Source organism: Flavobacterium frigoritolerans (assembly GCF_025847275.1).
In the GTDB taxonomy this organism is placed as follows: domain Bacteria; phylum Bacteroidota; class Bacteroidia; order Flavobacteriales; family Flavobacteriaceae; genus Flavobacterium; species Flavobacterium frigoritolerans.
In genome coordinates, this window is record NZ_JAOZEV010000006.1 from 115,343 (window position 1) to 173,013 (window position 57,671).

54 protein-coding genes and 2 tRNA genes (2 of these 56 running past the window's edge) are annotated in these 57,671 nt (G+C 32.3%); 23 read left to right on the forward strand and 33 right to left on the reverse strand.

The window, feature by feature from the left end; translation table 11 throughout:
- The 14 genes from ftsZ to OIU80_RS09955 all read right to left on the reverse strand — a co-directional run.
- Positions 1–845, reverse strand: partial view of a cell division protein FtsZ gene (gene ftsZ / locus OIU80_RS09890; RefSeq protein WP_264286852.1) — the 5' portion only. Its footprint begins 1,114 nt before the window's first position; 845 of the gene's 1,959 nt are visible here — the first part of the coding sequence; the start codon lies at positions 843–845; its stop codon lies beyond the left edge, outside the window.
- Positions 846–897: 52 nt separating this feature from the next.
- Positions 898–2,280 (reverse strand): cell division protein FtsA, encoded by a 1,383-nt coding sequence (gene ftsA / locus OIU80_RS09895; protein WP_264286853.1) that lies wholly within the window; start codon positions 2,278–2,280, stop codon positions 898–900.
- Positions 2,281–2,286: 6 nt separating this feature from the next.
- Positions 2,287–3,009, reverse strand: coding sequence for a cell division protein FtsQ/DivIB (locus tag OIU80_RS09900; RefSeq protein ID WP_264286854.1), 723 nt, complete (start codon positions 3,007–3,009; stop codon positions 2,287–2,289).
- A complete protein-coding gene (gene murC / locus OIU80_RS09905; protein ID WP_264286855.1) occupies positions 2,996–4,345 on the reverse strand; it encodes a UDP-N-acetylmuramate--L-alanine ligase in 1,350 nt (449 codons plus the stop codon). The genes OIU80_RS09900 and murC overlap by 14 nt, the downstream gene beginning before the upstream one ends.
- Positions 4,346–4,413: 68 nt before the next feature.
- Entirely contained in the window at positions 4,414–5,502 is a 1,089-nt protein-coding gene (gene murG, locus OIU80_RS09910; RefSeq protein WP_264286856.1) for an undecaprenyldiphospho-muramoylpentapeptide beta-N-acetylglucosaminyltransferase, read from the reverse strand.
- A gap of 56 nt (positions 5,503–5,558) precedes the next feature.
- Positions 5,559–6,854, reverse strand: coding sequence for an FtsW/RodA/SpoVE family cell cycle protein (locus OIU80_RS09915; protein WP_264286857.1), 1,296 nt, complete (start codon positions 6,852–6,854; stop codon positions 5,559–5,561).
- A 47-nt stretch (positions 6,855–6,901) separates the two neighbouring features.
- Positions 6,902–7,267, reverse strand: a complete 366-nt coding sequence (locus OIU80_RS09920) for a four helix bundle protein (protein WP_264286858.1) — start codon at positions 7,265–7,267, stop codon at positions 6,902–6,904.
- Between the two features lie 53 nt (positions 7,268–7,320).
- On the reverse strand, positions 7,321–8,652 hold the full coding sequence (gene murD, locus OIU80_RS09925) for a UDP-N-acetylmuramoyl-L-alanine--D-glutamate ligase (protein ID WP_264286859.1): 1,332 nt from the start codon (positions 8,650–8,652) through the stop codon (positions 7,321–7,323).
- Position 8,653: 1 nt separating this feature from the next.
- Positions 8,654–9,886, reverse strand: a complete 1,233-nt coding sequence (gene mraY / locus OIU80_RS09930; protein WP_264286860.1) for a phospho-N-acetylmuramoyl-pentapeptide-transferase — start codon at positions 9,884–9,886, stop codon at positions 8,654–8,656.
- Positions 9,887–9,896: 10 nt separating this feature from the next.
- Positions 9,897–11,360 carry a UDP-N-acetylmuramoyl-L-alanyl-D-glutamate--2,6-diaminopimelate ligase gene (locus OIU80_RS09935; RefSeq protein WP_264286861.1) on the reverse strand — a complete coding sequence of 488 codons (1,464 nt, stop codon included), beginning with the start codon at positions 11,358–11,360 and terminating at the stop codon, positions 9,897–9,899.
- Entirely contained in the window at positions 11,357–13,357 is a 2,001-nt protein-coding gene (locus OIU80_RS09940; RefSeq protein WP_264286862.1) for a penicillin-binding protein, read from the reverse strand. The genes OIU80_RS09935 and OIU80_RS09940 overlap by 4 nt, the downstream gene beginning before the upstream one ends.
- A complete protein-coding gene (locus OIU80_RS09945) occupies positions 13,348–13,695 on the reverse strand; it encodes an FtsL-like putative cell division protein (protein ID WP_264286863.1) in 348 nt (115 codons plus the stop codon). Before OIU80_RS09945 ends, OIU80_RS09940 begins: the two co-directional genes overlap by 10 nt.
- Before the next feature lie 17 nt (positions 13,696–13,712).
- The gene (gene rsmH / locus OIU80_RS09950; protein WP_264286864.1) at positions 13,713–14,621 is read right to left on the reverse strand and encodes a 16S rRNA (cytosine(1402)-N(4))-methyltransferase RsmH; all 909 of its coding nucleotides are present in this window, start codon (positions 14,619–14,621) and stop codon (positions 13,713–13,715) included.
- The gene (locus OIU80_RS09955) at positions 14,596–15,069 is read right to left on the reverse strand and encodes a division/cell wall cluster transcriptional repressor MraZ (protein WP_035627611.1); all 474 of its coding nucleotides are present in this window, start codon (positions 15,067–15,069) and stop codon (positions 14,596–14,598) included. Before OIU80_RS09955 ends, rsmH begins: the two co-directional genes overlap by 26 nt.
- Before the next feature lie 377 nt (positions 15,070–15,446).
- On the opposite strand from OIU80_RS09955, the gene OIU80_RS09960 reads away from it, so the two are divergent.
- Both OIU80_RS09960 and yihA read left to right on the forward strand, forming a co-directional pair.
- Entirely contained in the window at positions 15,447–16,211 is a 765-nt protein-coding gene (locus tag OIU80_RS09960) for an alpha/beta fold hydrolase (RefSeq protein WP_264286865.1), read from the forward strand.
- Between the two features lie 43 nt (positions 16,212–16,254).
- Positions 16,255–16,875: a ribosome biogenesis GTP-binding protein YihA/YsxC gene (gene yihA / locus OIU80_RS09965; RefSeq protein WP_264286866.1), complete on the forward strand. Its 621-nt coding sequence runs from the start codon at positions 16,255–16,257 to the stop codon at positions 16,873–16,875.
- 65 nt (positions 16,876–16,940) lie between these two features.
- On the opposite strand, the gene gldC is transcribed toward yihA, so the two are convergent.
- Entirely contained in the window at positions 16,941–17,282 is a 342-nt protein-coding gene (gene gldC, locus OIU80_RS09970; protein WP_129540956.1) for a gliding motility protein GldC, read from the reverse strand.
- Positions 17,282–18,238 carry a gliding motility lipoprotein GldB gene (gene gldB / locus OIU80_RS09975; protein WP_264286867.1) on the reverse strand — a complete coding sequence of 319 codons (957 nt, stop codon included), beginning with the start codon at positions 18,236–18,238 and terminating at the stop codon, positions 17,282–17,284. Before gldB ends, gldC begins: the two co-directional genes overlap by 1 nt.
- 100 nt (positions 18,239–18,338) lie before the next feature.
- Here gldB and nadE point away from each other — a divergent pair, with 100 nt between their 5' ends.
- Together nadE and OIU80_RS09985 are read left to right on the forward strand one after the other, a co-directional pair.
- Complete coding sequence (gene nadE, locus OIU80_RS09980) at positions 18,339–19,145, forward strand: NAD(+) synthase (RefSeq protein ID WP_264286868.1); 807 nt, start codon at positions 18,339–18,341, stop codon at positions 19,143–19,145.
- A gap of 93 nt (positions 19,146–19,238) precedes the next feature.
- On the forward strand, positions 19,239–19,868 hold the full coding sequence (locus tag OIU80_RS09985; RefSeq protein WP_035618090.1) for a LuxR C-terminal-related transcriptional regulator: 630 nt from the start codon (positions 19,239–19,241) through the stop codon (positions 19,866–19,868).
- On the opposite strand, the gene dnaG is transcribed toward OIU80_RS09985, so the two are convergent.
- The 6 genes from dnaG to rlmN all read right to left on the reverse strand — a co-directional run bounded on the left by dnaG (position 19,865) and on the right by rlmN (position 27,051).
- Positions 19,865–21,934 carry a DNA primase gene (dnaG, locus tag OIU80_RS09990; RefSeq protein WP_264286869.1) on the reverse strand — a complete coding sequence of 690 codons (2,070 nt, stop codon included), beginning with the start codon at positions 21,932–21,934 and terminating at the stop codon, positions 19,865–19,867. The genes OIU80_RS09985 and dnaG overlap by 4 nt on opposite strands.
- A gap of 127 nt (positions 21,935–22,061) precedes the next feature.
- A complete protein-coding gene (locus OIU80_RS09995; RefSeq protein WP_264286870.1) occupies positions 22,062–23,099 on the reverse strand; it encodes a hypothetical protein in 1,038 nt (345 codons plus the stop codon).
- 64 nt (positions 23,100–23,163) lie between these two features.
- A complete protein-coding gene (locus OIU80_RS10000) occupies positions 23,164–23,895 on the reverse strand; it encodes a hypothetical protein (RefSeq protein WP_264286871.1) in 732 nt (243 codons plus the stop codon).
- On the reverse strand, positions 23,882–24,442 hold the full coding sequence (locus OIU80_RS10005) for an RNA polymerase sigma factor (protein WP_264286872.1): 561 nt from the start codon (positions 24,440–24,442) through the stop codon (positions 23,882–23,884). The genes OIU80_RS10000 and OIU80_RS10005 overlap by 14 nt, the downstream gene beginning before the upstream one ends.
- A 236-nt stretch (positions 24,443–24,678) precedes the next feature.
- Positions 24,679–25,656 (reverse strand): polyprenyl synthetase family protein, encoded by a 978-nt coding sequence (locus OIU80_RS10010; protein ID WP_264286873.1) that lies wholly within the window; start codon positions 25,654–25,656, stop codon positions 24,679–24,681.
- A gap of 345 nt (positions 25,657–26,001) precedes the next feature.
- Positions 26,002–27,051, reverse strand: coding sequence for a 23S rRNA (adenine(2503)-C(2))-methyltransferase RlmN (gene rlmN, locus OIU80_RS10015; protein ID WP_264286874.1), 1,050 nt, complete (start codon positions 27,049–27,051; stop codon positions 26,002–26,004).
- A gap of 210 nt (positions 27,052–27,261) precedes the next feature.
- Here rlmN and OIU80_RS10020 point away from each other — a divergent pair, with 210 nt between their 5' ends.
- The 3 genes from OIU80_RS10020 (at position 27,262) to OIU80_RS10030 (ending at position 29,172) form a co-directional block, all read left to right on the forward strand.
- Positions 27,262–27,594, forward strand: coding sequence for a hypothetical protein (locus OIU80_RS10020; protein ID WP_195736728.1), 333 nt, complete (start codon positions 27,262–27,264; stop codon positions 27,592–27,594).
- Between the two features lie 111 nt (positions 27,595–27,705).
- Positions 27,706–28,347 (forward strand): O-methyltransferase, encoded by a 642-nt coding sequence (locus OIU80_RS10025; RefSeq protein WP_264286875.1) that lies wholly within the window; start codon positions 27,706–27,708, stop codon positions 28,345–28,347.
- A gap of 108 nt (positions 28,348–28,455) precedes the next feature.
- Entirely contained in the window at positions 28,456–29,172 is a 717-nt protein-coding gene (locus tag OIU80_RS10030; RefSeq protein ID WP_264286876.1) for a phytanoyl-CoA dioxygenase family protein, read from the forward strand.
- Between the two features lie 179 nt (positions 29,173–29,351).
- On the opposite strand, the gene OIU80_RS10035 is transcribed toward OIU80_RS10030, so the two are convergent.
- From OIU80_RS10035 to OIU80_RS10065, 7 genes are all read right to left on the reverse strand, one after another.
- Positions 29,352–29,915, reverse strand: coding sequence for a phosphatase PAP2 family protein (locus tag OIU80_RS10035; RefSeq protein ID WP_264286877.1), 564 nt, complete (start codon positions 29,913–29,915; stop codon positions 29,352–29,354).
- On the reverse strand, positions 29,915–30,241 hold the full coding sequence (locus OIU80_RS10040) for a Sec-independent protein translocase subunit TatA/TatB (protein ID WP_264286878.1): 327 nt from the start codon (positions 30,239–30,241) through the stop codon (positions 29,915–29,917). Before OIU80_RS10040 ends, OIU80_RS10035 begins: the two co-directional genes overlap by 1 nt.
- Positions 30,242–30,346: 105 nt before the next feature.
- The gene (locus OIU80_RS10045; protein ID WP_264286879.1) at positions 30,347–32,587 is read right to left on the reverse strand and encodes a M1 family metallopeptidase; all 2,241 of its coding nucleotides are present in this window, start codon (positions 32,585–32,587) and stop codon (positions 30,347–30,349) included.
- Between the two features lie 62 nt (positions 32,588–32,649).
- The gene (locus OIU80_RS10050) at positions 32,650–33,159 is read right to left on the reverse strand and encodes a DUF6702 family protein (RefSeq protein ID WP_264286880.1); all 510 of its coding nucleotides are present in this window, start codon (positions 33,157–33,159) and stop codon (positions 32,650–32,652) included.
- Positions 33,160–33,912 carry a hypothetical protein gene (locus tag OIU80_RS10055; RefSeq protein WP_264286881.1) on the reverse strand — a complete coding sequence of 251 codons (753 nt, stop codon included), beginning with the start codon at positions 33,910–33,912 and terminating at the stop codon, positions 33,160–33,162. It lies immediately after the preceding gene.
- Positions 33,902–34,630: a carboxypeptidase-like regulatory domain-containing protein gene (locus tag OIU80_RS10060; protein ID WP_264286882.1), complete on the reverse strand. Its 729-nt coding sequence runs from the start codon at positions 34,628–34,630 to the stop codon at positions 33,902–33,904. The genes OIU80_RS10055 and OIU80_RS10060 overlap by 11 nt, the downstream gene beginning before the upstream one ends.
- Positions 34,617–35,321 (reverse strand): hypothetical protein, encoded by a 705-nt coding sequence (locus OIU80_RS10065; protein WP_264286883.1) that lies wholly within the window; start codon positions 35,319–35,321, stop codon positions 34,617–34,619. The genes OIU80_RS10060 and OIU80_RS10065 overlap by 14 nt, the downstream gene beginning before the upstream one ends.
- 202 nt (positions 35,322–35,523) lie before the next feature.
- Between OIU80_RS10065 and pepE the strand changes: the two genes are divergently transcribed.
- Positions 35,524–36,231, forward strand: a complete 708-nt coding sequence (pepE, locus tag OIU80_RS10070) for a dipeptidase PepE (RefSeq protein WP_264286884.1) — start codon at positions 35,524–35,526, stop codon at positions 36,229–36,231.
- Between the two features lie 35 nt (positions 36,232–36,266).
- Here pepE and OIU80_RS10075 read toward each other — a convergent pair.
- Together OIU80_RS10075 and OIU80_RS10080 are read right to left on the reverse strand one after the other, a co-directional pair.
- Positions 36,267–36,339, reverse strand: a tRNA-Gly gene (locus tag OIU80_RS10075).
- 106 nt (positions 36,340–36,445) lie between these two features.
- Positions 36,446–36,518 (reverse strand) — tRNA-Gly (locus tag OIU80_RS10080).
- 136 nt (positions 36,519–36,654) lie between these two features.
- On the opposite strand from OIU80_RS10080, the gene OIU80_RS10085 reads away from it, so the two are divergent.
- Both OIU80_RS10085 and OIU80_RS10090 read left to right on the forward strand, forming a co-directional pair.
- Positions 36,655–37,101 carry a GNAT family N-acetyltransferase gene (locus tag OIU80_RS10085; RefSeq protein WP_264286885.1) on the forward strand — a complete coding sequence of 149 codons (447 nt, stop codon included), beginning with the start codon at positions 36,655–36,657 and terminating at the stop codon, positions 37,099–37,101.
- Positions 37,094–38,674 (forward strand): L,D-transpeptidase family protein, encoded by a 1,581-nt coding sequence (locus OIU80_RS10090; RefSeq protein ID WP_264286886.1) that lies wholly within the window; start codon positions 37,094–37,096, stop codon positions 38,672–38,674. Before OIU80_RS10085 ends, OIU80_RS10090 begins: the two co-directional genes overlap by 8 nt.
- Here the strand turns inward: OIU80_RS10090 and OIU80_RS10095 are convergent.
- Entirely contained in the window at positions 38,663–39,385 is a 723-nt protein-coding gene (locus tag OIU80_RS10095) for a murein L,D-transpeptidase catalytic domain family protein (RefSeq protein ID WP_264286887.1), read from the reverse strand. The two genes, OIU80_RS10090 and OIU80_RS10095, sit on opposite strands and share 12 nt — an antisense overlap.
- 566 nt (positions 39,386–39,951) lie before the next feature.
- Here OIU80_RS10095 and gpmI point away from each other — a divergent pair.
- The 5 genes from gpmI to OIU80_RS10120 all read left to right on the forward strand — a co-directional run bounded on the left by gpmI (position 39,952) and on the right by OIU80_RS10120 (position 46,720).
- Positions 39,952–41,469: a 2,3-bisphosphoglycerate-independent phosphoglycerate mutase gene (gene gpmI, locus OIU80_RS10100; RefSeq protein WP_264286888.1), complete on the forward strand. Its 1,518-nt coding sequence runs from the start codon at positions 39,952–39,954 to the stop codon at positions 41,467–41,469.
- A gap of 168 nt (positions 41,470–41,637) precedes the next feature.
- Positions 41,638–42,309 (forward strand): TetR/AcrR family transcriptional regulator, encoded by a 672-nt coding sequence (locus OIU80_RS10105; RefSeq protein WP_264286889.1) that lies wholly within the window; start codon positions 41,638–41,640, stop codon positions 42,307–42,309.
- A gap of 11 nt (positions 42,310–42,320) precedes the next feature.
- A complete protein-coding gene (locus tag OIU80_RS10110; protein ID WP_264286890.1) occupies positions 42,321–43,979 on the forward strand; it encodes a peptidase domain-containing ABC transporter in 1,659 nt (552 codons plus the stop codon).
- Between the two features lie 6 nt (positions 43,980–43,985).
- Positions 43,986–45,332 (forward strand): HlyD family secretion protein, encoded by a 1,347-nt coding sequence (locus tag OIU80_RS10115; RefSeq protein ID WP_264286891.1) that lies wholly within the window; start codon positions 43,986–43,988, stop codon positions 45,330–45,332.
- Positions 45,332–46,720, forward strand: a complete 1,389-nt coding sequence (locus OIU80_RS10120) for a TolC family protein (protein ID WP_264286892.1) — start codon at positions 45,332–45,334, stop codon at positions 46,718–46,720. The genes OIU80_RS10115 and OIU80_RS10120 overlap by 1 nt, the downstream gene beginning before the upstream one ends.
- Positions 46,721–46,775: 55 nt before the next feature.
- Here OIU80_RS10120 and OIU80_RS10125 read toward each other — a convergent pair whose 3' ends face one another.
- A complete protein-coding gene (locus OIU80_RS10125) occupies positions 46,776–48,020 on the reverse strand; it encodes a DUF445 domain-containing protein (protein ID WP_264286893.1) in 1,245 nt (414 codons plus the stop codon).
- A 199-nt stretch (positions 48,021–48,219) separates the two neighbouring features.
- Here OIU80_RS10125 and map point away from each other — a divergent pair, with 199 nt between their 5' ends.
- From map to OIU80_RS10165, 8 genes are all read left to right on the forward strand, one after another.
- A complete protein-coding gene (gene map, locus OIU80_RS10130) occupies positions 48,220–49,038 on the forward strand; it encodes a type I methionyl aminopeptidase (protein ID WP_264286894.1) in 819 nt (272 codons plus the stop codon).
- Between the two features lie 65 nt (positions 49,039–49,103).
- Positions 49,104–49,517 (forward strand): GxxExxY protein, encoded by a 414-nt coding sequence (locus OIU80_RS10135; RefSeq protein WP_264286895.1) that lies wholly within the window; start codon positions 49,104–49,106, stop codon positions 49,515–49,517.
- A gap of 49 nt (positions 49,518–49,566) precedes the next feature.
- Positions 49,567–50,340, forward strand: coding sequence for a class I SAM-dependent methyltransferase (locus OIU80_RS10140; RefSeq protein WP_195736707.1), 774 nt, complete (start codon positions 49,567–49,569; stop codon positions 50,338–50,340).
- A gap of 114 nt (positions 50,341–50,454) precedes the next feature.
- Positions 50,455–53,370 carry a DEAD/DEAH box helicase gene (locus OIU80_RS10145; RefSeq protein WP_264286896.1) on the forward strand — a complete coding sequence of 972 codons (2,916 nt, stop codon included), beginning with the start codon at positions 50,455–50,457 and terminating at the stop codon, positions 53,368–53,370.
- A gap of 63 nt (positions 53,371–53,433) precedes the next feature.
- Positions 53,434–54,687 carry a type IX secretion system plug protein gene (locus tag OIU80_RS10150; protein WP_264286897.1) on the forward strand — a complete coding sequence of 418 codons (1,254 nt, stop codon included), beginning with the start codon at positions 53,434–53,436 and terminating at the stop codon, positions 54,685–54,687.
- An 80-nt stretch (positions 54,688–54,767) separates the two neighbouring features.
- Positions 54,768–55,154 carry a Co2+/Mg2+ efflux protein ApaG gene (apaG, locus tag OIU80_RS10155; protein ID WP_035618015.1) on the forward strand — a complete coding sequence of 129 codons (387 nt, stop codon included), beginning with the start codon at positions 54,768–54,770 and terminating at the stop codon, positions 55,152–55,154.
- A 152-nt stretch (positions 55,155–55,306) separates the two neighbouring features.
- On the forward strand, positions 55,307–56,935 hold the full coding sequence (pruA, locus tag OIU80_RS10160) for an L-glutamate gamma-semialdehyde dehydrogenase (protein WP_264286991.1): 1,629 nt from the start codon (positions 55,307–55,309) through the stop codon (positions 56,933–56,935).
- A 297-nt stretch (positions 56,936–57,232) separates the two neighbouring features.
- Positions 57,233–57,671: the 5' portion of a hypothetical protein gene (locus OIU80_RS10165; protein ID WP_264286898.1), read on the forward strand. 287 nt of this gene lie beyond the right edge of the window; the window shows 439 of its 726 coding nt (coding positions 1–439); its start codon is at positions 57,233–57,235; its stop codon lies beyond the right edge, outside the window.

Here is a 57,671-nt window from a genome sequence, read left to right on the forward strand (position 1 = left end):
AGTGTAATCTCATTAGAACCTGAAACGATAAGCAACAATACGTTTTTGGCTCCAGTAATTTTATTATCATTTAACAACGGAGAATCTAATGCCGAAATAATAGCGTCTTTTGCTCTGTTTTCTCCAGATGCAGTAGATGATCCCATTATAGCAGTTCCACTGTTTGATAATACCGTTTTAGCATCACGTAAATCGATATTTTGAGTATAGTGATGCGTAATTACTTCAGCAATACCTCTTGAGGCTGTTGCCAAAACTTCATCCGCTTTAGAAAACCCTGCTTTGAAACCAAGATTCCCGTATACTTCTCTTAATTTATTATTATTGATTACAATTAATGAATCGACTTGCTTACGTAACTTTTCGATACCCAAAAGCGCTTGCTCCTGACGTACTTTTCCTTCGAAAAGAAACGGAATAGTAACGATTCCAACTGTAAGAATCTCTCTTTCCTTAGATAATTGTGCAATTACTGGTGCAGCTCCTGTTCCGGTACCACCACCCATTCCTGCAGTAATAAATACCATCTTGGTATTGCGATCCAACATCTTTTCGATGTCTGCAATACTTTCGATAGCCGACTGTTGTCCTACATCAGGGTTAGCACCTGCTCCTAAGCCTTCTGTTAGATTAACTCCTAACTGAATTTTATTAGGCACAGAACTATTTTGTAGCGCTTGTGAATCGGTATTACAAACGATAAAATCTACCCCTTTGATTCCTTGTTTAAACATGTGGTTTATAGCATTACTACCTCCACCTCCTACACCGATAACTTTTATCACATTTGATTGATTTTTTGGTAAATCAAATGAAATACTTCCAAATTCTGAGTTGCCCATCATATTTTTGGTTTTTTGATATTAAATATTAATTCTTGTCTTGTTTTGTAATCGCTTATTCAGCGTTATCTAAAAAATCTTTGATTTTATCGACATAGCGGTCAAAAAATGATCTTCTTATTTTTGTTTCAGTCGATTCTTCTTTAACTACTTTCTTCACTTCTTCAACAGTTTCTACATAAGATTCTTCAACCTCATGTTGTTGCTGCTGTACCGGAGCTCTATATATTGGTGCCTTTGGCTGTTCTACAACATCCATTCTTACGGCACTTTGAGTACTATTTTCAATACTGTTCATTACTAAACCTACAGCTGTAGCATATAATGGGCTTGATATTTCTTCATTTGAATTACCTGCCAAATGCTCATTTGGATATCCAATTCTGGTATCCATTCCTGTAATGTACTCTACTAATTGCTTAATGTGTTTTAGTTGAGCTCCACCACCTGTAAGAACGATTCCTGCAATTAATTTTTTGCGAGGATCTTCATGTCCGTATGCTTTTACTTCTGTAAAAACCTGATCTACAATTTCGACTACACGCGCATGAATTATTTTTGATAAATTCTTTAAAGAGATTTCTTTTGGTTCTCTTCCTCTTAATCCCGGAATAGAAACAATTTCATTGTCTTTATTTTCACCTGGCCATGCCGATCCGAATTTAATTTTCAATAATTCAGCTTGTTTTTCGATAATCGAACAACCCTCTTTTATATCATCTGTAATTACGTTTCCTCCAAAAGGGATTACAGCTGTATGACGAATGATTCCGTCTTTAAAAATTGCTAAATCTGTTGTGCCGCCTCCTATGTCAATAAGCGCTACTCCTGCTTCTTTTTCTTCCTGACTCAATACTGCATCTGCCGAAGCTAATGGTTCTAATGTTAAGCCTGATAATTCAATTCCTGAACTTTGGATACATCTTCCTACGTTTCTAATAGATGAAGCTTGTCCTACTACAACGTGAAAACTAGATTCCAATCTCCCACCGTACATTCCGATTGGCTCTTTAATCTCCGATTGTCCATCAATTTTAAATTCCTGTGGTAAAACATGAATTATTTCTTCACCTGGTAACATTGCAAGTTTATTAACCTGATCTATTAAAAGCTGAATATCATTTTCACCAATCACCTCTTCAGGATTGCTTCTGCTAATGTAATCTGTATGCTGGATACTACGAATATGCTGTCCTGCTATACCTACAACTACGTCTTTAATCTTGTAACCCGAATTATTCTCCGCTTCATGTATCGCTTGCTGAATAGATTGTATTGTTTGAGTAATATTGTTCACAACACCTCTCGCAACACCTAAGCTTTTTGATTTTCCTATTCCTAGAATCTCAAGCTTACCATATTCATTCTTCTTACCTATCATGGCAACAATTTTGGTTGTACCAATATCTAGACCTACTGCAATATTATCTTTTCCCATTATCTATTATTTTGTGCAAACTACTTGTTCCGTAAACCTAAGATCTATCTTACTATATTTATATAACGAACTATCTAAAACTGCCTTTTGAAAAAAGGCTTTATAATTATTAAATTTTCGTTCAACATTTATCGTTCTGCCGAAATCTATCTCGTAATTAAAATTTCTGTTAAGCATTTTTAAGCTACCATTAGGCATAATTTCAATCGCAATGATGTTTTTTTTCAAAAATGCATCGTCATAAATCATGCGGAATAATGTAGCTAATTCTTCGTTATTTTCTTTATTTAAATTCCCTGAAACAAGAGGAACTCTAGCTGTAAAATTATCAGATAAAGGCATTTTACCCCCCTCATAATCAACATAAAACGACTCATTCCCGTTCATAATGCGGGCTATCGGGGTTTTTTGTTTTACTACTGCTTTTAGAATACCATCAATACTCACAAAAACATCCGATTTTTCAATCATCTCTTGCGTATTAAGGGCTTTCTCTATCTTATTCAAATCTAACCCTTCTTTTTTAATGCTAGAAGCATCTCTTTTATTTTCTATTAACAATTTATTAACCGCTTCTGGCTTGATAAAAATAGAGTTTTCCCCTACAAAAACAACAGTGGATTTCTTTAGTTTTCGCTCTCCATTTCTATGTGAAGTAAACGAAAACAAAACGATAACTACCCCAAATATGAGGATTAACCGAATATTTGTCCAATTAATTAATTTCATTTAAAATATTTTTAATCGATGGTACTAATTCTCCTAAATCACCAGCTCCAATAGTCACAATCACAGTTGCATCACTCGCTTTAATCGAGGCTAACAAATCATTTTTAGCAACTATTTTCCTGTTAGAATTACTCATTTTATCCATTAACCATTGCGATGTAATACCTTCCATTGGCAACTCTCTTGCAGGATAAATATCTAATAAAATTATTTCATCAAAAGCTGATAAACTTTTGGCAAAACCATCAGCAAAATCTCTCGTTCTACTAAACAAATGTGGCTGAAAAACAGCTAATACTTTTTGCTCAGGATACAACTCTCTAACAGCCTGATTTACTGCATTTATTTCTGTCGGATGATGTGCATAATCATCTATATAAACCAATTTATCAGTTTTTATCTGATAAGAAAAACGTCTTCTTATTCCTTTAAATGAAGCTAAAGCTTTCGCAATTGCATCAGTCGAAGTTCCGTATGTTTTTGCCATAGCAATAGCCATTAGCGCATTCATTAAATTATGTTTTCCTGGTAACCCAAAATGCAAATCTTTCATAATTTCTGATGGCGTTTGCACATCAAAAACATAACTTCCATTTGCTATTCTAACATTAAATGCTTTGAATGGCGCGTCTTCATTTATAGCACATTGAACTCCTTCTAGCGGTAACTCTTTGGTTATAAAAAGGTTATTTTTATCCTCTACTTTTGAAGCAAATTCTACAAAAGATTCTTCAATCGCTTCGCTTGTTCCATAAATATCCAAATGATCCGCATCCATTGATGTAATACAAGCAATATTTGGATGTAAATGCAAGAACGAACGATCAAATTCATCTGCCTCAACAACAGTAATAGTTTTTCCGTTACCTATTAAATTCGAATTATAATTCTCAACAATTCCACCTACAAAAGCAGTAACATCAGCTCCACTTTCGTAAAGAATATGTCCCAGAATACTAGATGTTGTTGTTTTACCGTGTGTACCAGCTACAGCAAACGAAAACGTATCTTTTGTAATAATTCCTAAAACCTCGGCTCTCTTCTTAACCTGATAATTTCTTTCCAAAAAATAATTCCACTCCGAATGTTTATTCGGAACTGCTGGCGTGATTATAACCAATGTGTTCTCTACAAAATAATCATTCGGAATTAAATTAATATTATCCTCAAAATGAATATTAATTCCACTTTCGATTAGTTCATTTGTAAGCGTTGAAGGTGTTTTGTCGTAACCTGAAACCTGTTTTCCAATGTTCTTGAAATAACGAGCCAGGGCACTCATTCCGATGCCTCCAATTCCTATAAAATAGACGTTCTGTATTTGGTTTAAATTCATTTCTTTTTTTGCTTTAGGCTTTAGGCACTACGCTTTAATCGTAAACCTTAAACTTTATGACTGTTTTTTTATTTTATCAACTTTATAATTTCTGCAACAATTGCTTTTGTTGCACCTGGCCTTGCCAATTTTTTTATATTTTCTCTAAGCTGTTTTTGCTTTTCTTCATCCTTTAACAACGCTTCAAAAACAATGCTAAACTCGCTATTTAACTCAGATTCTTTCAATAAAATCGCACCTTTCTGATCTACAATAGCTTGCGCGTTTTTAGTTTGATGATCTTCAGCTACATTTGGTGACGGAATAAAAATAACTGGCTTCCCAACTATGCACAATTCCGAAACCGACGATGCTCCTGCTCTTGAAATGATAATATCTGCAGCTGCATAAACAAAATCCATTCGCTCTATAAAATCAACCACCTTTACATTTGGCTGATTGTATTTTTTATAATCTTCAAAATACAACTTCCCACATTGCCAGATAATCTGAACATTTTGAGAAAGCATATCAGGTAATTCTTTTTCTATTAATTGATTAACTCTTCGAGCACCAAGACTCCCTCCAAGCACCAATAACGTTTTTTTATTTGCATCAAGATTATAGAATACTATTGCTTCATCTCTTTTACTATCGATATCTATTAAATCCTGACGAACTGGATTACCAGTTAAAACAATTTTGTCTACAGGAAAAAATCGCTCTAGATTTTCATACGCCACACAAATTGCACTCGCTTTCTTACTCAATAATTTATTGGTGATTCCTGGAAATGAGTTTTGTTCTTGGATAACTGTTGGAATTCCTGCTGACCCTGCCATTTGTAATAACGGACCGCTAGCAAAACCTCCCGTACCGATAACAACATTAGGCTTAAATGCTTTTATTATTTTTCTTGATTGCAATAAACTACTTATCAACTTAAAAGGAAACATAGCGTTCTGGAAAGTTAATTTTCTTTGTAATCCAGCAATCCAAAGCCCTTTTATTTTATATCCTGCTTGTGGTACTTTCTGCATTTCCATTTTGTCTTTGGCACCAACAAAAAGAAATTCAGCATCGGGATATTGTAATTTTAATTCATTCGCAATTGCAATTGCAGGATAAATATGTCCTCCTGTTCCTCCACCGCTTAATATGAATTTATATTTTGTCATATTTTTAAATGTTACTACATTTTAAAAATTATTATATTTTCTCTTTTTAACTCCAATCATTTCATTACTGCTTCCATTGGATTCTTTACATTATCTTCGATTGAATATCCTTCTTCTTCATTCACTAATTCATTCTCTTCCTCTAATTGTTTATCAATTAATTTTTTTAGTGCCTCTTCTCTTTTTTCCTTTTCTTTTAGCTCTTCTTCTATTTCTTCGTCTTTTTTAGTAACACTAATAATGATTCCTAATGCAAAACAAGTCATCCAAATTGAACTACCCCCACTACTAATAAGTGGCAGTGTTTGTCCTGTTACTGGCAATAATTCAACTGCAACAGCCATATTAATCATCGCCTGAAATATCATTGGAAAACCGAGCCCGACGACGACTAACTTCCCAAATAAAGTATTGGCTTTATGCGATGCAATTACAAATCTAAACATCAGCAATAAATACAAGCCCAATATTGTCAGCCCGCCAATCAATCCGTATTCTTCAACAATAATTGCATAAATAAAATCGGAAGATGATTGTGGTAAGAAGTTCTTCTGAACACTTTTTCCAGGTCCCAAACCTCCTAATTTTCCAGATGCAATAGCAATTTTTGCTTTCTCTATCTGATAATCATCTTCATCTGGCTTATCAGTTGTAAAATTCTCGATTCGACTTCCCCATGTTCCTACCCTGCTAAAAAAGCGAGAATCAGGAAAAGCTTTCGCCAAGAGAAGAAAAAACAGAAACATTACTACTCCTGAACCAATAATTAATCCGATATATTTTAAAGGATACCTACCAATAAAAGTAAGCATCAATACCATCGAAAAGATAAGCGCTGTTGTCGAGAAATTCGCTGGTAAAATAAGCATCAGCGTAATAAAAACCGGCATCCAAAGCTGAATTAACGAAGTCTGAAAAGGTTCATCCTCATCTCTGGTTTTTGATAAATATCGCGCCACAAAAATAAACAATACCATCGATGCCAATGTAGATGTCTGGAATGTGATTCCGATAAACGGAACCTGAATCCAACGACTTGCATTTGCTCCGGCAATAACAGTTCCTTTTAAAAGTGTATAAGCTAATAATATCCAGACCACTGGTAAAGCTACTTTTGAGATTGCTCTAAAATAATGGTACGGCACTTTGTGTACCCAGTAAATAATTAAAAAACCTATACAAATATGAGCTAAGTGTTTTACCAAATAACCCAATGTATTTCCAGTTCCATGACCTATATAAGCCAAATTACTACTCGCACTAAAAACAGGCATAAACGAAAACAAAGCCAATAAAGCCACGAATGACCATATTACCCTATCTCCCTTTAATTTGTTTACTAGTTCTTTCATTTTATATTTTTAGATTTATGAATTTAGATTTTTATAAATTCTTAATTCTAGCTCATTACACTAATTCTATTATTCACCGCCTTTAAACTGTTCACTAAAATGGCAGTTAACTCATTTCCTTCTTTCCAAATTGTTTCTAATTCAGATATGCTAACCCATTTTTTTTCTGCTATAATTTCGATCCAAAATAAAGTTTCATCGGTTTTCTCTAAAACAATCTCCATTTTTGATGCCAATTCTTCGTCGCTTTTTGCTCTACAAACCGCTCTATAATCTGCTCCTACCGAAGTTCCGCTTTTAATAATTTGACTTGCAATTATTTCACTTGAACCAAAATTTGGTAATTTCTCAGCCAAATTTATAACCATCACAGAAAACTTCTTTGTTTTTACTTTCATTCCATCTGTCGTCATATCTATACTATCTTTTTTATGATTAACGTTAAAACCTTAGTCCTTACGAATAATTATAGATTATGCACTGCTTGCTTGAATTGCTTCCCTCTATCTTCATAGTTTTCAAATAAATCAAAACTTGCACAAGCTGGAGACAATAATACCGTGTCACCTTTTTCAGTTAAACGTTGCGCTGTTTTTACAGCATCCGCCATATTATTAACTTCAACCATAATATCAACTACATTACCAAAAGCATCAATTATTTTTCGGTTGTCAACACCAAGACAAATAATTGCTTTTACTTTTTCACGAACCAATGACATTAATTCGTTGTAATCATTTCCTTTATCAACTCCACCAACTATCCAAACTGTTGGAACATTCATACTATCCAATGCAAAGAATGTAGCATTTACATTTGTTGCTTTTGAATCATTGATATATTGTACATTCTGAATTTTCAGAACTTTTTCTAAGCGGTGTTCAACGCCTTGAAAATTAGATAAACTCTCACGAATTGTTGCATTTCTTATTTGCATCAATTTAGCTACTGAACTTGCTGCCATTGCGTTTTTCAAATTATGTTTTCCTTCTAAAGCAATGTACTCAGTATCCATTGTAAACTCTTCTTGGTTAATCTTAATTTCCATTTTGTTGTTTTTTATAAATGCTCCTTCATCGAATTCTTTAGTCAATGAAAAAGGAATTAGTTTTGCTTTTGTCGTATTATTTTTAAGCCATTCGGCTGATGCTTCATCATCGCCATCATAAATAAGATAATCACTTTCTGTTTGATTCATTGTTACTCGAAACTTCGAGTTAATATAATTCTCATATTTATAGTCATATCTGTCTAAGTGATCTGGACTAATATTGGTTATAATAGCAATATCTGGCCTGTAATCTATGATTCCATCTAATTGAAAACTGCTTAACTCAAGCACATAAAAATCAAATTTGTTTTCGGCTACCTGCCATGCAAAACTCTTTCCGATATTACCTCCCAATCCAACATTTAATCCTGCAGATTTCAACAAATGATAGGTTAACATCGTTGTTGTTGTCTTACCGTTACTTCCTGTAATTCCAACTGTTAGTGCTTCTGTAAAAGGCTTTGCAAACTCAATTTCGGAGATTACTTTAATTCCTTTTTTTACTAAACTCTTAACTATTGGTGATTTCTCAGGAATACCAGGGCTTTTCATTACCACATCGGCATTTAAAATTAGGTCTTCGGTATGTTTGCCTTCTTCCCATGCAATTCCGTTAATGATAAGAACTTCTTTATAACTCTCGTTTATCTTTCCATAATCAGAAACAAAAACATCATATCCTTTTTTCTTTCCAAGAATAGCAGTACCTACACCGCTTTCTCCTCCACCTAAGACTACTAACCTCATATTATCTTAGTTTTAATGTTACAATAGATAATATGGCCAACATAATCGCGACAATCCAAAATCGGGTTACAATCTTACTTTCGTGATACCCTTTTTTCTGGTAATGATGATGTAATGGCGACATCAGGAAAATCCTTCGTCCTTCGCCAAAACGTTTTTTTGTATATTTAAAATAAGCTACTTGAATAATTACCGAAGCACTTTCTGCTAAGAAAATACCACAGAATAAAACAATCAACATTTCTTTACGAACAGCAATTGCCAAAACAGCTATGATTCCTCCAATTGTTAAACTTCCTGTATCTCCCATAAAAACAGATGCAGGAAACGAGTTGTACCACAAAAACCCAATTAATGCACCTACGAAGGCGGATATAAAAACGGTCATTTCTCCCGAATTGGGGATATACATTATATTGAGGTAATTCGAGAAAATAATATTTCCGGATAAGAACGTAAATATTCCGAGCGCGAGGACGGACACTGCCGAAGTTCCCGCTGCAAGACCATCTATTCCATCGGTTAAATTAGCTCCATTAGAAACTGCTGTGATAATAAAAATTACAACTGGAATAAAAATCAACCAAGCCCATTTTTCATATCCTTCGCCTGTCCAAGCTAATAATTCGGCATAGTCGAATTCATTATTTTTAAAGAAAGGAATAGTCGTTACAGTCGATTTCTCTTCAAGTAATGCTGGAACGATAACACTCGTTGTTGATTGTACTCTATAAATATCACTATTACCAGTATCGGTTCTTACGGTAACATTTGGGCTAAAATAAAGCACTGACCCTACAATTATACCTAAACCTACTTGACCTATAACCTTAAAAATTCCTTTAAGTCCTTGTTTATCTTTTTTGAAAATCTTGATATAATCATCAACAAAACCAATTACTCCCATCCAAAGTGTGGTTACAATTAGCAATACGATATAAATATTATGCAGTTTAGCAAACAACAAAACAGGCACAAGGGTAGCAAATATGATAATTAAACCTCCCATTGTTGGTGTACCAGCTTTTTCATTTTGACCAGCTAATCCAAGCTCACGAACCGTTTCACCTACTTGTTGATTCCTAAGGAAATTGATAATTCTTTTTCCGTAGATTGTTGATAAAAGCAACGAAAGCAAGAAAGCCAAAGCCGATCTAAATGTGATGTACTGAAAAACTCCTGTCCCTGGCACATCTAATGTTTTGTCTAAATATTCAAATAAATAGTATAGCATATATCTGGTTTTATTTGTTTAGTTGTGCTAAAATTTCCTTAACTATCTTCATGTCATCAAAATCATGACGTACTCCATTTACTTCTTGGTACGTTTCGTGTCCTTTACCTGCTATTAAAATAATATCGTTGGGCTGTGCCAATTGACAAGCTGTTTTTATTGCTTGTTTGCGATCTGTAATTGCCAATGTTTTTTTATAATTTTGAGGTTCAACACCTTTTTCCATCTCACTAATTATAGTTTCCGGATCTTCATTTCTAGGATTATCAGATGTAAATATTGCCTTATCACTTAGCTCTGAACCAATTTGTGCCATAATAGGACGCTTGGTTTTATCTCTATTTCCTCCACAACCTACAACCGTAATTAATTGTTCATTTTTAGTACGAATATCGTTTATGGTTTTCAATACATTTTCTAATGCATCTGGCGTATGAGCATAATCTACAATCGCTGTGATATTAGAATCTGACACTATAAATTGAAAACGTCCTGAAACACTTTCTAAATCCGATAATAAACGTAAAGCTTCAAGACTATCAATCCCTAATTCGATAGCTGTTCCGTAGATAGCCAATAAATTATAAGCATTAAATGTTCCTATTAATTTTACCCAAACTTCATTATCATTAATTTTCAATAACAATCCTGATAATTGGTTTTCTAAAATTTGCGCTTTATAATCAGCATACGTTTTTAAAGCATAAGTACGTTTTTGAGCGACTGTATTTTGTAACATTACAGCCCCATTTTTATCATCGATATTTGATAATGCAAATGCCGTTTTTGGTAATGAATCGAAAAAAGACTTTTTTACATCTCTATACTCTGCAAAAGTTGGATGATAATCCAAATGATCATGTGATAAATTTGTAAAAATCCCTCCTACAAAATGTAAGGCTTCAGTTCTTTTTTGATGAATCCCGTGTGAACTTACTTCCATAAAACAATACGTAACTCCAGCTTCAATCATTTCATTTAAATAATGATTGATTGTAATCGAATCTGGTGTTGTATGAGTTGCTTTATACTCTGTCTCGTCAACCAATATTTTTACTGTAGAAAGTAATCCAACTTTAAATCCTGCTTTTTTGAATAATTGATACAACAATGAAGCAATTGTAGTTTTCCCGTTTGTTCCAGTAATACCAACTAATTTTATTTTTTCTGATGGATTATCAAAATAATTAGCTGCCATAAAAGCCAAAGCTGAATTGGTATCTTTAACTTTAATATAAGTAACTTCTTTTGCCAAAACGGCTGGTAATGTATCGCAAATAACAGCAGTTGCCCCAAGTTCAATTGCTTTTTGAATATAATCATGACCATCTGAAAGTGTACCACGAATGGCAACAAAAACATCATTAGTTTCTATCTTTCTAGAATCAAAATCTATTTTATGAATAGCAATATCCGTTGAACCCGTTACTGATTCAATAGCTACTTTGTATAATATGTCTTTTAATATGTTCACGATAATTCTAATACTATAGTTGTGTTTTTAGCTATATTCTCTCCTACCTTAAGCGATTGTTTTTTCACTTTTCCTATTCCGTTAACCTTTACTTTAAGCCCTAAATTTTCAAGTAAAGCAATTGCATCCATACCCGCCATTCCTTTTACATCTGGAATAGACTGTTTCTTTTGTACTTGGGTATAATATGCGTTATAATTGTTCTCTTGTTTTGATACCTTGCCGTCTATTTTATTAATCGTATTTGCAGATGGTGCATCTGTAAAAATCTTTTGTGCTATTCTTTTAAAAACAGGCCCTGCAACATCGGCTCCATAATAATTATTTCTGGATGTATTTGGTTTATGAACAACCACAATACAAGAATATTTAGGATGGTCTGCTGGGAAATATCCAACAAAAGAAGATGCATAATACAACCCTGCTCTCCCTGCATTTCCGTAATTTACCATTGCTGTTCCTGTTTTACCTGCCATCGAAAAATCTTTGGAATATAATTTAGAACCCGTTCCTTTTTTAACCACATTCGCTAAAACTGCTTTTAACTTATTAATGGTTTCTTGCGAACATATTTTAGGATTTAAAACTTCGACATCAAACTTCTTAATCGTTCTATTCCATTCTTTTATCTCCGAAACAAACTGCGGCTTAACCATAACTCCATTATTTGCAACCGAATTATAATAAGTCAACGTTTGCAAGGGCGTTACCGAAACATTATATCCAAAAGCCATCCACGGCAATGTAACTCCCGACCAATGTTTATCTCCAGGTTGTGGAATATATGGTCTTCCTTCTCCTTCAAAAGGCAATCCCAATCTTTTATTTAATCCGTATCCTTTAATATGATTTACAAATTTGGATGGGTTGTTTTTATAATTATCATACACCGCCTGAACCATTACCGTATTAGATGATAATTCAAAACCTCTTGCCAATGATATTTTTCCGTAACCACCTATACGTGAATCACGAACGGAACGTCCGTAATATTTTACTACCCCACCGTGAGTGTCGTAAACAGTATTGGTATCCGCAACTTTATCTTCTAAAATTGTCATTAAATCAACTAGTTTAAAAGTTGATCCTGGCTCATGCGATTCGGCTACAGCATAATTTGTTGTTTCATAATAAGAACCATCATCTGCTCTACCTAGGTTAGAAATTGCTTTAATATGTCCAGTTTCTGTTTCCATTACTACTACACAACCATGATCTGCTTCATAATCTTCTAATTGTTTTAGTAATGCGTGATGCGCGATATCCTGAATAAAAACATCTATAGTCGATATTACATCGTAACCATCTTGTGGATCTACCTCGTTTACATCACGAATAGGTTTCCATTGACCTTTTGCAATTTTTTGTTTTAGGATTTTACCATCTTTCCCATTCAAATAATTTCTAAACGCCCATTCGATTCCTTTTCCCATTGACTCTCCATTGACACCGCCTTTATCATAACCAATAGTACGTTCGGCAATTTTACCAATAGGATGTTCTCTTACCGTTTCTTGCTCAACAATAATTCCTCCTTTATAAGCTCCCAAATTAAATAATGGAAACCCTTTTATTTTCATGTAATCTGTATAGCTCAATTTTCGAGCTATCAAAAAATATCTGTTTTTATTGGCTCTAGCCTTTCTTAACTCATTTTGATAATAACCACTTGGTCTTCCTAAAACAATAGACAAAGAATCCGAAAGTAATTTTACATTTTTCTCGAATACTTCCGTTTTAGGCGTAACAGCATCAAATCTAATTTCATAATTAGGAATAGAGGTCGCCAAAAGACTTCCATCGGCAGAATAAATATTCCCTTTATTTGCAGGAATAATAAAATTCTTAACGGTACGTTGCTTGGCTAATTTTCTATAATAATCCCCCTCAACCCACTGAATATTAGTTAACTTTACGACAATACCAATTGCCATCAAAAAGATGAAAACTGCTACCAGATAAATTCTGTAGGATATATTTTTATCGTCTACTGCCATATGCGTTTAAAAAAGCTCTTTTCTTTTTCTTTCTTCACTTCAATTTTAATCGGCGGAACTGTTGATGGATAAATTTCTTTACTAAGCATTTTTTCCGATACTGTCGATTCCATTTTCAACTTCATCAATTCCGAACGTCTGTCTACAAACTCCGATCGCAATTCCTTTACTTCATTATTCAATTTTGCAATTTCAAAAACCTTTTGTTCGTATCGTTGTGTATTTGCAATCATTATTATTGCTAGCAAAATGATAAAAACGATAAAACGCCAATTTTTCATCGCGTCATCATTAATAAGAAATCTTGCTTTTAATATGTCAAATACTCCGTGTTTCATTATACCTTATTATAGTACTATCTTTTTTCAGCAATTCTTAGCTTTGCACTTCTAGCCCTGTTGTTTATTTTAATTTCTGCATCATCTGGCACTATTAGCTTTCCGATTGTTTTAAATGGAACTGAAAAATTTCCATAAAAATCACGTTCTGGCTCTCCTTCAAACATTCCGTTTTTAATAAAACGTTTCACCAGTCTGTCTTCTAATGAGTGATAAGAAATAACACTTAATCTTCCGCCTGGATTTAATATTTCTAACGATTGCTCGATAAATTCTTTTAACACATCCATCTCTTGATTTACCTCGATACGAATTGCTTGATAAATCTGAGCCAATATTTTATTACGAACTCTTTCAGGTAAATATTTTGCCAAAACTTCTTTTAATTCATCTGTAGTCTTGATAACCTTATTTTCTCTGGCTTCTACAATTGTTCTTGCCAGAACAGGAGCATTTTTCAATTCACCATAATCTAGAAAAACTCTTCGTAAATCTTGTTCGTCATATTCATTAACCACACGATACGCATTCAAATCATTCTTCTGACTCATTCGCATATCTAGCTCAGCATCAAAACGAGTAGAAAAACCTCTTTCGGCAACATCAAATTGATGTGATGAAACACCTAAATCTGCCAAAATTCCATCTACTCCTCTTACACCATGAAAACGCAAGAACCTTTTAATGAATCTAAAATTTTCATTTATCAAAGTAAACCTCTCGTCTGGCAAAGCATTTGCCAAAGCATCTTCATCTTGATCAAAAGCAAATAATTTTCCGTTTGGCCCTAGCCTGCTTAAAATCTCTTTTGAATGTCCCCCACCTCCAAACGTTACATCTACATAAATGCCGTCAGGCTTAATATTCAAGCCATCTACTGTTGGATGAAGCAAAACCGGATTATGATATTCCATTGTCGTCGTCATTTATATTTCCCATTACTTCTTCGGCTAAATCTGCAAAATCCATATCTTCGCCGCTAATTGATTTTTCGTATAACTCTTTATCCCATATTTCAACAATATTCACCGCAGATGAAAACACCACGTCTTTCGAAATACCTGAAAATGTCATTAGATCCTTCGGAACTAATAAACGTCCTAATGCATCAATCTCAACAATCTTAACTCCAGCGGTAAACCTTCTGATAAAATCATTATTTTTCTTTACAAAACGATTCAGCTTATTAATTTTCTGCATCATCAAATCCCATTCTTCCATCGGATACAACTCCAAACAAGTCTGAAACACGGAACGCTTCAAAACAAATCCGTTTTGAAGTGAGGTAGCCAACTGCTTTTTCAAGGGAGCAGGCATTAGCAGCCTCCCTTTAGCATCGACTTTACACTCATATGTTCCTACAATTGTGTTCAAAAAAAAGTATGGTTATGTTATACAGCAAAAATATAAAAAATATTACCACAATTTACCACTAAATACCACTTTGTTGATAAGTTTAACCACTTTTAGCCAAAAACTCTTAAATTATGCACAGTCAGATTGTTAGCTATTTCAAAAATTAGCTGTAAGAATGATTCTACATAACAAAAAATGAAGTAAGCATATTGAAAAATCTAAGCCTCTTTTTGGCAATTTTCATGAGAAAAAAGAAAAAAATAAAAACATCTAGCAACTGATTTTTAGCCATTTATTTCTTCGACTAAAATTATCTAGTTAAAAATTGTTTTCAAAAATCCATATTTATGTATTAAACCCTATATTTGTCCAAATTGAAATCGGTATTTAGTTAGATGGATAAACATTACAAAAAAGAAGGCAGATACAGCTATTATGAAGCTGGAGAAGGGACACCTATTGTTATATTACATGGCCTCATGGGAGGACTTAGTAACTTCGATGCCGTAGCCGAATATTTTTCAAATAAAGGGTACAAAATAGTAATCCCCGATTTACCGATATACACACAAAGCATCTTAAAAACCAACGTAAAAAGTTTTGCCAAATACGTTAAAGACTTTATCACATTCAAAGGATTTGATAAAGTTATTTTACTAGGGAATTCATTAGGTGGTCACATTGCACTATATCACACGAAATTATATCCAGAAAAAGTAATCGGACTTGTAATAACAGGAAGTTCAGGTCTTTACGAAAGCGCAATGGGTGATAGTTATCCTAAAAGAGGAGATTACGAATACATAAGAAGAAAAGCTGAAGATGTATTTTATGATCCAAAGATTGCAACTCCCGAACTTATTGATGAAGTTTATGCCTCTGTAAATGATCGCATAAAATTGATAAAGACACTTACCATTGCAAAAAGCGCCATTCGTCATAACATGGCAAAAGATTTACCAAAAATGCAAGTTGAAACTTGTATCATCTGGGGTAAAAATGACAAAGTAACTCCTCCGGACGTAGCCGAAGAGTTTAACAAATTACTTCCTAACTCTTCTTTATATTGGATTGACAAATGCGGACATGCTGCCATGATGGAACATCCAGAAGAGTTTAATAAAATTCTTGAAGAATGGTTGAAAAAAACCAATTTATAATAAACACTTTCGAATTTGAGGAGGTTTTAGAAATAGTATAGATATGAAAATAAATACCGCCGAATTTATAATCAGTAATTCAGATGTTAGCAAATGTCCTAAGGACTTCTTGCCTGAATATGCTTTTATAGGAAGATCAAACGTAGGAAAGTCTTCTTTGATCAACATGTTGACCAATCATAAAAACTTAGCAAAAACTTCGGGTCGCCCTGGAAAAACGCAATTGATAAATCATTTCCTGATTAACAACAATTGGTTCCTTGTCGATTTACCAGGATATGGTTATGCTAAAGTTTCTAAAAAAACAAAATCTGTTTTTCAACAGTTCATCACCGATTACTTTGAAACCCGCGAACAATTAGTTTGTGCTTTTGTATTAATCGATATTCGTCATGAAGCCCAAACTATCGATATTGAATTTATGTCGTATATGGGGGAAAGTGAAATTCCGTTTTGCATTATTTTCACGAAAGCTGACAAAATCAGTAAAACAAAAATTGATTCTCATATTGCCGCTTACAAAAAGAAAATGTTTGCCAATAACTGGGCCGAAATGCCACATTATTTTGTAACATCAGCAACAGAATCTACTGGTAAAGACGAAGTCTTAAACTACATCGACGAAGTAAACCAAGAGGTATTTAAAAATAATAGTCAGTTTTAGAAATCCTTTTCAGAGATAAAAAAAATCCCAAAATTAAAAATTTTGGGATTTTTTATTTGTCTCAATTACGACTTCTTCAATTCTAGTTTTTCTGCAAAATAATCACAGAAATCTTTCATAGTATCCGACATTTTCTCATCATCTGTAGCACGCTTAAATGTATCAGCCATTGCTACTAAAGTTTGATGAAAGAAAATTTTCATTTCATCTACTGGCATATCTTTCGTCCATAAATCAATACGCATAGTTTCCTGTACTTTACTATCCCAAATAGAAAGCATAATTGCTTTTGCATCTTGGGCTTCTACTCCTCCATCTTTTGCTGACCATTTTAATTTTTCTGGTACTCGATTTTCATCTAACTCTATAAGGAATTTAATTTCTGAGGTTTGTTTATTATCTGACATTACTTTTTAGGTTTATATTTTGACTTTTCAAAAATTTCTTTTGCGTTGGTTTTTAATAATTGTTCTATTGACACATCATTGTTTTTCATATACGAACGTACAATTTGCCATCCAATCCAGGTTCCAACGCGTCCTGGAGATTCGTTATCTATTTCGAGGTAAAATTTAGAAAATGGTGCTGTATTTATAAATCGTGACGCAAGTTTTACTTCATCACTATACAACATCTCTTTTTCTATAAAATAGCGCCACATATAGCCTTCATTTTCCTCACACCATTTTATTTGTTCTGGTGTATATCCTATTTTATCTGCATCGGTATAATCAGGTAAAAGCAGATCTTTTAAATACAATTGCTTTCCATAATACACCATCTTGTTTATTAAATTTTTATCTGTAATTGGCGAAATTTTCTTCAATGAAAAACTAGAAACCACATCTGGCATAATTTGCTTTTCTTCAAAATTCTCCTTTATATAATTCGGAAACTGATAGAACTTATGTTCTTTTCCTAAATACAATTCAAGCGCAACAATAACCAAGCTATCTGCATAAATTGCTTTATTATTATAATCCATTTCGGATATTATAGTAATTACTTTAGGCGTTTTTGTTTTAGGAAAATAATACTCTATATGCTGAAACAAACTATTAAACTCTTTGCGAACTGGCTCAAAGTCTCCATACTTCTTTTGAACTTCAGAATACAACTCTCTCCAAAGTGGATTTTGCATCTTCTCCAACCAAACCGAGTCATCATTTCCTTCTGGAAAGAAAAAAGGATACTCTTTTTTTACTTTAGCTAAATCCTTGGGTTGGGTTTCAAAAAACACTTTATCAAAACGTTCCACTTTAATATCTACTGGAATTTCTTCTACTGCTTTTTCAATTTTGCTTTTTTTATCACATGACAAAAAAAAGACACATAGAGCGATAGCAAACCGATATATTTTCATTTTATTTTAATTAAGTTTGTGTTGCAAATTCTATTAAGTAATGACTACTTAAATATAATTGTGCAAATATACATTCCTGTATTTTAAAACTTAAACTATTATGGCTAAAAAAAGCACTATTCAAACAGAAAAAGTAAATACCTACATTGTAGAGTGGTTAAAAGATTATGCCACCAATGCTAAAGTGAATGGTTTTATTATAGGAATTTCTGGTGGTGTGGACTCTGCTGTAACCTCAACATTATGTGCTCAAACTGGATTAAAAGTTTTATGTGTAGAAATGCCAATACATCAAGCTCCAAATCAAGTTTCCAGAGGAAGAGAACATATCGTTCAGCTAAAAAAACGCTTCCCAAATGTTTCTAATATAGAAACTGACTTAACAAGTACATTTGAAGCTTTTAAAGCATCAACTCCAAGTGATGCTGATATCGCTAAGGTTAATTTATCTCTAGCTAACACTCGTGCTCGTTTACGCATGACCAGTCTATATTATCTAGCAGGCATTCATGGTTTGTTAGTTGCTGGAACAGGAAACAAAGTTGAAGATTTTGGAGTAGGTTTTTACACAAAATACGGAGATGGTGGCGTAGATTTGAGTCCAATTGCCGATTTAATGAAATCTGATGTGTATGCATTAGGGGTATTTCTTAAAATTCCGGACTCAATTTTAACAGCTGCACCTACTGATGGTTTATTTGGAGATAACAGAACAGACGAAGACCAATTAGGTGCAAGTTACGATGAATTAGAATGGGCCATGTTAGCCGATGAGCTAGGAAAATCAGCTACTGACTTTACAGGACGAGAAAAAACTGTTTTCGAAATATACAAGAAATTAAACACAGCCAACCAACACAAAATGAACCCAATACCTGTGTGTTCTTTACCTAAAAAGTTAAAATAATCATTTTTATGTTGATTTACAATAAATTACAGAATTTATTTATTAATTTTACAATTCCAAAAAAAAATGAACAATTCTTAAAAAGGTAAAACTATGATTAAAGTATGTTTAGCAGACAACCACCCTGTGACGCACTTTGGCGTTAAGTCGTATTTTAAAGACCATGATGACATTTCAATCGTTGCAAATGTAGGTAACTTTACGATGGTAAAAGACATTCTTCAAACTAAAGACATTGATATTCTTATTTTAGATTTAGAATTAGAAGGTCTTGCAAGTATTTTTGAAGTTAAGTCTATTCTTAAAAACTTCCCTAAAACAAAAATCATCATCTTCAGTAATCTTTCTGAACAAATGTATGCTCCAAATGCCATAAAAGCTGGTGTTTCAGGATACATTCACAAAACAGAAAAACTAGAAACTCTGGGGATTTCGATTATCAAAGTACACGAAGGGAAAATTATCATCAATGAAACTGTACGTAAAAACATGGCATTGATTGCAAAACAAAGCAAAAGTGAACGTTTATATCGAAAACTATCAAACAGAGAAATTGAGGTATTACGCTACTTAAGCGATGGTAAGAAAAACAATGAGATTTCTAAAATTCTAAATCTTAACGAAAAAACAATTAGTACTTACAAACTAAGGTTACTAACTAAATTAAACGTTACCAATTTAGTAGACTTGGTTAATAAAGCCAAAACATTAGAAATTATTTAAGTATGGTAACGGGACATCACTCTCCCTAATTTTCTCGAAAACGAATTAATTAATTTTGAGTAGTCCATAACCATCATCAAAAGCTCCATATTATCTTCCTTCGGATTTGATACTATGGAGCTTTTTAATTCTTCAATTATCTTATCCACCAAAAACCAACGCATAGACATAATTGTCTCGGTTACATATTGACTTATTGATTCTGATTTACCTTTTGAAAAAATATTTTGCCCTTCCCAATCATGAAGTGTAACTTTTTCATCTTCCATCAAAATATCCGTTACTTCTTGAGCAAATTCAGGCTGCAAACGCATTAAATACTGCTCCAAACTAAATTTTTCATTCTGATGATAGAACGCAATTAAACCTGTAAAAATATCTCGGAAAAGAGTATTAGAAAGCTCTACCTCATCTTCCTGCAAACTCAAATAAATTCGCTGAAAAACTTTGTACTCTTTCTTTTCAGTGACAGTTTCGATTTCGCCTTCTCCATTATTTCTCAAGAAAACATCTTCAAACACTTCTGTCTTATCTCCATAAAGCAATAAGATCTCAATTACTTTACGTTCTAAATGATATAAAATATCAATTTTTTCTACTTGCTGTTGTTCCGGATATCCCGGCTCCCCTGGATAATCCTCAGGCGGTCCGTTTCTTGGATCTTCTGGATCTCCTCCTGAATACCCTGTATATTTTGGTTTTTGGTTTCTATGAACTTCAAAAGGTTTTTGTTCCTGCTTTTGCTTTTTACCAGCTTCTGCAATATCTTTTTGAATCAACTGTGCCAAAGTACTCACAAGTACCTGCTCAGAAATATCCATAATTCGCGCACATTCCTGAACGTAAATTTCACGCTGAATCCTATCTGGAATTTTAGAAATACTCGTAACCATATCCCGAATCAAATCGGCTTTCTTTATAGGATCATTTTTTGCTTCATCCATTAATAATGAAGCCTTAAACTGAATAAAGTCTTTAGCGTTTTCCTCTAAGTATTTGACTAAATCCTCATACGGAGTTTTTCTAGCAAAACTGTCCGGATCATCACCATCGGGAAAAGTACATACTCTTACATTCATTCCTTCTTCAAGAATCAAATCGATTCCTCGAATAGAAGCTCGTAATCCCGCAGCATCTCCATCAAAAAGCACGGTGATGTTTTTTGTTAACCGGTTTACCAATCGGATCTGATCAGGTGTTAATGCAGTTCCCGAAGAAGCAACAACGTTTTCTATCCCTGCTTGATTGAACTGAATCACATCTGTATATCCTTCTACCAAAAAACAGTTGTCTTGTTTTGCAATAGATTGCTTAGCCTGAAAAATACCATACAATACTTTACTCTTATGGTAAAGCTCGCTCTCTGGTGAGTTTAAATATTTTGCAGCTTTTTTATCATTAGTAAGTATTCGGCCTCCAAAACCCAAAACACGTCCCGACATACTTTGTATCGGAAACATAACCCTTCCTTTAAATCTGTCAAATGGGCGATCTTCTTTTGGAATTGTTAATCCTGTACTTTGTAAGAACTCTAATTTATATCCCTGGCCAAGCGCTTCTTTGGTCAAAGCATCCCAAGTCTCGGGAGAATATCCCAGTTCGAATTTTTTTATTGTCTCGTTAGTAAAACCTCTTTCTTTAAAATACGAATATCCTATTGCCTGACCTTCATCTGTATTTAAAAGAACATTATGAAAATACTTTTTTGCAAATTCCGAAACCAAATACATACTTTCACGAACATCTGTTATCGCTTTTTCTGCATCCGTTTGTTCTGTTTCTTCAATCTCAATATTATATTTTCTGGCAAGATACCGAATGGCTTCTGGATATGTAAACTGTGAGTGCTCCATTAGGAATTTAACCGAATTCCCTCCTTTTCCAGTACTAAAATCTTTCCAAATACCTTTTACTGGCGACACCATAAAGGATGGAGATCGCTCATCTGAGAATGGACTCAATCCTTTAAAATTACTTCCTGCTCGTTTTAAATTAACAAAATCGCCAATTACCTCCTCTACTCGAGCAGTTTCAAAAACGGTATCTATGGTATTTTGTGAAATCAAAACGTATTTATTTTTTAAAGATTGAAGCCTGTAAAATTACACAAATCAAATTTCATATTTGAATTATATGAAACAAAAAAAGCACTCCTTTCGAAGTGCTTCATTACTAAAAAACTAACTCAATTTATTAATTTAAATCAAAACGCAATCCTAATGAAACATTATTTTGTTTAATCTCATTATCAGTAAATAAAGGATTCAAGTCATATTTTAAATACAGGCTGACATCTTTATAGCCCATATATGTACTCAATCCGTAAATAAAGTTATTTACGTTATAATCTCCTTTAGCTATTACTTTTTCCTTTATATCGTCTTGATCGTATTTCAGAATCTGTTTTGATTTGACATTGATTCCTGCATAACCTCCAATTCCAAAACGAAAACTTTTATGTGTTCTAAAATAGGTTTTTCCATTCTCTGTCTTACTTCCAGAAAAATCAAACTCTAAGTGTAGTGGCATCACTAAATAAACATTTCTAAAACGAGAATCATCTAAGTTTATCGGATTAACTTCTAAAACTGTTTGCTTTCCATCTACCACAAAATTACGATTCTCAGTAGGTCGAAGATTATTGTACATCAATGACAATCCGTATTTAGCATGCAATAAATTATGATCTTTCAAAATCCTTGAATTAAATGTGAAACCCCATTCGTAAAAATGCGACCCCATAAATCTATAATCTGAATTTTTTATACTACCATCCGTTACCAAATTATTTAATCCTGCAGCAAAAACAAATTGCGATGTAGTTCTCTTTTCTCTATAAATTGAATCTTTATCTTTCCCACATCTTTTACAGTCAAAACTAATTATATAAGTACGAGTAGAATCTTTTTCCTTTATTTTTCCATCTACTTTTTGTTGAACCAAATCATTTAATTCATTTTGGGCAACTGTAACTTTTTGTTCAATTATAATCGCTCTTGCTTCTGCTAATTGTATTTTCTTTTTATCAGCCTCTTCTTTTGTGATTTTTCCCTCTGAAAGTTGCACATTCACAACCTCAACTTCTTGCTTTAAAGCTGCTTTTTCTTCTTTAGTTACTTTCTCTATATTATTAGCAATTCGTTTCGCTCTGGATTCGAATGTTTCCTGACCTACCATTTTACTAACAAATAAAAATAGGGTGAAGATTAAATAAATGGTAAAATTTCTCATGGTGATTTTTTTAAGATTGATTGATGATGATTTTTAATTTGAATGATTTTAATTCTGCAAAAGCTTATTCTTCAACATTTCTGTTTGCCAAAGCTACTTTTACGGTTTGATAATTTTTGTTAACTTTATTGATTACTTTTTCTCTAAACGAAAGTTCCAACTCCCCATCGACTTGTGAAAGCAAATCGTTAGCATTAATCTTCACTTTGTTTTTTTGCTGAACTCCTTTATCCATTGCTAATGTTTTTTCTGCTGAAGTTAACAATTGATCCACAGTTGCATTTTTTGAATTATCTGCAATTGCAATTTGATTGATTTTTGATTCTGTTTTTTGATTGTTTTTCCAATTCTCTCTATTGGTTTCTTTGATGATTGAACGCTCCGCTACTTGATTTTGATTAATTCTGTTTTGATTTACTTTTTCGCTTTTCCTTTCATGAACTTCCTCAGTTTCTTTTACAACAACTGCATTCGATTTTAAAGGTTTTAAAATTATTTTATCCTCTATAATATTGTTTGGCTTTGCAATCGAATCTTTCACTTGCACCTCTTTAACAACAATATCATTTTCTGGATTATGAACTGTAGTTTCTCTTTGATTGAAATAAACAGTACACACCAACAAAAATCCTATAAAACCTGCTGCAACATACATCCAAGTATGTTTTCGCTTTGGTTTAACTTCTTCAGCAACATTTAACATTGCATCCAATCGATCCCAAGCTTTATCACTAGGTTTAATTTCCCTTACATTTAGTTTTTCACGAAACTCTTTTTCTAATTTACTCGGTTCCATTTTCTTGTTTTTTTAATGTAATTATTTGCTTTTGTAGCATTTTTCGAGCATGTGATAATTGTGATTTCGATGTTCCTTCATTAATCCCTAACATTGTCGCAATTTCGTTATGTTTATACCCTTCGATAGCATATAGATTAAAAACCATCTTATAACCATCTGGTAAATTATCTATTAAAAACTGTATTTGATCTGTTGATAATTGACTCTCGATACCATTAAAGCTTTCTTCGGTATAATTCTCATCTTCTATAAACTTTATTTTTTTGTGAACCCGCAAATACGATATACATTCATTAACCATTATTCTTCGAATCCATCCTTCAAAACTTCCTTTATTTTCAAATCTTTTAAGATTCGTAAAAACTTTCATAAATGATGTTATCATTACATCTTCGGCTAATTGAATGTCTTTAATATACTGTCGGCAAACACTTAGCATTTTTGAAGAAAACTTACTGTATATCAGCTGTTGCGCCTGTCGATTATTATCGATTGCCAACTGAATAATTTCAGTTTCTTCTTGATGTAAATGGATTACTTTCATAAAAACGTAATAGAAAATTTCAAAAAAATGATTCCGTAAAAATTAACTCAAATAATAGCATTATAAATTGCCCGCTTAAAATCAAACCGACTTCTATTAGCATAGACGCTTTACGATTAAAAAAGGTTGCATGGAGATTTAAATATTTAATGATAAAATATTCAAAAAACCAAAAAAACAATAATTAAACAACTGTACTACAGCTATTTAAAAATAAAAAAACTAGAAATTATTTGTTATTTTTTTCTTTCAATCACATAGTTCACCATCAAAGTCAAGGCTGCTTTGAATTCTGAATCTGAATAATTGTTGAGTAGTGAAAGTGCTTCTTGCTGAAACTCGACCATTTTATTTTCGGCGTAAGTCAAACCATTATTATCTTTTACAAAAGCAATAACTTCTTTTACTCGCTTTTTATCTTTATTATGGTTTTTGATAGAATTTATAAGCCAGCTTTTTTCCTTAGAAGTACAATTGTTCAGAACATGAATTAAAGGCAAAGTCATTTTTTGCTCTTTAATATCTATTCCGGTAGGTTTACCAATAGCTTCTTCACTATAATCGAATAAGTCATCTTTTATCTGAAATGCCATTCCTATAAGCTCACCAAATTTACGCATGTTCTCTACTTGAACTTCATCTTCTATAACCGATTTTGCGCCAAGTGCACAACAAGCAGCAATAAGTGTTGCTGTCTTTTTTCGGATAATTTCGTAATAAACATCCTCAGTAATATCAAGCCTTCTTGCTTTTTCTATTTGAAGTAATTCGCCTTCGCTCATTTCACGAACAGCAACAGAAATTATTTTAAGCAAATCAAAATCGCCATTATCTATAGAAAGTAGTAATCCTTTCGAGAGTAAATAATCTCCAACTAAAACTGCTATTTTATTCTTCCAAAGTGCATTGATTGAGAAAAAACCACGACGACGGTTGCTATCATCAACAACATCATCATGAACCAAAGTTGCTGTATGAATTAATTCTATAACTGATGCTCCACGATACGTTCGTTCGTTCACAATTCCCCCTGACACCATTTTTGCTGTCAAGAAAACAAACATAGGACGCATTTGTTTTCCTTTTCTATTTACAATATAATAGGTAATTCTGTTGAGCAAAGCCACCTTTGAAGTCATCGATTCATGGAACTTTTTTTCAAAAAGTTCCATCTCGCTAAAAATGGGCTGTTTTATTTGAGAAGTAATATTCATTTCGATTCCAAATATACTATTTTAAATAAAAAAACGTTGTGTATTTTATAGAAGTATATCAACATTTAGAACTTTTTATACACTATTCTTATTCAAGCAGACCTTATTTGCTCTAAAGTTCATTATTAGCTCAAGTCTAATTGTACCGTTACTATCTTAATTTCCTTTTTATAAAATACCATTAACTTAGAATCTCACTATTAATTTAATTCTGCAATTACAAAAAAACTGTATCCGAATAAATCCACTAAAAAACAGTACCTTTTTTTATACAAAAGAAAAAGCATTAAAAACAAGTAGTAACCCCCGTTTTTAATGCCTTTTTTATTTTATGTTTAATTTTATCTAAGCTTCAGCTTCTTTATTTGCCAATTGTCCACATGCTGCATCAATATCTTTTCCTCTGCTTCGACGTACTTTTACCACAACTCCAATATTTTCAAGTGCTTTTATATACGCATTAATTGATTCCTCAGAAGCTTGTTGAAACTCTCCATCATCAATTGGATTATATTCAATTAAATTGACTTTACAAGGCACATATTTACAAAACTTAACCAATGCATCAATTGATGCTTTGTCATCGTTAATTCCTTTCCAAACTACGTATTCGTATGAAACTTTACATTTCGTCTTTCTGTACCAATACTCTAGTGACTCTCGCAAATCTGCCAAAGGAAAATTTTTACTAAAAGGCATAATTCGTGAACGAATTTCATCGATCGCCGAGTGTAACGAAACTGCTAATTTGAATTTAACATCATCATCTGCCATTTTTTTAATCATCTTAGGGATTCCTGATGTCGATACCATAATACGTTTTGGCGACATTCCCAAACCTTCAGAAGACGTAATCATATCAATAGCCTTCATAACATTGTTATAATTCATAAGTGGTTCTCCCATACCCATAAAAACAATATTCGACAGCGGGTGATTGTAATACAAACGACTTTCTTTATCGATGGCTATTACCTGATCATAAATTTCAGCAGGCTCTAGATTACGCATTCTTTTTAATCTTGCTGTAGCGCAAAAATTACAATCTAAACTACAACCTACTTGGCTAGAAACACAAGCTGTAGTTCTTGTATCAGTTGGTATTAAAACGGACTCTACCACCAATCCGTCGTGTAATCGAACAGCATTTTTTACTGTACCATCGCTACTACGTTGCATTGTATCGACCTTGATATGATTGATAACAAAATTATCCTCAAGCATAGAACGTGTTGCCTTGGCAACATTCGTCATATCGTCAAAACTATGTGCTCCTTTACTCCATAACCATTCGTAAACTTGATTTCCGCGAAAAGCTTTGTCATTATTAGCGACAAAAAAATCGCGCAATTCCTCTTTTGATAAGGCTCGTATGTCTTTTTTCTCCATTTGCATGCTGCAAAGTTACTAAGTATTTATGGAAACCTTTTCATTCTAAAAAAACTTTACACATAATACATCAAAATCTTAAAATTTGGCACGAGAATTGTTTTTCGTATAGAAGAAAAATAATCTTACAAAGAGCTCATTCATTTAAATTTTGTAACTTTATTTTTTGCACGTTACGACCATTATATTTTTCCAACCTTAAAAAATTAATTTATTATGAAAAAACAAATCTTAAGTTTAGCTGTTATCGCCCTATTAGCATTCGCTGTACAATCTTGCGAAAAGAAAGAACCAAAACCTACTGAAGAAGAATTAACACTTGGTAACAAGGTAGACTCATTAACTACTGATATCAATGAAGTAAAAGACACTGCTGTAACCAAAGTAGAGGATGCTGCTAAAGATGTAAAAGACGCTACTAAAAAAGCTGCTGAAGATGTGAAAAACGCAACAGAAAAAGGAGCTAAAAAAGTAGAAGAAGCTGCAAAAGCTGCAAAAGACGGAACTGTGAAAACAGCAAAAGAAGTTAACGATGCTTTAAAAAAATAATTTTTATTTCAGATAAAAGCTAAAACCATCCGCATGCGGATGGTTTTTTTATACCAAAAAGTGTAGTAGATATTTTTGTATTTTTGCATTTCAAATTATAGACTATACAGCATGCATTTTATATCACAAGACTTAGAAGACTACATAGAACAGCACTCAGAAAAAGAACCTGAATTACTAGCGCGTTTAAACAAAGAAACCTATCAAAAAATACTATTACCACGCATGTTAAGCGGGCATTTTCAAGGCCGAGTTTTAAGTATGTTATCCAAATTAATTCGACCAGTCAACATTCTTGAAATTGGCACTTATACAGGTTATGCAGCCTTGTGTTTATGTGAAGGAATACAAGAAAATGGACAATTACATACAATTGATATTAAAGAAGAATTAATAGACTTTCAACGAAAGTATTTTGATCAATCGCCATGGGGAAAACAAATTTTCCAACACCTGGGTGAAGCCACAACTATTATCCCCACAATTGATGTGAAATTTGATTTAGTTTTTATTGATGCTGATAAAGAAAACTACCTTAATTACTACGAAATGATTGTTCCAAAAATGAATAAAGGCGGTATCATTTTATCTGATAATGTTTTATGGAGTGGTAAAGTCTTAGAACCATTACATCCAAATGATATTAGCACAAAAATACTTTTAGAGTACAACCAGCTTTTAAAAAATGACCCAAGAGTAGAAACAGTATTATTACCTATTCGAGATGGACTAACAGTTAGTAGAGTTCTTTAGAAAAGATACTAAGTTACTAAGGCACTAAGATTCTAAGTTTTTTTGATTAAAAAAAACTCAGTTACTCTCTACTTTAGCTGAAAATAATTCAGAAAAAAAACAGCAATAATGAAACATATCAATAAAATAAACTCCGAAGGTTTTGCAATTATAGATCACGTTTATAATGAAACTGAAATTGAAAAACTGATTTCGATAATTGAAAGTGTTACTAAAAACAAAGCTGAAAAGACAACCTTTAGAAAATCCGAAGATTTATTTGCTATAAGACAATTTCATAAAGAAATTCCCGAAGCATTAGAATATATCTTTAATCCGAATTTAAAGAATATCATCAAATCTAACTTCGGCGAAAATTATTTCATAACTAAATCTATATATTTTGACAAACCCGAAAAATCAAATTGGTTTGTTGCTTATCATCAAGATTTAACAATCTCGGTTGATAAAAAAATAGATATAGAAAATTTTGAAAACTGGACTACTAAACAGAATCAGTTTGCTGTGCAGCCTCCGAAAGATATTCTCGATAAAAATTTCACAATAAGAATTCATATTGACAAAACGACTAAGGATAATGGCGCTTTAAAAGTAATTAACAGTTCCCATTCTAAAGGAATTTGTAGAATCGAGAATATGGACTTTAAAAATGAAAAAGAAACAATTTGTGAAGTCGAAAAAGGGGGAATAATGATTATGAAACCATTGCTTTTTCATGCTTCAAATAAGACTACAAATAACGAAAGAAGAAGAGTTATTCATATTGAATTCAGTAATCAAGAACTACCAAATGGATTAGATTGGAGTGAAAGAACTAATCTATAACAAAAATTTTAAAGTTATAAGATTTAGTTATTAGTCGAGTTCTAAAAAAACAATCCTAATAGTTTCTAGTTAAGAGAAATAAAAAAAGGCTTTAAACGAAAGATTCAATATTTCGTTTAAAGCCTTTTCTGTTATAGAAAAATTTTATTCCTCCACAATGCGCAAGAGACAATCCAAATTTAAACTGGAAAATATCTTGCTTTTGCTTTCAGATATATTTTATAGATTAAGAATCCAATTGTTATCCCTACTAAATATCCGCAAAGAATATCTAACGGATAATGCAATCCTAAGTAAATGCGGCTGTAAGCAAAAATTAACGGCCATAAGAACAGGAATCCAAAATATTTAAAGTGCTTATTAAGTACTAAATATAAGAAAGTCGCAGCTGCCATTGAATTAGCGGCATGACCTGAGAAAAAACTGAATGATTTTCGGGATTGTACAATTCGAATAAACGAATTAATATCTGGATTATTACAAGGTCTTGAACGTTGTACTGTATACTTAACCGCATTAGTTAACTGATCGGTAAAGGCTATTAAAATTGCTATAAACAGGAGTAAATACAAGGTTTGTTTTGTCCCTATTTTTTTATAGATAAGATAAAGTAATAGTAAGAAAAGTGGAGTCCAATTTAATTGATTCGTAATTATCAACCAAAATTTATCATATGTTTCAGAACCTAATCCGTTAAGAAATACAAATAGATTTGTATCGAATTCTTGTATTTTTTCAAGCATTATATCTGACGTTTTATAGGCCCCGTAATGGAATCAATATCTTCTTTTGTTTTTTCAAATTGTGTGGTAGCATCTCCTAATAAATTAGTTTTTGCTTTCTCGATTTCAGAATTGATATTACCTGTCATATCATCCAAAGATTTTGCATCAAAACCATTCGCTTCTGCTCCTTTTTGGATTTCACTTTTAATATCATTGGTCGCATTTTTAAGTTGCGCCATAGCTTTACCCATTGTACGAGCAATTTCTGGCACTTTATCTGAACCAAAAAGCATAAGTACCACAAATAGTATAAAAACTAATTCTCCTCCTCCTATACCAAACATATCTTTTTTATTTTATGTGCCACAAAGATATTAAATTTTGTAGCCTACTCTTTTAAAATTTACTTAAAAAAAGAGACTCTTGCAAGTCTCTCTTTTCCTTTATATTTAATCAAATTTTGATTTTACCTCTACTTTTGGCCATGTATTATTAGTTACATCAATATCTGCAGTAAGTAATTTTGGATCAATCTGAATGCTTTTTATAACTTTTTCAGTAGCATACACTTTTTTGGCAGTATCATTATTTTTTCTCCAAATTTGTGCTGGATATTTAAATTCTTCTTTCGTTCCATCTTCATATGTAATCTCAACAAGAATAGGCATAATCATTCCACCTGGTTTGTTAAATTCGACTTCATAGAAATATTTTGGAGCTTTTAAATTTGCTTTCTCTTCTGCTGTAAAAGTCTCTGCTACATAATCTGACAATAATTTTACATCATCAACTTTTAATCCTTTTTTATCAGATTTTTTTAATTCTTTATTTTCTCCCTCGATTAAATACACAAAAGGTCCTTTTTCAAAACCAAAACGTCCTTTTTTGATCTTAGTATTTTTCAACTCTGCTGTTGCCGTTTCACTTACATAATATTGCTTTACTTCTTTGATTCCAATATCTACAAAATCTGTTGAGTAAAACCATCCTCTAAAAAACCAATCTAAATCGACTGCCGAAGCATCTTCCATCGTTCTGAAAAAATCTTCTGGTGTTGGGTGCTTAAATTTCCATCTGTTTGCATATGTTTTAAAAGCATAATCAAACAACTCTCTCCCCATAACTACTTCTCTTAAAATATTAAGTCCTGTAGCTGGTTTTCCGTATGCATTATTTCCAAATTGGTGAATGGTTTCAGAGTTGGACATAATTGGTTCTAAAAACTTTTGATCTCCACTCATATAAGGAACAATATTTTTTGCTGGACCTCTTCTTGAAGGGAAATTAGGATCTAATTCCTGCTCTGCTAAGTACTCTAAAAATGAGTTCAGACCTTCGTCCATCCAACTCCATTGGCGCTCATCAGAATTTACAATCATAGGGAAAAAGTTATGCCCTACTTCGTGTATTACTACACCAATCATTCCGTTTTTTATTTCTTTGCTCGTTACCCCATTTTCATCAGGACGACCAAAATTCCAACAAATCATTGGATACTCCATCCCTTGATCTTCTGCCGAAACCGAAACTGCTTTTGGATAAGGATAATCAAATGTGTGTGATGAATAACTTTTTAAAGTATGTGCAACTGTTCTTGTTGAAGTTTCTTCCCAAAGCGGATTTGCTTCTTTTGGATATACTGAAGCCGCCATTACTGTTTTATCTCCGAGTTTAACAGCCATTGCATCATAGATGAATTTTCTTGATGTTGCAATTCCAAAATCACGTACATTTTTAGCACTGAATTTCCATGTTTTTTTCTTCTCTGAGAACCCTTTTTCTGTAGCTTCTGCTTCTGCCTGCGTAACTATAATAACTGGTTTATCGTATGATTTTTGAGCAAGCTCATATCTTTTTACCTGCTCTGGAGTAAACACTTCACTTCTATTCATTAATTCTCCTGTAGCTTCCATCACGTGATCTGCAGGAACTGTAATATTTACATCAAAATTTCCAAAAGGCAAAGCAAATTCTCCCCCTCCCCAAAACTGCATATTCTGCCAGCCTTCTACATCATTATAAACTGCCATTCTTGGATAGAATTGGGCAATTACATACAATCTGTTTCCATCTTTTTCGAACAATTCATATCCCGAACGTCCACCATCTTGTCTGTAATTATTGATATTATACCACCACTTAATAGAAAACGAAATTTTCTCACCTGCTTTTAAAGGCGTAGTCAAATTGATTCTCATCATGGTTTCATTAATTGTATAAGACATTGGATTTCCCTTAACGTCTTTTACATATTCAATATTAAAACCTCGTTCAAGTCCATCTTTCAAGTATTTTTTTGAAAAACCTTCAACTGCTAATACTGGACTAATTTTTTCACTCTCAGCCAATGTAGATTGTGTATTCTTTTTAGCTTGATTCTGATCTAATTGTACCCATAAATACTCTAGATTATCTGGTGAATTATTAGAATAAGTAATCGTTTCTGAACCAGTTAATTTTGCATTTTTATCATCTAATTCAACATCAATTTTATAATCGGCTTGTTGCTGATAATAGGCTGGGCCTGGTGCCCCAGATGCTGTACGAAACATATTGGGAGTTGCCAATAAATCATACATTTGACTAAATTTATTGGTATCGTACTTGCCTTGTTGTCTTACATTTGTGGTATTTTTTTCCTGTGCAAATAGAATGGCAGGGAAAAATAATAAAAACGAAATTCTTCTCATAACTGGTTTTTGGAGTTTTGTCAAGCCGTGAAAATAGCAATTAAAAGAATATTTGTATCAATTTATTCGTATTTTAACAATTCTTTCCTTGAATTCTCTGTAAAAAGCATACTCTTTTTTGTTCCTAACACCGAAACATGTGTGATATTTTGCTGATCAGAATTCCAATCTACTAAAATTGTATTTGAAATCTCTAAAGTTTTAATTTTACTTACATCATTTATTCTGGAGTAACAAACTAAAACATCATTTGCCTCAACTTCTTTTGACAAAAACACAATTGGTCTTGACTGACCGTTCACTTTTATAATAAAATGCTCTGCTAAGTATTTTTTCAAAAGAGCAACGTCGGCTTCTGTTTCTTTTCCCGTGCCAATATTGGCTTTTATTTTGTATTTTTTCTCAACACCATTATTCAAATCATCAATAAAAATCCGAGAAGTAATTTGTAGCATTTTTTTCTCTGGAGCATAATTTATTTGATAAACTCCAACATAAAATTTATGGAAAGAAAAAGCAGTACTCAATACAAACAATATAAAAAGAACAGGGAAAATTATCCTTTTTCTCATTTATTTAGAGTCATTTAGCTTTTTAAATTCTTTGCTTTTATTAATTAAAAAATCCATTAACTGAAATTGATCTTCGGGTTTTAAATATTGCTTAGAATGAGTATCATTAGAACAGTACAATAAAAACAATTCAACTTCATCATCTTTCAGATTTAAATCTTTTTCAAAAAACTTTGGACTAAAATTTAGTTTTACATATTCAGAAAAAGCTACATCGCTAACATAATCTTCTTGAACATTATCTTTCTTCTTCAATAGTTTCGAAACATCTTTAAATATTCGAACAAAATCAGTTCCGTATTTTATAGTTTGATCTGAATACATTGCAGAATTTTTTGCTGTAGATTGCTTATCATCTTCAAATTGCATATCAACATATTTCATAGAACCACCTTGAAAAGCTTTTACTTTAAGTTCTTTTGTAATAACAACCTCCTTCAGCTGATTATTTACCAAATCTAATTTTACCATAAAAAGCACCTGAGAACAATCTTTCTCTGTTAAGACAATTTTCTTAGATTGAAACGCTAAACCCGAAAACAGCAAAGTGTCTTTTGGCTTTGCCACAATATCAAACAATCCTTCAGCATTAATAAATGTTCTAACATTTGCATTTATATTTACTACATAGCCATTCTCTATAGCAATAAAATCATTTGTTACTCGTCCATGCAATGGCTTTCTTACCAAAGATTGTGCAAAACAAAGCTGACATAATAAACCCAAAACGAGTATTCCTATTCTATTTTTCATTCGATATAATTGTTAAATATTTCTGTGCCAACCCCGTAATCAAAAACATACAAACTGTTTTATTCTTAGCGTTCAACGAATTTACAAACTCTGGATCATCTATGCAATAAAGTTGAAACCCTTTTATGTGTTCTAGCGGAATCTTTAATCTTTCTGTATAATAATTTTCTTCGAAAAGATATTCAATTTTTGAATACAAAATTTCTTTCTTTTCAACAACCGCCTCTTTTTTCAACATTGCAGTCCTTCCTGAAATTTTATTCAAAAGAGTTTCTGTTATAGATGACTTTGCTGTATAAAGTTTTCGTTCTGCTGGTGTATATTTTTTTTGCCCATAAGGTATGATACCCAAATTTTCAGCATTTATATTCGAATACTCATTTATAACAACTTCTTTTAATTCAATATTTCTAGCTGTCATTTTAATCAATAACAGATCTAATTTTAAATCATTAGCTGTAATTCGTTTCCGGAGCGGTTCTAAATTCACTGCCGAAAAAACCAATACATCTCCATCTTTTACTACTATCGAAAACTGCCCTTTATTATCTGAGATAGTTGTTTCCTGAGTTGTATTATTAACAATTGTTATAGCTTCAACTGAACTCGAATCAGCAGTAACTCTTCCTGATATTTCTTTTGTGACAATAGTTTGCCCTAAACTTACCTGGAAGAATAAAGATAAAATAAATAAGAGTAAAATATTAATTGTTTTCACAGGCTATTATTTCTTTATATTTTACCGCTAGTTCCGCTAATAAAAACTCTGTTGTGGTCTTATTATTTGTGTTTAAAATCTTCGTAAAACTTTCATTTTCTACAGCAAAATACTCAAATCCTTTTACGTAATCTAAAGGAATACTTAGCTTTTGCACAAAATGATCCGTATTAAACATTTTTTCTAAAAGTCGCATGAAAATTTCCTTTTTCTCTACTGCTAGTTCTTTTTTCAACATTGCACTTCTTCCTGAGAAAAAATTCAGTAAAGGATCTAAAGCCACTGAGCCTCCTAAACCTACAGAAGCATCTAAGTCGGTTGCGCCTTTTAGTTTACGCTCGGCAGGAGAATATGAACGTTGCCCAGCTGGAATTATACCCATCGCAACCGCATTAATATTATCATATCTTTTTATGATGACTTCTCGTAATTGATTCATTCCTACCTCTATTTTTACCACAAAATTTCTCGAAGCAAAATCTTCATCTATCAAAACAATTCGCCGCTCTTTAAGCTGTACCGATGAAAAAATAAGTGTATCCCCTATTTGAGCTGGTATTGAAAAAGAGCCATCTGCATTTGTAACTACCGAAGTCTCTGTTCTCACATTTACCACATAAATCCCCTCTAAATCCATTATATTAGCATCTACTTTCCCTTTTAAAATAGTAGAAACTTCTACTTGTGCCAAAAGGTTGTTAGCAAGAAAAACAAAAAAAATACATACTGCCTTGTTCATCAAATAATTATAAGGATAAGTTGTAAAAGTATCTTAATGTCTTCTAAATTTAATACTAACGACTTGGTAAATATATGTTAATTAAAACTTTATTTCACGGCTTTAAAATCTACAATTTAATACCTTTAACTTAAATAAAAACACTATAAAACCTATGAAAAGCATTATTATTGCCAGCACCTCTACTCTTCATGGCGGCAGCTATTTAGACTATTTATTACCCGAATTGCAAGTACATTTTAAAAACTGTGAATCTATTCTTTTTATTCCTTTTGCAAGACCCGGAGGTATCTCTCATGAACAATACACCAATACTGTTTCTCAAGCATTCGGAAAAATAAACATCAATGTAAAAGGAATTCACGAATTTGAAGATGCTACAGCAGCAATTAATAACGCCCAAGGAATCTTTACTGGTGGCGGAAATACTTTTTTACTAGTAACTCAACTATACAAGAATAATATTATGTCCACTCTTGCTGAGGCTGTTAAAAATGGGACGCCTTATTTAGGAACAAGTGCAGGAAGTAACATTTGCGGTTTATCAATGCAAACCACCAATGATATGCCTATCATTTACCCACCAAGCTTTCAAACTTTAGGATTAATTCCGTTTAACCTAAACCCTCATTATTTAGATCCAGATTCTCAATCTAAACATATGGGTGAAACTCGCGAAACAAGAATAAAAGAATTTCATGCTTTTAATACATTACCTGTTTTAGGATTAAGAGAAGGAAGCTGGTTAGATGTAAAAGGAGATCAAATCGTTTTGAAAGGAAATTTATCTGCTCGTCTTTTTAGACAAAATCAAGAGCCTGAAGAATTAGAACCTCAAACAGATTTGAGTTATGTGCAATAAAAAAGCCGAAACTATTAAGTTTCGGCTTTTTAAAGAGCGAAAGACGAGGCTCGAACTCGCGACAACCAGCTTGGAAGGCTGGAGCTCTACCAACTGAGCTACTTTCGCATTAACAGGGTGCAAATGTAAAAAAATTAAATCATTTTAAAAAATAAAAATCAAAAATTTTTAATTTTGATAAAAAACCGAAACATTTGCAATTTCGGTTTTTTAGAGCGAAAGACGAGGCTCGAACTCGCGACAACCAGCTTGGAAGGCTGGAGCTCTACCAACTGAGCTACTTTCGCATTACTGTGGTGCAAATATAGATAATAACTTCAGTTAAAAACAAGTTTTTTTTATTAAAATTTCATAAAATTTAAAACAAATTCTATAATATATTTAAAACTAAAAAGTTATAATTTTACTTTTTTAAAAAACACTATGCCAAACATACAAGAAATACCTGCCCAAGAAACTTATTTAGTACGTAATCCAGTTCTAAGAAAAGGAAAACCTATAGAAAGTTGCCGTTTTGATGGCGATGATTTAGCAACAACACATCACTTTGGTTTATTTGAAGACAAAAGTTTGGTAGGGATTATTTCGTTATTCCAGAATTCCAACATTACATTTACAGAAAATCACCAATCGCAAATTCGAGGAATGGCTATTTTAGACGATTTCAGAAAAAAAGGATTCGGAGAAGCTTTAGTAAATTACTGCGAAGAATACTGTATAAATAATAATCATCAATTAATATGGTTTAATGCCAGAACCGAAGCTGTTGGATTTTATGAAAAAATGGGTTACCAAAAAATTGGTGCTATTTTTGAAATAAAAGATGTTGGAGAACATTTACTAATGTTTAAAAAACTTAAAAATGAATAAACTTTACTTTTTTATATTATTATCGATTGTTATAAGCTGCAAGAAAGAAGAAAAAGCAATTCCTGTAAAAAAAACAGAACCTCTTCCTGCAATTATTCAAACTGATGAGCGAAAAATTCAGCTAGATACTTCATTGATTGGTTCATTTAAAAGTGAAAATCTTCAAAAATTTTATATCGCCTCAAACAATGAAACCGTTTGGGGAAATCTAAAGAAAAGAACATTCATTATAAATGAATTAAAAAAATCGGAAACACTTGGTTTAAATCCTGATGATTATAATATAAAAAAAATAAAAACCTTTGAAAGCAAAATAAGTAAACTAGACGATGCTGACTTAGCTCTTTACGATCTCTTACTTACCTATAATTTCCAGAAATACTTAACACATTTATATAAAGGAAAACTAAATCCAAAGAAACTATATAATGATTGGGATTTAAACGAAAAGCCATTTGATGTAAATACCATTCTCATAAAAGCTTTTAATGATAATGACCTAGCTCTTACCATTGAGCAAAGCCAACCAAAAACAGACACCTATAAAAGACTCTTAAAAGCACTTGCGCTGCTAAATGATTTTCCAAACGACAACATTAAGACAATCGATGTTATAGATAAAGTAGTATTACACGATACTAATAGCGCTATGATTACGGTAAAAAAACGACTTTTATACTGGAAAGATTTAACAGGAAGAGATAGTCTAACCTCTATATACGACAGCAAAACATTTGAAGCTATTAAAAAATTCCAAATCCGTCATGGCTTAGCTGCTGATGGAGTTATAGGTAGAGGAACTATTAATGCTTTAAATTTTTCTAAAAACAGAAGGAAAAATCAAATTATCGCTAACCTTGAGCGTTGGAGATGGTATGCAGATACGTTGGCAGAAAATTACTTCATAATAAACATTCCTGATTACAGCTTAAATGTTGTTGAAAACAAAGACACTACTGTTGTTCGAAAAATTGTTGTTGGAACTATTAGCCGAAAAACGCCAATACTTACCTCAACCCTTAAAACTGTAGTTCTCAATCCTACATGGACCGTTCCTCCTACTATTTTGAAAGAAGATATTGTTCCTGCAATGAAACGAAATCGAAATTATTTAAAGAATAAAAACATCACAATTTACAGCAAAGATAATTCGGTTGTAGAACCAAATGACTGGAACGAAAATTCACCAGGCAGCTATCGTTATGTACAAAGTCCGGGAAGCAATAATTCTTTAGGATTAATGAAAATCTTATTCCCAAACAATCATAGTGTTTATTTACACGATACAAATCATCGTAGCTTATTTGGCAGAAACAATCGTTCCTTAAGCTCAGGCTGTATTCGTGTTGAGAATCCACTGGAATTAGCACAACACATACTAGACTCTAATAATTGGTCGAAAGAAAAAATAGACTCAGTCATTGTAACTAAAAAAACTACCAACGTAAAGATTGCTAAAAAATATACTATCTACCAATGGTATTGGACTGCTTGGAGCATAAACAACTCCTTACAGTTTAGAGATGACATTTACAATTTGGATGCTGATTTATATGCTAAATTAAGAAATTAGCCTTTCCTCCATTGCAAAAGTTCTGGATGGATGATAAATATACAAACATGATTTATCTTTTATTGTCTCAATAATAGCATTTGTTAATTCTACTGGGATAGCAGGACAGCCTAAACTACGACCTAACCTCTTGTTGCCTCTAATAAAGGATTCCGAAACATAATCAGCTCCATGAATTACGACCGCTCTCTCACGAGCATTATCATTAACTCCTCTTTCTAAACCATCTAAACGTAACGAATTTCCGTGTTTTCCTTTATAAACCTCAGCTGTAGCGTAAAACCCAAGACTACTTTTATAAGAAGAATTTGTATTCGAAAAATCCGATGCAAATTCATCCCCTGTATTTCTCCCGTGGGCAACTAAAGATTGAAATAATACGGTATTGGTAGAAAGATCGATAACCCAAAGACGCTTCATATTAGAAGACAAGCTAAAATCAATTAAAGTTAAAAGGTCTTTTTGTATAACACCTTTTTCTTTTAATAAATAAAAACCTTTTAAAGCTTCTGTAAAACTCTCAATTTCAGGTAAATCAAAATTATTTGCATTAAGTGTACTATAAACAGCTTTGATTCTTAAATCTAAGCTTGAAGTTACTGTACTTGCGATATTTTTCTTTTCAACTTTTTTAACTTCTGTGGTAGTTTTTGTATCCGTGGTAAATGACAAAAACATTACCAACAACATGGAGCAAATCTTATAAATCATTGAATGCGTTTAGGTTATAATTTGTTTCGTGGTTCGCAAATATATAAAAAATATGTAGCTCCCAAAATTTTAAAGCAGAAACGAAGTACTTTTTAATCATTTTTTAACGAATCAAACCCAATAATTATTGTATTCTCTTAATGAAAACATAACAAAACTTACTGAAATACAGCAAAATATAAATTAAAACCTACATGCTAGAAAAACAAATTATCTATTTCACCTGCAATATACTATTCTAATTAACTACATCATTTTAAACTAAATAAGCTCAATAGCAATTTAAAAATATTCAAACACATACTCGAAAAAAGAAAAACTCTTTAACAAGGCTAGCAATTTACTTATCAATATTATACTCAAACCTATTTTTCAATCTTAATTCACTATTTCATTGCCCTTAATGGTATCAAAAATAAAATCTAATCTGCATATATTTTAAAAAATTACAGCTTCTACAATTAAATTATTATTTTTTTACACCGTTCCCTTTATAAAGCATAATTGTATCTAAGTCGCTCTTAAACATTTTACAAATGGCTTATCTTTGTGCAAAATAAATTCTGATGAACAAAAAAGTAATCCTTATGATTTTAGATGGTTGGGGAAAATCTCCTGACCCTAAAGTATCCGCAATAGACAATGCAAATGTTCCATTTATAAATAGTCTTTACCAAAACTACCCAAGCGCACAACTTCGTACCGATGGTTTAAATGTAGGTTTACCTGAAGGACAAATGGGAAATAGCGAAGTTGGTCATATGAACCTTGGTGCTGGAAGAATCGTTTACCAAGATTTAGCAAAAATAAACCTTGCAGTAGCTCACAATACTTTAGCCAAAGAACAAGTACTTGTAGACGCTTTTACTTATGCAAAAGAAAACAATAAAAAAGTACATTTTTTAGGACTGGTTTCTGATGGTGGTGTTCACTCACACACTTCTCACCTACGCGGGCTAATTGATGCTTCTCAAGAATATGGCTTAGACAAAGTATTTGTTCATGCCTTTACAGATGGTCGTGATGTAGATCCAAAATCTGGAGCGACATACATTCAAGATTTAGAAAATCATATTGCAAACACTCCTGTAAAAATAGCATCTGTTATAGGTCGTTATTACGCAATGGATCGTGATAAACGCTGGGAAAGAATAAAGCTAGCTTACGATTTAGTTGTTAACGGACTAGGAACTCCTTCTAGAGATGCAGTAGCCTCTATTAAAGAAAGCTACGAAAATAACATTACCGACGAGTTTATTGCTCCGGTAATAATGGTTGATGAAAACGGAAAACCATTAGCAACTATCGAAGAAGATGATGTTGTTATTTTCTTCAATTTTAGAACAGACAGAGGTCGTGAACTTACTGAAGCATTATCGCAACAAGATTTTCACGAAGAGAATATGCATAAACTAAAATTGTATTATGTTACATTAACTAATTACGATGAAACATACCAAAATGTAAAAGTTGTTTACAACAAAGACAATATAACTGAGACATTAGGAGAGGTTTTAGAAAAAGCCAACAAAACACAAATTCGTATTGCCGAAACGGAGAAATATCCTCACGTTACTTTTTTCTTTTCTGGCGGAAGAGAAATCCCTTTTGTTGGAGAAACAAGGATTTTAAGAAATTCTCCAAAAGTAGCTACTTATGATTTGCAACCAGAAATGAGCGCTTGGGAATTAACCACTGCTCTTGTTCCTGAATTACAAAAAGGTGAAGTAGATTTTGTATGCCTTAACTTTGCTAATGGCGATATGGTAGGACATACAGGAATTATGAGTGCTGCAATTTTAGCATGTGAAGCTGTTGATACTTGCGTTAGAGCGGTTATCGAAACTGCTTTGGCAAATGATTATACTACAATTGTAATTGCCGATCACGGAAATTGCGAAACTATGATTAATCCTGATGGAAGTCCAAACACCGCACACACAACTAATCCTGTGCCGATTATTTTGGTTGACAAAGACATTAAAATAATTCACGATGGTGTTTTAGGAGATATCGCACCCACTATTCTTGAATTAATGGGAATAGAGCAACCTGCTGCTATGACACGTCATTCGTTATTGTAAAAATATCAGTTTTCAGTATCAGTAATCGCTGAAAGCTGTGACTGCAATTGTAAATCCGCATTTAAAAAAGCTGTTCTTTATCGAGAACAGCTTTTTTTTTGCACAAATAAACTTTAAACTCACTAAATTGAAAGTAATACTATTATATTTGCATTAAAAATAATTTTTATGGAAATTATACTATCAAATTTAAAAATCCAAGTCAATGAGAAGATCTATGTAAAAGATCCAGAAACATCTGCCTTAGGAAAAAAAATTATTGAGCAAAGTATTCTTCTTATTGATGCTATTGGTTTTGATAATTTTACATTTAAAAAATTAGGCAAAGAAATAGGATCAAACGAAAGTTCCATTTATCGTTATTTTGAAAACAAACACAAATTATTAGTTTATTTATCTTCTTGGTACTGGAGCTGGATGGAGTATAAATTAGTTTTTACCACTACTAACATCTCAGATAAAAAAGAGAAACTTAATAAAGCTATCACTATAGTTACCGAAAAAATAACTGATGATATCTCTACAGAACACATTAATGAAGCAATTCTAAATAAAATTATAATTGCAGAATTCACAAAGACACTTCACACTAAAGAAGTAGATCATGAAAACAAAGAAGGTTTTTTTTTAATATACAAAAGAGTCATTAACCGAATTGTTTCTATTGTAAAGGAAGTAAATCCAGAATACCCTTTTGCAAAATCTCTAGTATCGACTATTGTAGAAGGAAGTTTACACCAACATTTCTTGACAGATCATTTAAAAACAATTACTGATTGCAATGAGACTGTTACAACTACTCAATTTTATTTAAATCTTGCAGAAAACGTTTTGCGCTAAAAACAACCAATATGACTCCACTAAAAAGATTTTACAATTTACTTGAGCTAGATAAAAAAGATATTTATCAAATCTTTTTCTATGCTATTTTCGCTGGATTAATAAGTTTATCACTCCCGTTAGGCATTCAAGCCATTATCACTTTTATACAATCTGGCAGGGTAAGTGCCTCTTGGATTGTTCTTATTATATTAGTTGTTGCCGGAGTTGCACTTGTTGGTGTTTTATCTTTTATGCAATTGCGAATTACTGAAAACTTACAACAAAAAATATTTGTTCGCGCTTCCTTTGAATTTGCTGCTCGTTTGCCAAAAATAAAACAAGCCGAATTATACGGCACATATCCTCCAGAATTAACGAATCGTTTTTTTGATACCATGACCATTCAAAAAGGGACTTCAAAATTATTGACTGATTTTTCGGCGGCCTTACTCCAAATCACCTTCGGAATTATACTGTTGTCCTTGTATCATCCCTATTTTATTGTATTTGGTCTCTTATTATTTCTGCTTTTGTATTTCATTTTCAAATTTTCATACAAATCAGGTATAGAAACCAGTTTAAAAGAATCAAAATTTAAATACAAGGTGGCGGGCTGGTTACAAGAAATGGCACGCAATAATTTTAGTTTCAGAAATGAGCTGAATTATGATTTTGCACTTCAAAAAAACAACTCAATAGTCGCTGGATATCTTACTTATCGTGAGAAACATTTTAGCATTATCAAAAGACAATTTACACAATTGATTCTTTTCAAAATCATCATAACGGCTAGTTTATTATCTATTGGAGGCTATTTGGTTTTGAGTCAGGAAATGAATATTGGACAATTTGTTGCCGCAGAAATTATCATCTTATTAGTCATTAACTCTGTTGAGAAGATTATTCTTGGACTCGAAAGTTTCTATGATGTTTTAACTTCTGTTGAAAAAATAGGACAAGTAACTGATTTAGAATTAGAAGAAAATTCAGATTCACAAAATGACCGTTGTTATAATAACATTACTTTAGAAACAGAAGGCTTGAGTGTTAAGTTTCCTGATTCTCCAAAGAATGCGTTAGACTCTATAACTCTTAAAATAAATCAGGGAGAAAAAATAGTGATTGACGGTCAGAATGGATCAGGGAAAACAACTCTTATTCGAGTATTATCGGGTATTCTCAAACAAAACTCTGGCGCTTTTTATATCAATGATGATACTTTTAAGAAAATAAACCTAAAACAATATCGCTCTCAGATTGGCAGTATTATCCACAATGAAACTCCATTTGAAGGCACCATTTTAGAAAACATCACTTTTAATGATCCATCGATAAGTTCTGAAGATTTAAAATGGGCAGTAGATGGCGTTCAACTTAGCCCGTTTATTAAATTACTACCAAAAGGTTTAGACACTCATATTTATCCTGAAGGAAGACAACTGTCTTCATCAAACGCTCAAAAAATTCTATTAGCAAGAAGTATTATTCATAAACCAAAAATCCTTTTTTATGAGGATCCAACAGATACAATGGATGATAATGTTGCTAATGAAATTATTGATTTTATAACTTCAGATAAGAATAAATGGACCATCATTGTTTCCTCTAAGAATCCTTATTGGAAAACAAAATCTACTCGAAAGTTAACTATGCAAAATGGCCTCATTATTCTTGATCAAAAAAACTAATATGTCATGCTAAATATTTCCAATAACAAAACAAAATTACAGTCTTTAGACAAGTATAAAACTGTAAAAGACCTGAGCAATAGACCTCATTATAAAATCCTGAATAAAATAATAATAAGCACTGCAATCTTAGTAATAATAGCGCTTTTCTTGCCATGGACACAGAACATTTCTGGATCAGGAGCCGTAACAACCCTAAAACCTAACCAAAGACCACAATCTATCCAGAGCGTTATTTCTGGTCGTATCGAAAAATGGTATGTACAAGAAGGAGATTTTGTAAAAAAGGGCGATACCATCATGTTTATATCTGAGATAAAGGAAGATTACATGGATCCAAATTTAGTTAAAAACACTAAAAACCAAGTAGATGCCAAAAAGCACTCGCTTGAATCCTATGGAGATAAAGTAAATACTCTTTCTGAGCAAATTAGGTTTATAGAAAATGAAAAAAGATTAAAATTAGAGCAAGCCAGAAACAAAGTAAAACAATCTCTTTTAAAAATAAAAAGCGACAGTATTGACCTTGTTGCTGTAAAAACACAGCTAAAAATTGCAAACACACAATATAATCGTGCCTTACAATTAAACAAAGAAGGATTAAAACCAATGACAGATGTTGAAGAGAAACGCTTGAAACAACAAGATGTTGATGCTAAGATTGTAACTCAGGAAAACAAATATTTAACGAGCAAAAACGAATACATAAATGCTAAAGTTGAGATTAACAGAATCACTGCAGAGTATTCTGAGAAAACAGCTAAAGCAAAAAGCGATCAATATACCACTTTGAGTAATAAATTTGATACTGAAGCTCAAGTTAATAAACTAGAAAATCAATATGTAAATTATAGCGTACGAAATGGCATGTATTATATCAAAGCAGCTCAAAATGGCTATATAAACAGAGCATTGTTAGCTGGTATTGGCGAAACTATAAAAGAAGGAACTCCAATTGTAACCATAATGCCATCTGAATATGATATTGCTGTTGAAACCTTCATAAATCCTATCGATTTACCTTTGATGTCAAAAGGAGAAAAAGTACGTGTTTGGTTTGACGGCTGGCCAACTATCGTGTTTTCTGGCTGGCCTGATATGTCTTATGGGACATTTGGAGGTCAAGTGGTAGCTATAGAAAACTTTATTAGCGACAATGGTAAATACAGAATTCTAATTGCTCCTGACCCAGCTGAAGCTAAATGGCCTAAGCAACTAAGCATTGGTTCTGGCGCACAAACAATTGCTTTATTAGACACTGTACCTATTTGGTTTGAGATTTGGAGAACTCTTAACGGATTTCCTCCTAATTATTATAAGAGCGATACAAAAACTACAAAAGAAAAGAAATAATGAAACCGATATATTTAGTCTTTCTTTTTATTGGTTTTACCGTTTTTGGTCAAGAACCAATTACCAAGGAATTCACCTACAATGAATTTCTTGGATATGTAAAAAAATATCATCCTTTGGTTAAAAATGCTAATTTGGAAGTAAGCAAAGCACAAGCCAATTTAATGATGGCACGAGGCGGTTTTGACCCAAAAATTGAAGTTGATTTTAGTCAAAAACAATTTAAAGACAAAGAATATTACTCCATTTTAAATAGCAGTTTTAAAATCCCAACTTGGTATGGAATCGAATTAAAAGCAGGATTCGACAATAACGAAGGTATTTATCTTAATCCTGAAAATACAACCCCAAATCAAGGGTTAACTTCTTTTGGAATTAGTGTACCTATTGGGCAAGGATTATTTATAAACCAAAGAATGGCCGATGTTCGAAAAGCTAAAATTCAGATAAAACTAAGCGAATCAGAAAGAAAACTTCAAGCCATTGCTGTGTTATACGATGCCTCGATTGCTTATTTTAACTGGAAGAAAAATTTTGAAGAAATGAAGCTTTATGAAACGTACAATATTAATGCAGAAATACGCTTAACAGGAATCAAAGCTTTAATAAGTCAAGGAGACAAACCAGCAATTGATAGTATAGAAGCTGGAATTAGTTTAAAAAACAGAGAATTAAGTCTTGAAGATTCTAAATTAAAACTTGCTAAATCTAAACTAGAACTATCTAATTTCCTTTGGTTAGAAAACAATATTCCGCTGGAGATGTCAGATAGTCTTATTCCTGAAACTGCACTAGAAAATACATTGCAAGAAACTTTAAAAACCAATGATTTATTACAAAATGATTTTAGCTTAGAAACGCACCCAAAAATAAATGCACTACAAAACAAAATAGAGATTTTGAATGTAGAAAAAAAGCTAAAAGAGAATATGTTGTTACCCAAGATAAATGTAGGTTACTCCTATTTATCAGAACCTAGTTACATTGATAATTATAATTTTAAAGACTATAAAGTTGGCTTAGAATTTTATTTCCCATTATTTTTAAGAAAGGAACGAGGGAATTTAAAATTAGCAAAATTTAAAGTTCAAGAAAATGAATTTGCTTTAGCTTTAGAAAAAACACAATTAACCAATAAGATAAGTGCTCAAAAAATAGAAATCAATTCGCTCTTAAAACAAAAGAAGCTTGCCAAAGATTTAGTCGAAAATAACATTACGATGCTCAACTCTGAAGAACGTTTATTTTCATTTGGAGAAAGTTCTTTATTCTTAATCAATACTAGAGAGAACAATTTAGTAAGCGCTAAACTTGCCGCTATTGCTTTAGAAAATCGATTTTATATTTCTAATTCGGAGCTTTTTAAAATCATGGCAAATCCTGATTAAAACTGAACTTAAAACATTATAAAAAGAGACAATCCTTATGGTTTGTCTCTTTTTTTTAGGTAATAATATGCTCAATAAAATAAATAAAAAGACCAACAAACCCTCCTACTACAGTTCCGTTAATTCGGATAAACTGAAGATCTTTACCTATTTCTAATTCTAATTTATTCGAGATTTCTTCTTTGTCCCAGCTTTTTACCGACGAAGCTATTAAATCTCCAATCATTTGCTTATTCTTCAAGAGGATTCCTAGCAAATCTATTTTTATAAAATTATTGATTTTGCTTAGCATAACCTCATCTTCTTTTATACTGATTCCAAAATTCTGAATCATACTGATAATCTTATTTTTTATTTTAGAATCATCTTTCTTCTCTAAGTCGGCAGAAATAGCAACTTTTATCTGACTCCAAATATCATTGATATACTCTTTCACTTCACTTTTATGAGCAAACTCAATCACTAAATCATTTACTTTTTGCTGAAGCTCTGGCGAACTATTTAGCTCTGTAATAAAGTCCAGAACATAAGTGTTTATTTTTCTTCTGATACTGCTGTCCGTATGCTTTGCATCATCAATAAATTCATAAAGTCCATTAAAAATACCATCTGCAATTTTTTTATCGGCTACACCAAGTGTGTACCAAGGTGTCGATTTATTCACTTTTTCACGAATTACATCTCTGTTATTCTGCAATTCTTCGGTTAGTATTTTTAATACGTTGGTTATTAATTGTTCTTGTTTTTCACTTTTGGTTAAAGACTCTAACCCTATTGCGATCCATTCGCCAAAATTTATCTCTCGTAATTTGGTTTCAAATTTTGCCTGAATAAATCGCTGAACATCTTCATCGACAATTGTTTTTAAAATTCCTGGTATGATATCTTCAATAATTAATGAAGCTATCGTATTTGCATTGGGTTTATCAGACAACCAGTTTGCCGCCTTTTCAGCAAAATTAAACTGTTCGATTTTTACTTCTAATTTCTCTTTAATTAAAAACTCATCAGAAACAAAAGTGCCGAGATTTTGCCCAATAGCATCTTTATTATTAGGTATTAAAGCGGTATGTGGAATTGGCAATCCAAGAGGATGCCTGAATAATGCTACTATAGCAAACCAATCTGCAATACCACCAACCATAGCCGCCTCGCTAAAAGCTTTAAGCCAGCCTATTTTAAAGTAAATGGCAATTAGAAAAAGAATAACAGCTACACCCAATACTCCCAAAGCAAATCTTTTCATTTTGATCAAACCAGCCTCTTTGCTTTTACCTTCTTGATTACTATTGCTTTTCATAATATGCCGAATTAATTAATACGCTAATTTATTCAATTGTTTCTACAACTGTTTTCATTTTAATAAGATAATTTTACAATCTTTCTATATATTTATGGACTGCTTTTTAATCTAATTATAAATGATATAATTAAATACAAAGGCTTCTTAAAAAAAATAATATTAAAATTGTACTTTTGCAAACTGAAAATCCGAAATTATGATTATTGTAAAATCACGTGAAGAAATAGAATTAATGCGCGAAAGTGCCTTAATCGTATCAAAAACATTAGGAATGATTGCTTCTGAGATAAAAGAAGGAGTTACCACATTATATCTTGACAAACTAGCCGAAGAATTCATTCGTGATCACGGTGCAGTACCAAGCTTTTTAGGTTTATACGACTTCCCGAACTCACTTTGTATGAGTCCAAATTCACAAGTTGTTCATGGTATTCCAAATAACACTCCTTTAAAAAGTGGCGATGTTATCTCGGTAGATTGTGGCGCATACAAAAACGGTTATCATGGAGATCATGCTTATAGCTTTGAAATAGGAGAAGTTGCTCCAGAAGTTAAAAAATTACTACAAGTTACCAAAGAATCTTTATATGTTGGAATCCGCGAATTTAAAGCCGGAAACCGCGTAGAAGATGTTGGAAGTGCAATACAAAAATATACCGAAGCACATGGATACGGAGTTGTTCGTGAACTTGTTGGTCATGGACTTGGGCAAAAAATGCACGAAGATCCTGAAATGCCTAATTATGGTAAAAAAGGAAGAGGAAAACTTTTTGTTGAAGGAATGGTTGTTGCTATTGAACCAATGATTAATCTTGGAACAAGAAACATAAAACAACATAAAGATGGCTGGACAATTACAACTGCCGATGGTAAAGCAAGTGCACACTTTGAACATGATGTAGCTTTAATCGATGGTAAACCAGAAATCTTATCAACTTTCCAGTACATCTATAAAGCGCTAGGAATCGTGAGTAACGAAGAAGATGAATTCAGAAAAGTGCCGTTGGTATTATAAGGCAAGGCTATTACGCTAAGTTTCACAAAGAAAACGCAAAGATTTAGTTTCAAATAGTCTTAAAGATGAGTCAAGAGTTCTCCGAAATACCTGAAGATTTACAAGCAATATCGTACAAGGTAATTGGCTTAGCAATTGAAGTTCATCGACAACTTGGACCAGGTTTACTTGAATCTGCTTATCAAGAGTGCCTATTTTATGAAATTAAAAATGCGGGTTTAAAGGTTGAAAAAGAGATTACACTCCCAATTATTTATAAAGAAATTAGATTAGAACAAGGGTATAGAATTGATTTACTTGTCGAAAACAAATTAGTAATTGAGTTAAAAACTGTCGAAAATTTCAGTCCAGCTCATTTTGCACAAATAGTAACGTATTTAAAGCTGGGAAAATATCCATTAGGTTTATTGATAAACTACAACAGCACCATATTAAAAAACAATATAAAAAGATTTATAAACTCAAAATCAAATACCTAAAAACTTAGCGAATCTTTGAGTTCCCTTTGTGAGCCTTTGCGAAATAATTATGAAAAAACTTTTTAAACTAGTTCTTAATACCATTCCACGTCCATTATTGATTCGTTTGAGTTATGTGGCACGTCCTATTTTAGCCTTTACATTAAAAGGAGATAAATTTACCGATCCTATAGATGGTAAGAGTTTCAAAATGTTTTTGCCTTATGGATATGGCAAACAACGTAACAACGTACTTTCACCAAGTACACTTTCTTTAGAGAGACATCGCTTACTTTGGCTATACCTAAATGATCAAACTGATTTCTTTACAGCACCAAAAAAAGTATTACATTTTGCTCCAGAACAAGCTTTTTATAAACTATTTCGCAAGCAAAAAAATCTAGATTACACTACGACTGATTTGTTTTCGCCTTTAGCAGATGTAAAAGCAGACATCTGTAATTTACCTTTTAAGGATAACGAATATGATGTCATTTTATGCAATCACGTTTTAGAACACATTCCGGACGACACCAAAGCGATGCAGGAATTATTTCGTGTTTTAAAACCCGGAGGAATGGCTGTTTTGCAAATCCCACAAGATTTATCAAGAGCAGTTACTTTTGCAGACGATACCATTACAGATCAAAAAGAACGTGCTAAGATATTTGGACAATACGATCACGTACGTATTTATGGACGTGATTATTTTGATAAATTAAGAAGCATTGGTTTTATCGTAATCGAAGAAGATTACACCAATAAAATAGCTCCAGAATTAGTCGAAAAATATTGTTTAGCCAAAGGAGAAATAATTCCACTTTGCTTTAAGCAGGAAAACTAAATAGTTTTTTACTATATATAAATTCATTTAAAAAGTTTTCAAAATAGCAATAATTTGAAAACTTTTTAAATTTTATAGAACTTCCCAAATTACAACCAAACCAAACCTTTAATCTTGGAACCTTCGAAATCATTTCAATTTTGTTTTGACATCAGTTTAGAAAAAAATCTAAATATTCATATCCCAACAGCTTATATCGTTGAAGAAGCGAATACTAATGACATTAAATATTTAAACAAAAAAGCAACTAGAGACGTTCTTGAAGGTTTTGGAATTGTTTTCGAAAATTTAGATTCCAATACAAAAAAAATACTGACAGCTTGTGACTCTTTAAAGCCTGAATTTATTTTCAAGAAATTTAGTACCAAAATTAAATCAGCAAAAACAATTACTGATTTACAAAAAGATTCCAAAATAGATTTTGCAATTCGCCAGCATTTGCAACTAAATTTAGATTCTTTTTACACGCTAATTGTAAAAGAACAATTTCCTTTATCTATTAATATGGGAGTTGAAAAGGATTTCTATCGTTCGCGAGTTAGTACTAATCCTCTCGATTTTGAGCCTCAAATTCAATTTAACAAACACTCTGAAGGAATTACATATACGCTATCTTTAAAGGAAAACGACACTACATTTTTACCCATGAATAGTAGTATTGATATCCTTTTGGATGAGCCAGGCTGGCTGATGATCGATAAAAAATTAGGACAGTTAACAGCCTTGAATTCCAAAAAACTTTCGCCTTTTTTAAAGAAAAAATCAATCGAAATACCGTCAAGATTAGTTGATGATTATTTTAAAAATTTCATTCCTGAAATAGCTAAAAAAACCGACATTGAAGCAACTGGTTTTGAAATTGAACTTCGTGATAAAATTATCTCCTGTACAATTCAACCTGTTTATGATTTCTTTAAAAATTGTTATTATCTCAACCTTCATTTCGATTGTAACGGATATTTATTTGATGCCAGTAAAACTAAAAAAACACATACGTATGTTGATTTTAGCATAGCTAATGAACCAAAAATAATTCAGTTTAAACGAAGCCCTGATGAAGTTTTATATACCAACAAACTACTTGAAATTGGTTTCATAAAAATTAAAAATGAATTGTTTGGATGGAATTCGGATACAGAAACTACTGATCCTTATGCTACTATTCAATTAGTTATTGATCGCAAAGAAGAGTTAGAAAACTTAGGTTTTACAATCCAAAATTTGCAACTGGAAAGCAAAGTAATCATTACAGAAAATCATACCGTTTTATTTTCAAAAGGAGAAACAAAAGAAGATTGGTTTGACATCAAGATAATCATTTCGATTGGGAACTATACAATCAACTTCAGCGAAATTATTCCAAATATAAAAAGCAAAGAAAGACTCTTTTTATTGCCTGACGGAAACTATTTTTTGATCCCATTAGAATGGCTCAGCAAATATAGTTCATTAGCTAAATTAGCTAAAACAGAAAACGGGAATCTACTTTTGCGTAAAAGTAATTTTGCTGCTTTAGATGCAATTCCAGAAATCAAAAACGATGTAAACCCGATTCTTAAAGCTGAATATGTATCTTCTGATTTGCTAAAAGCGACTTTGAGACCGTATCAAATTGATGGAGTAAAATGGCTTTTGAGTCATTTTAATTCGAATTTAGGGGCTTGTCTGGCTGATGATATGGGACTTGGGAAAACCTTACAAACCTTAGCTGTTCTGGTTGCGGTGCAAGAACAATTAGGTTTTACAACCAAAACAACGAATTTTGATTTATTTCAAAACGAAACCGTTATTGAAAGAGAACCTTTAAAAACCTTGATTGTTTTACCCTCTTCATTGGTTTTTAACTGGTACAATGAATCTCAAAAATTCACACCTCATTTTTCAAAAATGCAGTATGTTGGTAACGACAGAAAACTATTAGTGAGTAGATTAGAATCATCCGATTTAATTTTTACCAGCTACAGTATCATTCATCGCGATATTGCAATTTTAGAAAAATATAATTTTCGCTATTTAATTTTGGACGAAAGTCAATACATCAAAAATAAAAATTCTAAAATTTTTAAAGCGATTAATAAAATAAATACGGAACATAAAATCGCTTTAAGTGGTACGCCTATCGAAAACTCATTAGACGATTTATGGTCGCAAATGCAATTTATAAATCCGGATATTTTGGGTAGCTATAATTTCTTTGCAGAAAATTATAAAATTCCGATTGAGAAAAAGCAAGATGAAGACAGTTTAGCTGAGCTAAAAAATCTTATTCAGCCATATATCTTAAGAAGAACCAAAGAACAGGTATTAAAGGACTTACCAGAATTAACTGAACAGATTTATTATTGCGATATGGATCCTGAACAGGAGAAATTATATGAAAAAGAAAAATCAAAAGCTCGTAATTTTTTACTAAAAACAGATGGTTCCGGTCCAGACAAAATTAGCATCATCAATACGTTGATGAAGTTAAGACAGCTGAGTAATCATCCAAAAATGGTAGATCAAGAATCAGAAATTGATTCTGGAAAATATAATGCAGTAACCCAATATCTAGAAACTTTAGTAAAAGAAAAACAGAAGGTTATTATTTTTAGTTCATTTGTTACTAATTTGAGTTTTTACACGACTTGGTGCAAAGAAAACAAAATAGATTTTTGTGAAATTACAGGCGAAACTCCTGCTAAGAAAAGAGAACAGCAAGTAAATCTGTTTCAGGAAAACGAAAATCCTTTGCTATTTTTTATTTCACTTAAAGCAGGTGGCGTTGGTTTAAATATCACCAAAGCTTCTTATGTTTTATTTTTAGATCCTTGGTGGAATCCTTTTGCCGAAAAACAAGGAGTAGGAAGAGCACACCGAATTGGGCAATTAAACAAAGTAAATGTTATCCGATTTATTTCGAAAAATACAGTTGAGGAAAAAATAATTAAACTGCAAGAAAACAAAAAGCTATTATCTGATTCACTATTAGAAGAAAGCTATATTAACGATGAAATCGAAATTAATTTAGAATACATATTAGGTTCTTAATAAATTGGTGCATTTTTCGTTATTTAAAATTGTTATATTTACATTCTTGCAACGTAACATATTATGCTAAATTCTATCTTCCGAAATTTAATTTTCATTCTTATTTTTACTTCGGCAACAGCCCAAGTACAATCTGAAACCATCCCTCCCTATAACATCAAAACTGTTTCGTTTGTACAAAGCGGGCAAAATGTTGTTCCAATATTCGAATTGGGAAGTGAGATTCAGCTGCAATTTGATGACCTCTTTGGCAATGAAGCCGATTATTACTATGAAATAACGCACTGCGATTATAATTGGATTCCTTCAGACATTCCAAAAACAGAATACCTACAAGGATTTGATGGGCAAAGAATCGTCAATTACACCAACTCCTTTAATACATTACAAATATATTCGCATTATAAAATTTCTTTTCCAAATCCAAACACCCAATTATTAATTACTGGTAACTACATTATCAAAATCCTGAATGAAGATAAAGAAGTTGTATTTTCTAAAAAGTTTATTGTATATGAAAATCTAGTCACAGTTCCTGCTCAGGTAAAAAGAAGCCGAACCGTAAGTAATATCGAATACAAACATAATTTAGATTTTACTATAAAATCTAGCTCCCTCAACTTTCAAACTCCTTTACAGAGTGTAAAAGTACTTTTATTACAAAATGGCAATTTTAACACTGCAATAAAAAACGTACCTCCACAATACACTATCGGGAATGACTTGATATACAAATACAACAATGAAACCCAATTCTGGGCTGGAAATGAATTTTTATATTTTGAGAATAAAGACATCCGTAACGCTGGTAATAATGTAGGAAGAGTCGATTCGAGCAAAGACATTTACAACTCCTACTTATATACTAACCAAGCCAGAGGAAACTTTCCATACACAAACTATCAGGATATAAATGGCAACTTTGTTGTAAAAAATATAAACGCCTCAAACAATGAGGTCGAAGCCGATTATGCTTGGGTTTACTTTACACTTTCGGCACCCGCTTTCCGACTTAACAAAGACATTTATGTTAACGGAATGTTTAATAATTACGGTTTGACTCCTGAGAATAAAATGGAATACAATACCGAAAAAGGGGTTTATGAAAAAGCAATAATGATAAAGCAAGGATTTACGAATTACCAATATCAAATAGCTGATAAAAAAGGAGCAATAGATTTTGAAAATGCAATTGATGGTAATTTTTTCCAAACCGAGAATGAATATACTATATTGGTTTATTATCGTGAGAATAGTGACCGTTATGATCATGTAATCGGAAAAGGATCTGCTAACTCATTGAATATCATTAATTAAAAAACATTTTAGAAATGATTCTTTTGAATCGATTTTTTTTGTAAATTTGCTTCTATTACGCACATATATAACACTTTAGTATGGTTTCTCAAATAACAAGAGGCATAAAAATATCCGTTTTAACTAGTTTTGAAGGAACCTACTTCAAGAACTACAAGATTCATTTTGCCTTTAGCTATGTGGTTACTATTGAGAACCATAGCAAGGATTCCGTGCAACTTACTTCCCGCCATTGGGAAATCTTTGATTCGCTAAACGATATCGAAATAGTTGACGGTGAAGGCGTAATAGGCAAAAAACCAGTTTTAAAACCTGGCGAATTCCACACCTACAGTTCAGGTTGTTTATTATCATCTCCTTATGGAGCAATGAAAGGATATTTCAATATGGTGAACTTCACTACTACAAAAATTTTCAAAGTTATAGTACCTACTTTTAGAATGTGCGCACCATTTGCACTGAACTAATTTCTTTATTGCATCGAAATATTTTATAATTAACTTATAACAAAATTATCAGATTATTAATTTAACCTTCGTACTTTTGTAGAGCGTTAGATAATTCGTATAAAATGAATTATCCAACTGTTAATTTGTCTAATTATCTAATTTTAAACAATATGCTAAAAGGATTTTTTCATGTACCTAAAGCGGTAAACGAACCCGTAAAAGGATATGCACCAAACTCGCCAGAAAAAGCAGCAGTACAAGCAGCTTATACTACAATGTGGAATTCTAAAATTGATGTTCCGTTATACATTGGAAGTGAAGAAATTAAAACTGGAAACACTAGAAACATAACGGCACCTCATGACCACAAACATGTAGTAGGAACTTACCACCTAGCCGAAAAAACACATATAGAAAAAGCAATTGCTAATGCGCTTGAAGCAAAAGATGCATGGGCAAACATGGCATGGGAACAACGTGCTGCTATTTTCTTAAAAGCTGCTGAACTTATTGCTGGTCCTTACAGAGCTAGAATAAATGCAGCTACAATGATCGGACAATCAAAAAACATTCACCAAGCAGAAATTGATGCTTCTTGTGAATTAATTGATTTCTTGCGTTACAATGTAGAGTTTATGACTCAAATTTATGCAGATCAGCCAAAATCAGATTCTACAACATGGAATCGTCTTGAATACAGACCTTTAGAAGGTTTTGTATACGCAATTACTCCTTTTAACTTTACAGCTATCGCTGCAAATCTTCCTGCAAGTGCTGCAATGATGGGGAATGTTGTTATCTGGAAACCAAGTGATAGTCAAGTATTCTCTACTAAAATCATTATCGACGTTTTCAAAGAAGCTGGAGTTCCTGATGGAGTAATAAACGTTGTTTTTGGTGATGCATTAATGATTACTGATACTGTATTAGCAAGTCGTGATTTTGCTGGAGTACACTTTACAGGTTCAACTCATGTATTCAAAGATATTTGGGCAAAAATCGGTGCAAACATTCACAATTACAGAACATACCCAAGAATAGTAGGTGAAACTGGTGGTAAAGATTTTATCATTGCTCATCCAAGTGCTAATGCTAAACAAGTATCAACAGGAATTGTACGTGGTGCATTCGAGTTCCAAGGACAAAAATGTTCTGCAGCATCAAGAGCTTATATTCCACAAAGTTTATGGCCAACTATCAAAGAACAATTAATTACTGATGTGAAATCTATGAAAATGGGGTCACCAGAAGATTTTGGTAACTTTATTACTGCTGTTATTCACGAAGGTTCTTTTGATAAATTAGCTAGTTTTATTGATCAAGCTAAAAAAGATGCTGATGCAGAAATAATCGTTGGAGGAAATTACGATAAATCTGTTGGATACTTTATTGAGCCAACGGTAATTGTAACTACTAATCCAAAATACACAACAATGGAAACTGAATTATTCGGACCAGTTATTACTATATATGTGTATGAAGATGCAAAATGGGAAGAGACTTTAGAATTAGTTGATAATACTTCTGAATATGCTCTTACTGGAGCAGTCTTTAGTCAAGATCGTTATGCTATTGAAGTAGCTACAACAAAATTACAGAATGCTGCTGGTAACTTCTATATTAATGACAAACCAACAGGAGCAGTTGTAGGAATGCAACCATTTGGTGGTGCAAGAGCATCAGGAACAAATGATAAAGCAGGTTCTGCATTAAATTTATTACGTTGGGCTTCTCCAAGAACAATAAAAGAAACTTTTGTAACTCCAGAAGATTATAGATATCCATTTTTAGGAGAATAATCTCTAAAGTTTAAAAACTATAAAACCCCACAAGCTTCAACTATTTTTGAAACTTGTGGGGTTTACTTTTTCATAAAAATTTTAATCAAACATTATTTTGTTTGTAATATTTTTCACTCTTTATTGATTTTCAGAAACATAGCACCTATAAAAAAAACCCTATCGTGTTATTTTTAAAACTTATCATTACATAGAAAAAATTAAGCTCGCATGTAAATTTGGAAATTCTTGATTAAACAAATAGACTTAAAAAATAAAGAATAAAATATTCGCACATAAATACTAAATTAAGCAATAATGAAAAGTATAGAAAAAGCACCTAAAATAATCCGTGAAGCCAAAAGCATCAATCATCCAATTGATTTTAAATGGAATGGAAAAATAATGGAAAAACTTATCGATCCGGCAGAAAATCACAACAAGCTAGAACTTGCTTTAACAAGCATTAGTTATAAAGCTTCTTTAGGACTAACAGCAGCTCTACTTGAATGGATATATTGGCGTTATAAAAATCGTACCGAATCATCTCAAGAAATGAAACAGCGTATCGAAGCTCTTTGGTGCTCAATATCACATCCCGAATACACTAAACCATTAGTTTTTGATCTCAACATGAATGCTCCTGCATCTGGACCTATAGACGGCCCACTTTGGGTTGCACTTATGAATGTGAGAATGATAGATGTACTACGCCGAAATGGTTCTTATAATCTTCAAAGTGAAATTGTTGGCCTAG

Coding starts and splice junctions, on each gene's coding strand:
- pruA (WP_264286991.1), top strand. CDS start 55,307: ATGCTAAAAGGATTTTTTCATGTACCTAAAGCGGTAAACGAACCCGTA.
- OIU80_RS09900 (WP_264286854.1), bottom strand. CDS start 3,009: ATGAAATTAATTAATTGGACAAATATTCGGTTAATCCTCATATTTGGG.
- OIU80_RS10095 (WP_264286887.1), bottom strand. CDS start 39,385: ATGATTTATAAGATTTGCTCCATGTTGTTGGTAATGTTTTTGTCATTT.
- OIU80_RS10105 (WP_264286889.1), top strand. CDS start 41,638: ATGGAAATTATACTATCAAATTTAAAAATCCAAGTCAATGAGAAGATC.
- OIU80_RS10140 (WP_195736707.1), top strand. CDS start 49,567: ATGAAAAAACTTTTTAAACTAGTTCTTAATACCATTCCACGTCCATTA.
- OIU80_RS09945 (WP_264286863.1), bottom strand. CDS start 13,695: ATGAAACACGGAGTATTTGACATATTAAAAGCAAGATTTCTTATTAAT.
- yihA (WP_264286866.1), top strand. CDS start 16,255: ATGAAAATAAATACCGCCGAATTTATAATCAGTAATTCAGATGTTAGC.
- OIU80_RS10005 (WP_264286872.1), bottom strand. CDS start 24,442: ATGAAAGTAATCCATTTACATCAAGAAGAAACTGAAATTATTCAGTTG.
- rlmN (WP_264286874.1), bottom strand. CDS start 27,051: ATGCAAATGGAGAAAAAAGACATACGAGCCTTATCAAAAGAGGAATTG.
- OIU80_RS10035 (WP_264286877.1), bottom strand. CDS start 29,915: ATGCTTGAAAAAATACAAGAATTCGATACAAATCTATTTGTATTTCTT.
- apaG (WP_035618015.1), top strand. CDS start 54,768: ATGGTTTCTCAAATAACAAGAGGCATAAAAATATCCGTTTTAACTAGT.
- OIU80_RS10010 (WP_264286873.1), bottom strand. CDS start 25,656: ATGAATATTACTTCTCAAATAAAACAGCCCATTTTTAGCGAGATGGAA.
- OIU80_RS10000 (WP_264286871.1), bottom strand. CDS start 23,895: ATGGAACCGAGTAAATTAGAAAAAGAGTTTCGTGAAAAACTAAATGTA.
- murG (WP_264286856.1), bottom strand. CDS start 5,502: ATGACAAAATATAAATTCATATTAAGCGGTGGAGGAACAGGAGGACAT.
- OIU80_RS09960 (WP_264286865.1), top strand. CDS start 15,447: ATGGATAAACATTACAAAAAAGAAGGCAGATACAGCTATTATGAAGCT.
- OIU80_RS10020 (WP_195736728.1), top strand. CDS start 27,262: ATGAAAAAACAAATCTTAAGTTTAGCTGTTATCGCCCTATTAGCATTC.
- gldB (WP_264286867.1), bottom strand. CDS start 18,238: ATGAAAATATATCGGTTTGCTATCGCTCTATGTGTCTTTTTTTTGTCA.
- OIU80_RS09995 (WP_264286870.1), bottom strand. CDS start 23,099: ATGAGAAATTTTACCATTTATTTAATCTTCACCCTATTTTTATTTGTT.
- OIU80_RS09940 (WP_264286862.1), bottom strand. CDS start 13,357: ATGGCAGTAGACGATAAAAATATATCCTACAGAATTTATCTGGTAGCA.
- map (WP_264286894.1), top strand. CDS start 48,220: ATGATTATTGTAAAATCACGTGAAGAAATAGAATTAATGCGCGAAAGT.
- OIU80_RS10090 (WP_264286886.1), top strand. CDS start 37,094: ATGAATAAACTTTACTTTTTTATATTATTATCGATTGTTATAAGCTGC.
- OIU80_RS10120 (WP_264286892.1), top strand. CDS start 45,332: ATGAAACCGATATATTTAGTCTTTCTTTTTATTGGTTTTACCGTTTTT.
- murC (WP_264286855.1), bottom strand. CDS start 4,345: ATGAATTTAAACCAAATACAGAACGTCTATTTTATAGGAATTGGAGGC.
- OIU80_RS10110 (WP_264286890.1), top strand. CDS start 42,321: ATGACTCCACTAAAAAGATTTTACAATTTACTTGAGCTAGATAAAAAA.
- OIU80_RS10025 (WP_264286875.1), top strand. CDS start 27,706: ATGCATTTTATATCACAAGACTTAGAAGACTACATAGAACAGCACTCA.
- OIU80_RS10135 (WP_264286895.1), top strand. CDS start 49,104: ATGAGTCAAGAGTTCTCCGAAATACCTGAAGATTTACAAGCAATATCG.
- mraY (WP_264286860.1), bottom strand. CDS start 9,886: ATGCTATACTATTTATTTGAATATTTAGACAAAACATTAGATGTGCCA.
- nadE (WP_264286868.1), top strand. CDS start 18,339: ATGGCTAAAAAAAGCACTATTCAAACAGAAAAAGTAAATACCTACATT.
- OIU80_RS10030 (WP_264286876.1), top strand. CDS start 28,456: ATGAAACATATCAATAAAATAAACTCCGAAGGTTTTGCAATTATAGAT.
- pepE (WP_264286884.1), top strand. CDS start 35,524: ATGAAAAGCATTATTATTGCCAGCACCTCTACTCTTCATGGCGGCAGC.
- murD (WP_264286859.1), bottom strand. CDS start 8,652: ATGAGGTTAGTAGTCTTAGGTGGAGGAGAAAGCGGTGTAGGTACTGCT.
- gldC (WP_129540956.1), bottom strand. CDS start 17,282: ATGTCAGATAATAAACAAACCTCAGAAATTAAATTCCTTATAGAGTTA.
- OIU80_RS10150 (WP_264286897.1), top strand. CDS start 53,434: ATGCTAAATTCTATCTTCCGAAATTTAATTTTCATTCTTATTTTTACT.
- OIU80_RS10125 (WP_264286893.1), bottom strand. CDS start 48,020: ATGAAAAGCAATAGTAATCAAGAAGGTAAAAGCAAAGAGGCTGGTTTG.
- OIU80_RS10115 (WP_264286891.1), top strand. CDS start 43,986: ATGCTAAATATTTCCAATAACAAAACAAAATTACAGTCTTTAGACAAG.
- OIU80_RS10040 (WP_264286878.1), bottom strand. CDS start 30,241: ATGTTTGGTATAGGAGGAGGAGAATTAGTTTTTATACTATTTGTGGTA.
- OIU80_RS10045 (WP_264286879.1), bottom strand. CDS start 32,587: ATGAGAAGAATTTCGTTTTTATTATTTTTCCCTGCCATTCTATTTGCA.
- ftsA (WP_264286853.1), bottom strand. CDS start 2,280: ATGGGAAAAGATAATATTGCAGTAGGTCTAGATATTGGTACAACCAAA.
- OIU80_RS10055 (WP_264286881.1), bottom strand. CDS start 33,912: ATGAAAAATAGAATAGGAATACTCGTTTTGGGTTTATTATGTCAGCTT.
- gpmI (WP_264286888.1), top strand. CDS start 39,952: ATGAACAAAAAAGTAATCCTTATGATTTTAGATGGTTGGGGAAAATCT.
- OIU80_RS09915 (WP_264286857.1), bottom strand. CDS start 6,854: ATGAAAGAACTAGTAAACAAATTAAAGGGAGATAGGGTAATATGGTCA.
- OIU80_RS09985 (WP_035618090.1), top strand. CDS start 19,239: ATGATTAAAGTATGTTTAGCAGACAACCACCCTGTGACGCACTTTGGC.
- OIU80_RS10050 (WP_264286880.1), bottom strand. CDS start 33,159: ATGAGAAAAAGGATAATTTTCCCTGTTCTTTTTATATTGTTTGTATTG.
- rsmH (WP_264286864.1), bottom strand. CDS start 14,621: ATGACGACGACAATGGAATATCATAATCCGGTTTTGCTTCATCCAACA.
- OIU80_RS10085 (WP_264286885.1), top strand. CDS start 36,655: ATGCCAAACATACAAGAAATACCTGCCCAAGAAACTTATTTAGTACGT.
- OIU80_RS09920 (WP_264286858.1), bottom strand. CDS start 7,267: ATGACGACAGATGGAATGAAAGTAAAAACAAAGAAGTTTTCTGTGATG.